Annotated in this window: 61 protein-coding genes and 1 pseudogene (1 of these 62 cut by a window edge); 29 read left to right on the top strand and 33 right to left on the bottom strand. The window is 44.8% G+C overall.

The genetic code is table 11. From position 1 onward, the window contains the following. The 5 genes in view from moaC to CUN85_RS07850 are tightly spaced (at most 56 nt apart) and all read left to right on the top strand, a layout consistent with a single transcriptional unit that may run on beyond the window. A protein-coding gene (gene moaC / locus CUN85_RS07870) for a cyclic pyranopterin monophosphate synthase MoaC (RefSeq protein ID WP_135389778.1) crosses the window boundary here: on the top strand, positions 1–344 show its 3' portion. Its footprint begins 133 nt before the window's first position; 344 of the gene's 477 nt are visible here — the last part of the coding sequence; its start codon lies off the left edge, out of view; the stop codon is at positions 342–344. Between the two features lie 56 nt (positions 345–400). After that, on the top strand, positions 401–1,249 hold the full coding sequence (locus CUN85_RS07865; RefSeq protein ID WP_135389777.1) for a ribose-phosphate diphosphokinase: 849 nt from the start codon (positions 401–403) through the stop codon (positions 1,247–1,249). Positions 1,250–1,290: 41 nt separating this feature from the next. Then, on the top strand, positions 1,291–1,827 hold the full coding sequence (locus CUN85_RS07860; protein ID WP_135389776.1) for a hypothetical protein: 537 nt from the start codon (positions 1,291–1,293) through the stop codon (positions 1,825–1,827). Positions 1,828–1,849: 22 nt separating this feature from the next. Beyond that, on the top strand, positions 1,850–2,476 hold the full coding sequence (locus tag CUN85_RS07855) for an endonuclease III domain-containing protein (RefSeq protein WP_135389775.1): 627 nt from the start codon (positions 1,850–1,852) through the stop codon (positions 2,474–2,476). Between the two features lie 13 nt (positions 2,477–2,489). Continuing rightward, positions 2,490–3,269 carry a C15orf41 family protein gene (locus tag CUN85_RS07850; protein WP_135389774.1) on the top strand — a complete coding sequence of 260 codons (780 nt, stop codon included), beginning with the start codon at positions 2,490–2,492 and terminating at the stop codon, positions 3,267–3,269. On the opposite strand, the gene CUN85_RS07845 is transcribed toward CUN85_RS07850, so the two are convergent. Both CUN85_RS07845 and CUN85_RS07840 read right to left on the bottom strand, forming a co-directional pair. Then, entirely contained in the window at positions 3,260–3,529 is a 270-nt protein-coding gene (locus CUN85_RS07845; protein WP_135389773.1) for a hypothetical protein, read from the bottom strand. The two genes, CUN85_RS07850 and CUN85_RS07845, sit on opposite strands and share 10 nt — an antisense overlap. A gap of 141 nt (positions 3,530–3,670) precedes the next feature. Further along, a complete protein-coding gene (locus tag CUN85_RS07840; protein ID WP_135389772.1) occupies positions 3,671–4,099 on the bottom strand; it encodes a metal-dependent transcriptional regulator in 429 nt (142 codons plus the stop codon). A gap of 227 nt (positions 4,100–4,326) precedes the next feature. On the opposite strand from CUN85_RS07840, the gene lysS reads away from it, so the two are divergent. Beyond that, positions 4,327–5,919: a lysine--tRNA ligase gene (lysS, locus tag CUN85_RS07835; protein WP_135389771.1), complete on the top strand. Its 1,593-nt coding sequence runs from the start codon at positions 4,327–4,329 to the stop codon at positions 5,917–5,919. A gap of 1 nt (position 5,920) precedes the next feature. Continuing rightward, entirely contained in the window at positions 5,921–6,565 is a 645-nt protein-coding gene (locus CUN85_RS07830; RefSeq protein WP_135389770.1) for a class I SAM-dependent methyltransferase, read from the top strand. Here CUN85_RS07830 and CUN85_RS07825 read toward each other — a convergent pair. From CUN85_RS07825 to CUN85_RS07735, 19 genes are all read right to left on the bottom strand, one after another. After that, positions 6,548–6,793: a pro-sigmaK processing inhibitor BofA family protein gene (locus CUN85_RS07825; RefSeq protein WP_135389769.1), complete on the bottom strand. Its 246-nt coding sequence runs from the start codon at positions 6,791–6,793 to the stop codon at positions 6,548–6,550. The two genes, CUN85_RS07830 and CUN85_RS07825, sit on opposite strands and share 18 nt — an antisense overlap. Positions 6,794–6,825: 32 nt before the next feature. Beyond that, complete coding sequence (locus tag CUN85_RS07820; RefSeq protein WP_135389768.1) at positions 6,826–7,284, bottom strand: nucleoside 2-deoxyribosyltransferase; 459 nt, start codon at positions 7,282–7,284, stop codon at positions 6,826–6,828. Further along, complete coding sequence (locus tag CUN85_RS07815) at positions 7,281–9,740, bottom strand: DUF3656 domain-containing U32 family peptidase (RefSeq protein ID WP_135389767.1); 2,460 nt, start codon at positions 9,738–9,740, stop codon at positions 7,281–7,283. Before CUN85_RS07815 ends, CUN85_RS07820 begins: the two co-directional genes overlap by 4 nt. Before the next feature lie 78 nt (positions 9,741–9,818). After that, positions 9,819–10,154 (bottom strand): hypothetical protein, encoded by a 336-nt coding sequence (locus CUN85_RS07810; RefSeq protein WP_135389766.1) that lies wholly within the window; start codon positions 10,152–10,154, stop codon positions 9,819–9,821. After that, entirely contained in the window at positions 10,147–11,133 is a 987-nt protein-coding gene (locus CUN85_RS07805; RefSeq protein ID WP_135389765.1) for a DUF7490 domain-containing protein, read from the bottom strand. Before CUN85_RS07805 ends, CUN85_RS07810 begins: the two co-directional genes overlap by 8 nt. Before the next feature lie 71 nt (positions 11,134–11,204). Continuing rightward, on the bottom strand, positions 11,205–11,663 hold the full coding sequence (locus tag CUN85_RS07800) for a redoxin domain-containing protein (RefSeq protein ID WP_135389764.1): 459 nt from the start codon (positions 11,661–11,663) through the stop codon (positions 11,205–11,207). Between the two features lie 58 nt (positions 11,664–11,721). Continuing rightward, the gene (locus CUN85_RS07795) at positions 11,722–12,009 is read right to left on the bottom strand and encodes a MazG nucleotide pyrophosphohydrolase domain-containing protein (RefSeq protein ID WP_135389763.1); all 288 of its coding nucleotides are present in this window, start codon (positions 12,007–12,009) and stop codon (positions 11,722–11,724) included. A 12-nt stretch (positions 12,010–12,021) separates the two neighbouring features. Further along, on the bottom strand, positions 12,022–12,843 hold the full coding sequence (gene hisF / locus CUN85_RS07790) for an imidazole glycerol phosphate synthase subunit HisF (protein WP_135389762.1): 822 nt from the start codon (positions 12,841–12,843) through the stop codon (positions 12,022–12,024). 163 nt (positions 12,844–13,006) lie between these two features. Continuing rightward, complete coding sequence (locus CUN85_RS07785) at positions 13,007–16,573, bottom strand: NosD domain-containing protein (RefSeq protein WP_135389761.1); 3,567 nt, start codon at positions 16,571–16,573, stop codon at positions 13,007–13,009. 345 nt (positions 16,574–16,918) lie between these two features. Then, positions 16,919–17,626 (bottom strand): DUF1614 domain-containing protein, encoded by a 708-nt coding sequence (locus CUN85_RS07780; protein WP_135389760.1) that lies wholly within the window; start codon positions 17,624–17,626, stop codon positions 16,919–16,921. Between the two features lie 54 nt (positions 17,627–17,680). After that, entirely contained in the window at positions 17,681–18,091 is a 411-nt protein-coding gene (locus CUN85_RS07775; protein WP_235856251.1) for a bifunctional nuclease family protein, read from the bottom strand. A gap of 108 nt (positions 18,092–18,199) precedes the next feature. Then, complete coding sequence (locus tag CUN85_RS07770) at positions 18,200–21,832, bottom strand: hydantoinase B/oxoprolinase family protein (protein ID WP_135389758.1); 3,633 nt, start codon at positions 21,830–21,832, stop codon at positions 18,200–18,202. Between the two features lie 103 nt (positions 21,833–21,935). Then, a complete protein-coding gene (locus CUN85_RS07765; protein WP_135389856.1) occupies positions 21,936–22,592 on the bottom strand; it encodes a protein-L-isoaspartate O-methyltransferase in 657 nt (218 codons plus the stop codon). Next, positions 22,559–23,212: an HVO_0476 family zinc finger protein gene (locus CUN85_RS07760; RefSeq protein WP_167848830.1), complete on the bottom strand. Its 654-nt coding sequence runs from the start codon at positions 23,210–23,212 to the stop codon at positions 22,559–22,561. The genes CUN85_RS07765 and CUN85_RS07760 overlap by 34 nt, the downstream gene beginning before the upstream one ends. 343 nt (positions 23,213–23,555) lie before the next feature. Beyond that, a complete protein-coding gene (speB, locus tag CUN85_RS07755; RefSeq protein WP_135389757.1) occupies positions 23,556–24,425 on the bottom strand; it encodes an agmatinase in 870 nt (289 codons plus the stop codon). A 28-nt stretch (positions 24,426–24,453) separates the two neighbouring features. Continuing rightward, positions 24,454–24,837, bottom strand: coding sequence for a translation initiation factor IF-5A (locus CUN85_RS07750; protein WP_135389756.1), 384 nt, complete (start codon positions 24,835–24,837; stop codon positions 24,454–24,456). A 197-nt stretch (positions 24,838–25,034) separates the two neighbouring features. Further along, positions 25,035–26,753, bottom strand: coding sequence for an aldehyde ferredoxin oxidoreductase family protein (locus CUN85_RS07745; protein ID WP_135389755.1), 1,719 nt, complete (start codon positions 26,751–26,753; stop codon positions 25,035–25,037). Next, positions 26,726–27,106 (bottom strand): methylated-DNA--[protein]-cysteine S-methyltransferase, encoded by a 381-nt coding sequence (locus CUN85_RS07740; RefSeq protein WP_135389754.1) that lies wholly within the window; start codon positions 27,104–27,106, stop codon positions 26,726–26,728. The genes CUN85_RS07745 and CUN85_RS07740 overlap by 28 nt, the downstream gene beginning before the upstream one ends. Then, positions 27,103–27,810 (bottom strand): matrixin family metalloprotease, encoded by a 708-nt coding sequence (locus tag CUN85_RS07735; protein ID WP_135389753.1) that lies wholly within the window; start codon positions 27,808–27,810, stop codon positions 27,103–27,105. Before CUN85_RS07735 ends, CUN85_RS07740 begins: the two co-directional genes overlap by 4 nt. Positions 27,811–27,929: 119 nt before the next feature. Here CUN85_RS07735 and CUN85_RS07730 point away from each other — a divergent pair, with 119 nt between their 5' ends. The 9 genes from CUN85_RS07730 (at position 27,930) to CUN85_RS07690 (ending at position 36,424) form a co-directional block, all read left to right on the top strand. Beyond that, positions 27,930–28,763, top strand: coding sequence for an HAD family hydrolase (locus CUN85_RS07730; protein ID WP_135389752.1), 834 nt, complete (start codon positions 27,930–27,932; stop codon positions 28,761–28,763). Between the two features lie 235 nt (positions 28,764–28,998). Continuing rightward, the gene (gene atwA / locus CUN85_RS07725) at positions 28,999–30,615 is read left to right on the top strand and encodes a methyl coenzyme M reductase system, component A2 (protein WP_135389751.1); all 1,617 of its coding nucleotides are present in this window, start codon (positions 28,999–29,001) and stop codon (positions 30,613–30,615) included. Between the two features lie 38 nt (positions 30,616–30,653). Next, positions 30,654–32,216, top strand: a complete 1,563-nt coding sequence (gene mmp3 / locus CUN85_RS07720) for a methyl-coenzyme M reductase-associated protein Mmp3 (RefSeq protein WP_135389750.1) — start codon at positions 30,654–30,656, stop codon at positions 32,214–32,216. Beyond that, entirely contained in the window at positions 32,216–32,650 is a 435-nt protein-coding gene (locus CUN85_RS07715) for a methanogenesis marker 6 protein (protein WP_135389749.1), read from the top strand. The genes mmp3 and CUN85_RS07715 overlap by 1 nt, the downstream gene beginning before the upstream one ends. Before the next feature lie 9 nt (positions 32,651–32,659). Continuing rightward, the gene (locus CUN85_RS07710) at positions 32,660–33,121 is read left to right on the top strand and encodes a methanogenesis marker 5 protein (RefSeq protein WP_135389748.1); all 462 of its coding nucleotides are present in this window, start codon (positions 32,660–32,662) and stop codon (positions 33,119–33,121) included. Continuing rightward, positions 33,118–34,359: a methanogenesis marker 15 protein gene (locus tag CUN85_RS07705; protein WP_135389747.1), complete on the top strand. Its 1,242-nt coding sequence runs from the start codon at positions 33,118–33,120 to the stop codon at positions 34,357–34,359. The genes CUN85_RS07710 and CUN85_RS07705 overlap by 4 nt, the downstream gene beginning before the upstream one ends. Positions 34,360–34,364: 5 nt before the next feature. Continuing rightward, the gene (locus CUN85_RS07700) at positions 34,365–34,964 is read left to right on the top strand and encodes a methanogenesis marker 17 protein (RefSeq protein WP_135389746.1); all 600 of its coding nucleotides are present in this window, start codon (positions 34,365–34,367) and stop codon (positions 34,962–34,964) included. Next, on the top strand, positions 34,964–35,899 hold the full coding sequence (locus CUN85_RS07695) for a methanogenesis marker 7 protein (RefSeq protein ID WP_135389745.1): 936 nt from the start codon (positions 34,964–34,966) through the stop codon (positions 35,897–35,899). The genes CUN85_RS07700 and CUN85_RS07695 overlap by 1 nt, the downstream gene beginning before the upstream one ends. A gap of 36 nt (positions 35,900–35,935) precedes the next feature. Beyond that, positions 35,936–36,424, top strand: a complete 489-nt coding sequence (locus CUN85_RS07690; protein ID WP_135389744.1) for a carboxymuconolactone decarboxylase family protein — start codon at positions 35,936–35,938, stop codon at positions 36,422–36,424. 3 nt (positions 36,425–36,427) lie between these two features. On the opposite strand, the gene CUN85_RS07685 is transcribed toward CUN85_RS07690, so the two are convergent. Continuing rightward, the gene (locus CUN85_RS07685; RefSeq protein WP_135389743.1) at positions 36,428–37,342 is read right to left on the bottom strand and encodes a presenilin family intramembrane aspartyl protease PSH; all 915 of its coding nucleotides are present in this window, start codon (positions 37,340–37,342) and stop codon (positions 36,428–36,430) included. A gap of 143 nt (positions 37,343–37,485) precedes the next feature. Between CUN85_RS07685 and CUN85_RS07680 the strand changes: the two genes are divergently transcribed. The 3 genes from CUN85_RS07680 to fen all read left to right on the top strand — a co-directional run bounded on the left by CUN85_RS07680 (position 37,486) and on the right by fen (position 39,262). Then, on the top strand, positions 37,486–37,809 hold the full coding sequence (locus CUN85_RS07680; RefSeq protein ID WP_135389742.1) for a hypothetical protein: 324 nt from the start codon (positions 37,486–37,488) through the stop codon (positions 37,807–37,809). Positions 37,810–37,918: 109 nt separating this feature from the next. Continuing rightward, positions 37,919–38,209 carry a hypothetical protein gene (locus CUN85_RS07675; RefSeq protein ID WP_135389741.1) on the top strand — a complete coding sequence of 97 codons (291 nt, stop codon included), beginning with the start codon at positions 37,919–37,921 and terminating at the stop codon, positions 38,207–38,209. Positions 38,210–38,245: 36 nt separating this feature from the next. After that, complete coding sequence (fen, locus tag CUN85_RS07670) at positions 38,246–39,262, top strand: flap endonuclease-1 (protein ID WP_135389740.1); 1,017 nt, start codon at positions 38,246–38,248, stop codon at positions 39,260–39,262. Here fen and gpmI read toward each other — a convergent pair. Further along, positions 39,250–40,803, bottom strand: a complete 1,554-nt coding sequence (gene gpmI / locus CUN85_RS07665) for a 2,3-bisphosphoglycerate-independent phosphoglycerate mutase (RefSeq protein WP_135389739.1) — start codon at positions 40,801–40,803, stop codon at positions 39,250–39,252. The genes fen and gpmI overlap by 13 nt on opposite strands. Before the next feature lie 153 nt (positions 40,804–40,956). Beyond that, positions 40,957–41,286: a hypothetical protein gene (locus tag CUN85_RS07660; protein ID WP_135389738.1), complete on the bottom strand. Its 330-nt coding sequence runs from the start codon at positions 41,284–41,286 to the stop codon at positions 40,957–40,959. A gap of 196 nt (positions 41,287–41,482) precedes the next feature. Between CUN85_RS07660 and msrB the strand changes: the two genes are divergently transcribed. Further along, entirely contained in the window at positions 41,483–41,881 is a 399-nt protein-coding gene (gene msrB, locus CUN85_RS07655; RefSeq protein WP_135389737.1) for a peptide-methionine (R)-S-oxide reductase MsrB, read from the top strand. A gap of 38 nt (positions 41,882–41,919) precedes the next feature. On the opposite strand, the gene CUN85_RS07650 is transcribed toward msrB, so the two are convergent. After that, complete coding sequence (locus CUN85_RS07650; protein WP_135389736.1) at positions 41,920–42,339, bottom strand: cell surface lipoprotein; 420 nt, start codon at positions 42,337–42,339, stop codon at positions 41,920–41,922. A gap of 117 nt (positions 42,340–42,456) precedes the next feature. On the opposite strand from CUN85_RS07650, the gene CUN85_RS07645 reads away from it, so the two are divergent. Beyond that, positions 42,457–42,744, top strand: a complete 288-nt coding sequence (locus tag CUN85_RS07645) for a DUF1294 domain-containing protein (protein WP_135389735.1) — start codon at positions 42,457–42,459, stop codon at positions 42,742–42,744. 10 nt (positions 42,745–42,754) lie between these two features. Here the strand turns inward: CUN85_RS07645 and CUN85_RS07640 are convergent, their stop codons facing one another. Beyond that, the gene (locus CUN85_RS07640; protein WP_135389734.1) at positions 42,755–43,114 is read right to left on the bottom strand and encodes a carboxymuconolactone decarboxylase family protein; all 360 of its coding nucleotides are present in this window, start codon (positions 43,112–43,114) and stop codon (positions 42,755–42,757) included. A 296-nt stretch (positions 43,115–43,410) separates the two neighbouring features. Between CUN85_RS07640 and CUN85_RS07635 the strand changes: the two genes are divergently transcribed. Both CUN85_RS07635 and CUN85_RS07630 read left to right on the top strand, forming a co-directional pair. Continuing rightward, positions 43,411–44,433: a DUF2278 family protein gene (locus CUN85_RS07635; RefSeq protein ID WP_135389733.1), complete on the top strand. Its 1,023-nt coding sequence runs from the start codon at positions 43,411–43,413 to the stop codon at positions 44,431–44,433. Positions 44,434–44,590: 157 nt separating this feature from the next. Then, complete coding sequence (locus CUN85_RS07630) at positions 44,591–45,376, top strand: helix-turn-helix transcriptional regulator (protein WP_167848829.1); 786 nt, start codon at positions 44,591–44,593, stop codon at positions 45,374–45,376. 519 nt (positions 45,377–45,895) lie between these two features. Here the strand turns inward: CUN85_RS07630 and CUN85_RS07625 are convergent. Beyond that, positions 45,896–46,549, bottom strand: a complete 654-nt coding sequence (locus CUN85_RS07625) for a DUF2284 domain-containing protein (RefSeq protein ID WP_135389731.1) — start codon at positions 46,547–46,549, stop codon at positions 45,896–45,898. A gap of 167 nt (positions 46,550–46,716) precedes the next feature. On the opposite strand from CUN85_RS07625, the gene CUN85_RS07620 reads away from it, so the two are divergent. The 5 genes from CUN85_RS07620 (at position 46,717) to CUN85_RS07600 (ending at position 50,655) form a co-directional block, all read left to right on the top strand. After that, positions 46,717–47,532 (top strand): cytochrome P460 family protein, encoded by an 816-nt coding sequence (locus CUN85_RS07620; RefSeq protein WP_135389730.1) that lies wholly within the window; start codon positions 46,717–46,719, stop codon positions 47,530–47,532. Positions 47,533–47,737: 205 nt separating this feature from the next. Further along, positions 47,738–48,460, top strand: a complete 723-nt coding sequence (locus CUN85_RS07615; RefSeq protein WP_235856249.1) for an SDR family NAD(P)-dependent oxidoreductase — start codon at positions 47,738–47,740, stop codon at positions 48,458–48,460. A 102-nt stretch (positions 48,461–48,562) separates the two neighbouring features. Then, a complete protein-coding gene (locus tag CUN85_RS07610; protein ID WP_135389729.1) occupies positions 48,563–48,997 on the top strand; it encodes a YbhB/YbcL family Raf kinase inhibitor-like protein in 435 nt (144 codons plus the stop codon). Positions 48,998–49,229: 232 nt separating this feature from the next. Further along, positions 49,230–49,652, top strand: coding sequence for a hypothetical protein (locus CUN85_RS07605; RefSeq protein WP_135389728.1), 423 nt, complete (start codon positions 49,230–49,232; stop codon positions 49,650–49,652). Positions 49,653–49,671: 19 nt separating this feature from the next. After that, positions 49,672–50,655 carry a 2-hydroxyacid dehydrogenase gene (locus tag CUN85_RS07600; RefSeq protein ID WP_135389727.1) on the top strand — a complete coding sequence of 328 codons (984 nt, stop codon included), beginning with the start codon at positions 49,672–49,674 and terminating at the stop codon, positions 50,653–50,655. 345 nt (positions 50,656–51,000) lie between these two features. Here CUN85_RS07600 and CUN85_RS07595 read toward each other — a convergent pair whose 3' ends face one another. Further along, a complete protein-coding gene (locus tag CUN85_RS07595) occupies positions 51,001–51,216 on the bottom strand; it encodes a hypothetical protein (RefSeq protein WP_135389726.1) in 216 nt (71 codons plus the stop codon). Positions 51,217–51,571: 355 nt separating this feature from the next. Between CUN85_RS07595 and CUN85_RS12995 the strand changes: the two genes are divergently transcribed. Further along, positions 51,572–51,715 (top strand): hypothetical protein, encoded by a 144-nt coding sequence (locus CUN85_RS12995; RefSeq protein WP_167848828.1) that lies wholly within the window; start codon positions 51,572–51,574, stop codon positions 51,713–51,715. Positions 51,716–52,114: 399 nt separating this feature from the next. On the opposite strand, the gene CUN85_RS07585 is transcribed toward CUN85_RS12995, so the two are convergent. The 5 genes and pseudogenes from CUN85_RS07585 to CUN85_RS07570 form a co-directional block, all read right to left on the bottom strand. Further along, on the bottom strand, positions 52,115–52,900 hold the full coding sequence (locus CUN85_RS07585; protein WP_135389724.1) for a helix-turn-helix transcriptional regulator: 786 nt from the start codon (positions 52,898–52,900) through the stop codon (positions 52,115–52,117). Between the two features lie 401 nt (positions 52,901–53,301). Further along, positions 53,302–53,649: a response regulator gene (locus CUN85_RS13370; RefSeq protein WP_235856259.1), complete on the bottom strand. Its 348-nt coding sequence runs from the start codon at positions 53,647–53,649 to the stop codon at positions 53,302–53,304. Between the two features lie 183 nt (positions 53,650–53,832). Beyond that, positions 53,833–54,223, bottom strand: a pseudogene (locus CUN85_RS13365) (ATP-binding protein); the annotation flags it as partial. Between the two features lie 41 nt (positions 54,224–54,264). Continuing rightward, positions 54,265–55,905, bottom strand: a complete 1,641-nt coding sequence (locus tag CUN85_RS07575; RefSeq protein ID WP_328591252.1) for a histidine kinase dimerization/phospho-acceptor domain-containing protein — start codon at positions 55,903–55,905, stop codon at positions 54,265–54,267. Positions 55,906–56,000: 95 nt separating this feature from the next. Continuing rightward, positions 56,001–56,365, bottom strand: a 365-nt coding sequence (locus CUN85_RS07570) for a transposase (RefSeq protein ID WP_135389722.1), incomplete at its 5' end; no start/stop codon positions are given.

Genomic DNA, 56,365 nt, shown 5'->3' with positions numbered 1-56,365 from the left:
AAAAAGGCACCATTGAAAAAGGGAATGTTTTTTCAACCGCAAGGGTCGCTGCTATCCTAGCCGTCAAGAGAACTCCTGAAATGATTCCTATGTGTCATCAGATCCCGATCACAAGTGTTGATGTGGATCTTGCAATCGACGATGATCATGTTTCTGCAGTCGTGGAGGTACGCTCGGTAGGCAGGACCGGCGTTGAGATGGAAGCTCTTACCGGTGTCTCCGTATCACTCCTTACGGTTTGGGATATGGTGAAATCTGCCGAAAAGGACAATACAGGCAACTATCCCTATACCTGCATACGTAACATAAAAGTCGTTGAAAAGATAAAAAGCGACCAAAACTAATGTATGATATGATACATTACCAATACTAAAAATGAAGTTCTAAAGAGGTAAACTATTTGAAAATCATAGGAGGACCCGCATCTCAGGCTCTTTCGTCACGTGTTGCAAGGGAACTTAATCTGGAACCCACGGTAAGTGATTTTACCCGGTTCCCTGACGGTGAGCTTTACACGCGTATACTTGATGCAGATGTCGACGAAGTAACTATTATACAGAGCACAATGACCGATCAGGACTTTGTGGCATTGCTACAGCTGATCGATGCATGTGAGGATTCACCTGTCATCAATGTTGTCATCCCTTACATGGGATATTCAAGACAGGACCGAAAATTCAAAACAGGCGAGCCTATAAGTGCAAGAGCTATTGCAAGAACAATAAATGCAGACAGGGTATTTACTGTTAATGTGCATAAAGCCAGTATCCTGGATTATTTTAATGCCGATGCTTTTGATCTGGATGCAGCACATATTATCGGCTATCATCTCAGGTCTCTAAGCCTTCAGGACCCTTTACTGGTTTCCCCTGACCTGGGAGCTCTTGATTTTGTAGAGAGAGCTGCAAAGGAAACAGGTTTTGATTATGATTATCTTGAAAAGACCCGTCTTTCGGGAGATACGGTAACCATAAAAACGAAAAATGTGGATGTCAACGGCAGGGATATAGTGCTCCTTGACGATATGATAGCAACCGGCGGGACAATGGTCGAGTCAATAAAGCTGCTCAAAAGCCAGGGTGCAAGAGATGTCTATCTGGCCTGTGTGCATCCGGTGCTGGCACGAAATGCCGTCATGAGGCTCTACAACTCCGGTGTCAAGGATATAATCTCCACCGATACAATTGAAAGGATCCAGAGTTCTGTAAGTGTTGCACCTCTGATAGCTAATGCTATCAAAGGAATGTAATAGTATTGATTTGTAATAATAATAGTTAGAGGTGCATGAACATGACGTTACCTGAAGTCTGCCCCAGGGACGGGGTATCACAATGTAAGAAGGCCGATTGTCATCTTTATATCATAGACTGGCGTTCAGGGGATGAACAATGTATCATCGGGTATAGTTCTACACATAAACAGATGTCAAGATCCTCGCCTGTTGTGGACACCTATGCAGATAGGACACGCCTGAAACGCGAAATCAAAAGGGTGCAAACGACTACCGAAAATTCTTCGGCAAGGTCATTTCAGGAAACAAGTCTTCCTGAAAAAAGGCATTCTGAAATAAGCTCTTCTGAAACAAGGCCCGAAAAGCCAGTCTTCTCTGAGAAGAGAACAGGTTCAGAGACAGGGTCTCCTGTTCAGGATGAACATGAAAAGGACAGGTTTCATGAAAAAGTAGTTTCAAGTGACAAAAACACTACTCTGATCGAATCCAGCGCAACTCCGGATGATAGTCAGCCAGTCCCGAGGAAAAGAAAGTCCATAGATGATGTGATGGATCTTGACCTTCCGGATAACTATGAGGAGGAATTCTGGAAATAAATGTTTCTTTTATCCTGTATTCATGAAAGATAATGATATTCTTGAGATCTATCAGACGCTTCTGGATGAGATGGGTCTCCAGTACTGGTGGCCTGCAGATACAGCTTTTGAGGTTGTGGTTGGTGCGATACTGACTCAGCAGACCAAATGGTCCAATGTTGAAAAAGCGATAGAGGACTTGAAAATCCGGGGTCTGCTTGAACCCGTTTCTCTTGTGGATGTTGATATTTCCCTTCTGGAAGAACTTGTCCGATGTTGCGGTTTTTACAGGCAGAAAGCCTCAAGGTTGAAGAACCTTGCTTGTTTTTTCATGCAAAATGACATGGAAACACTTTTCTCCATTCCAGTTAATGAACTCAGGGAAACCCTGTTATCGATCCGGGGTGTAGGTAACGAGACCGCTGACTGTATAATTCTTTACGCAGCTGGCAGGCCGAAATTCGTTATAGATGCATACACTACCCGCATAATGAAATGCATGGGTACGAAAGGCAGCTACATGCAATTGCAACAGCTGTTTGAGGATAATCTTCCCGCGGATGTTGATCTCTATAAGGAGTATCATGCTTTGATAGTTGAATATTCAAAAGCCTTCTGCTCAAAGAAAAGATGTGAAGACTGTTTACTGAGAGAGAAGATCCGCAGATAAGGAATTTATAAGCATGGACATTGATGCATACGAACAGATATATGGTGCCCTGGACGGGGTCGATGATGTTGCCAGGGTGGCAGAACACTTCTCCCAGCCAATAGGAGTGATATATTCGATACTGAACCAGAAAACGGTCACAGATGTCAAAAGAAACTTTTCAAAAGTACAAAGCAAGAGCAAAACTCATCTGAGAATGTGGAAAAAGGGTAAGACCATCGTCCAGATAGCCAGTAAGAACAGGATCCCTGCAACTCTTATGGTCTCCATGCTTCTGAAAGAGATGGGGATACCAAAGAAGTCCTTTGTAAAGAACATCGACGAACTTCCTGACATGCGGCTGAAGAATGAAGTTAAGGAAGCTATTGACTCCGATTTCTTTTTCTCTCCAAGGGCGCATGAACTGCATACCATCAAGGGAAAACTTGGAGAGGACATCCTTGAGGCCTGGCTCGTGGAACAGGGAATCTCTTTTAGCACAGAGGAAGATCTCCGTGAGATGGGAATGTTAAAAACGCCGGATTTCCTGCTGGATGAAGATATGGAAATAAACGGTATGAAAATATCCTGGATAGAAAGTAAAGCTTTGTTTGGTGATGAAAGGGAACACCAATATTATTTAAAAAAGCAATTCATCGATTATGAAGAAAATTATGGTACCGGTATGGTCGTATACTGGTACGGTTTCATTGACACGATCACAATGAACGGACACCTTATAAAAGATTATCAGTTCTTTGGAAAGGACTGGGGCATAATCGATGAACTGCTTAACTACGAGACTCAGTGGTAAATACCGACATCTGCTTCAACCAGTTTTTCCTGAACAACAGTTATTTTCGGAGTGTCTTCGAAGACATTCTTTGTGTACACGTGAGCGACTTCCTCTTCGTCGTACAATACTGCTTCTTCATTAATGGTTGCGTGGTTGCCATGGATGGCAAGGAACGGCAGTACTTCTTCGTTTGTGGGGTCTCGCCTGTTTTTCATATAAAAGATGTCCATGGATGTGCTCAACGGCATATCCTCTCTGGTGGTGGTTATGCGGGTCATCATTACTAGACTAGTTGGTAATTATTAATACCTTACGGTTCGCACAAATACGAACAATCTGTATTAATTGAGAATGATAAAGGCGCCAGATATCAATTTTTTAATATTAAGAAATTGCACATTCCGGGTCAGTCTCAACGGTCACTGTGATAAGTTACAACATTTCCTTCCCTTTGACTGCCTTTCACATTTGGGGCACAGTTCCGCATGACGCATGTACTGACAAATATGGTCCAATACGATATCTGATGTAGCGTGTTCAAGCAGGGATGCTTCTTCCGTAGCTTTTTCGGGTTCTATTCCCAATACCTCTGAAAGGAATCTTCGGAGGACTCTGTTACTGTGCCTCAGTTTGATCGCCTGCTGGCTTCCCAGTTCTGTCAGCTCCACTCCGTAATATGGCCTGTAATCCACAAATCCGGCTTCTGAAAGCCTCTGGATCATTTCGGTGACACTTGGGGCTGATACGTTTAAAGCCACAGCAATCTGGTTTGTTCTTGCCGGTGAATTGTTCTTCCTTACCAGCAGAAAGATGGTTTCAAGATATTCGTCTGTGCGTTCCGGATACATTCCGATCTCTCCGATTCCGTATAATTACCGTAAGCAACTAAATAATATATGTTTTTTGAATTTTCTGCTGACTCTATGTTCGGGTATCAAGTGCCGAAGGGAATAATTTTACGGAATTTTTGTCCTGTCTTTAGCAAAGGTTATAATGGTAGCAATAATTAAGGTAAGAATCTCTTAGAGATGACTAGCATAAAATAATAATTATCGGTCTCATAATGGTGAAAAGAATGGCAGATATCACACACTGGGCGGATGTAGTTGCAGATGAGGTCCTTCAGAAAGGAAAGAAGCACCTGGTTGCAACAGGAATCACGCCTTCTGGTCACATTCACATAGGTAATATGCGCGAGGTAGTAACAGCAGATGTAGCATACAGAGCTCTGCTTGATAAAGGTGCACAGGCCGAGTTCATCTATATTGCAGATACCTACGACCCTCTCAGGAAGGTCTATCCTTTCCTTGATGAGAGCTATGCTCAGCATGTGGGAAAACCTCTTTCGGAGATTCCCTGTCCATGTGGGGAACACAAGAGCTACTCTGAACACTTCCTGGAACCTTTCCTTGTGGCCCTTGAGCATCTGGGAATACGTCCCAGGGTCTATAGGGCTGATGAACTTTACAAGCAGGGTCTTTACACGGATGCTATTAAGACCGCACTGGTGAAGAAGGACGAAATCGCAGCTATCCTCCAGAAAGTATCGGGGAAGACTCCGGCAGAGGATTGGAGCCCTTACAACCCTGTATGTAATGTATGTGGTAAGATCAACACGACCCATGTCACGGGTTTTGACCTGGATGCGGAAACCGTGGATTATACCTGCTCCTGCGGTGACCAGGGTACTGTCTCTATGAAGGGCGGAGGAAAACTCACCTGGCGTGTGGACTGGCCGGCACGCTGGAAGGCCCTGGGGGTTACTGTAGAACCCTTCGGCAAGGATCATGCTTCCAGGGGGGGTTCATATGACACCGGCCGTGCTCTGGCAAAGGAGATATTTGAATATGAGGCTCCCTTCCCGATAGTGTATGAATGGATCATGCTGGGCAAGGAAGGAGCGATGTCATCTTCTACTGGCGTGGTCGTTTCGATCTCGGATATGTTGAAGGTTGTTCCTCCTGAGGTACTGCGTTATCTTATCATCCGTACTAAACCCGAAAAACACATTAAGTTCGACCCTGCTCAACCTCTGTTGAACCTTGTGGATGAGTTCGAACGTATTCACTCTATGGATGAGCCCGGCTCGTATGAAAGCAGGCTGATAGGATTGTCGCATGCAGCAGGTATATGTCATACTGACATACCCTTCAAGCACATGACAACCATTTATCAGGCTGCAGGCGGAGACTTTGATCGGATAATGAATATTGTCAGTAGGTCGGGATACAACACTGATAACGAGAAATGCATAAAGGAACTGGCTGATAATGTAGGCAACTGGCTTGAAATGTATGCACCTCCTTTTGCAAAGTTCAGTGTCAAAGGCGAACTTCCGGTTCAGGCAGCCAGCCTTTCAGATGCCCAGCGTGCTTTTCTATCCTCATTTGCTGACATACTTGCCGGCAGCGGTGAGTTGAGTGGTGAGGACTATCATAACATGATATACTCTGCAAAGGATCCGGGTTCAGAACTACATATAATGATGGCAAATACATCAGGTGTAGACCCTGTGGAAATGACAGTGGAGCCTAAAGACCTGTTCAAAGCTATTTATACTTCAGTTTTAGGTCAGCAGTCGGGTCCTAAGGCAGGCTGGTTCCTTTCGTCCCTGGAGAAGGACTTCCTTATCGAACGTTTCAGGAAAGCTGCAAATTACAGACCCTGATATGAATGATCTGAGTTTGTCTCAACGTGCCTGGGAAGAGGAGTACAGGCATGTTACCTGGGGTGGATCCAGGTCCATTTCTGCAGTGGAGGATCTACTTGCTCCTGGCTCCTTTGTACTGGATGCAGGGTGCGGGAATGGGAGATACCTGCTTCCTCTTTCAAAAAAGTACCACGTCGTAGGTAGTGATATTTCTCTGGTTGCTCTCTCCCGGGCAAGGAACTATCTTGAAAAAAGCGGGCAGCATGCCGTATATGCTGCTGCTTCTATCACACATCTCCCATTTTCGAACGACTCCTTTGATGCCGTCGTCTGCTACGGTGTGTTGCAGCATCTTTTTGCAAGTGAGCGGTCGCTTGCTGTTGAAGAGCTCATTAGGGTGCTCCGGCCGAATGGTTTGTTATTTTTCGAGGTTTTCGGTACTAATGATATGAGATTCGGTGGAGATGAGGTTGAAAATAACACTTTCCGCAGGAAAGGCGGTATAATCTATCATTATTTCACTGAGAAAGAACTCGAACTGCTGTTCAGGGGGTTCGATATCGGTGAGATCAGAAGTATCATGACTGAAAAAATATTCCGGGGTGAGCGGTACACCCGTCATCATATAAAAGGAATCGCTCGTAGTTTAAAAAGCGATATTTAGGTAACTCAGCAATATTATCAGCAAAGCACCGACAACTCCTGCTATGGCGCAAATAAGGATGACAATCCACGAATATGCGATCCCGAGCCCCAGTACGGCGTTTGCGACAATTAGCACGATCAGTCCAAGAATTGCATTGACTGCCATTTTCGTAGCTGTTTTTAATAATTTGTACAGCACAAATGCAATTATAATAGCTACAATAAGTATCAGGATTTCATTGACCATAGTGACCACCTTTATATTGTCTTGGTTAGTATTTAATGATTACTAAAAAATTCCTCCTGCACTTGTGTGACCTGTTCCAGTCCTGACAGGAAAGTTATCATGATTTTCTGCAATTCCTGTTCATTTGCGTATTCACTTGCAACAAGTCCCGGATCACTATTTCCGAGTATCATTGCAGAGACATTGGCCTGCGGGGAGTGCAGACAGAGAACGGGCAGACCAAGCTGCAGGGCACTGCAGACCTCATAGCCAACTCCGATCGAAGGTGTACTAACCTCTGCTATCAAGCACTCACTTTTCCTGAGAAGTTTCATGTCGTGTTCGTAAATCTCCTGTTCCGTCATGAGCGATTCTGCTTCATCAAGTGCCGGGTCTGCTACGTGCCAGCTAAGAACCTCATGTCCTTGCTGCTGTAGCAGGCTGCACATCTTGATGTACATATGGAGCATTTTCCGGCCACCACGTATGGATGCTGAAAGGAATACTCTCATAGGACGCCTCTGTGGAGGTGACCTCTTGTATATTCTTTTGATATATTCTTGCATTTGCCTGCTCCTGTCCGGAGGCCTTCACCAGAAAAATACGAATCAATTGCTTCTCTGTATGAGGTCGTGATCTTTTCAATAATTACACTGTCTGTCATTCTTGCATCGACCCTGAAACCTGAAACACTACTCTCTATCAACTGAGGTATGTCCTCCAGCAGGCAAAGCTTTTTAGAATTGAAGATATGTGTCCTGCCTGAACAGTCGGTTACTGCAGGAAAAACAAACCCCTTTTCATCTGTAAGCTCAAACGCTTCTGTCCGGAAGGATGGACTGGTACCCTTGAAAGATCCTGTAAGATTGGAATGAATGCAGTGCTCGGATACCATTACCTGAAGCCAACCGTGAACAATGAATTCAGTATTCATTCCCTGGCTCACCCTTCTTATCTGTTCCAGGTTCATTTCCGGGGAAAGTACCACAGACCTGGCACCTTTTTGAATCAGAAGTGCAGCACTATCCCTGTTAAAGATATTCAGATGACTATCTGCGATTACCGGTATCTCATGCTGGAGTGCCTTTCTCAAAATTCCGGTGTTTGCCGCAAGGATGCCTTCAAAACCTGATCCTTTTGCAGCATTCATTCTTTTTTCAACCACGGGCATCTCGCTATCCTTCACGATGGAAGGTGTATGCAGGTAGATCGGTACTTTTGCCTTTCCTGCCAGACTGGCTGCCCGATCCAGGTCTGCATCATCCTGCATGCAGTGCTCTCCATCGTAATATATGATGTCTGCACCCCCGGATATCGCAGAGTCTATAGATGCCATGTTGCTGACACTTACGTAAAGTGATGGTTTCCTTGTTATTTCAGACGAAATAAGCTCTTCAGTAACGGTATATGGAAAGTGTTCTGTTCTTCTTCTGCTTCTAACTCTGATTTTTTTTAGTTCTTCCACAGCCCTGTTTCTGGTATCGTTCATCTCTTTTATAGGAACGAAGATATCTTTTCCCATAGAAATATCTATATCTTTTGCCTCGAAGACAGTGTTGCCAAGCTTTCCAAACTGCTTTTTGATATCATCTTCAGTGGTCGCTTTCTTTATCGCAGGTTCGATGACATAATCGGAGCTGGCTCTGACCTCATTGTTATCCTCGTCCCTGACCATCAGTTCTATCTTTTCTCCGGGGAATATTCTCACTTTCAGAAGAACAGATACTTTCCTGAGTTTTCCGGGCGATTCGAACGACTCTTTCAGTTCTTTCATAAGAGAACTTTCGAGCGTCCTGTATACTTCGGTTCCCTTGGTATGCGGGATGTCTGAAGGGATGCTGATAACATTACCCCTGCCTGCTTCTTTTGTGAACTTCTCTTTTACGTACATCTGCTGAACGATAGTCCCCGACTCCTGCTCTCCTTCAAAACCAATGCCATCGCCTGCTTTCAACTTTCCTGACAGTTCCAGGGTGAGACTCCTGCGCCTCTTGTCATAGCCTATGACTTTTCCTATCCTCACCCCACGATTGTAAGGTCTTTCCCTGCTCATAAGGGTGCTTCCTGGGTTGCCTTTGAAGTAACCGCTGGTGAAATCCCGATTGAACAACTGTTCAAGTTGCAGCTTTTCTTCTTCGGAAACAAAGTATTCGGCGGGATTTTCCATGTATCTATCAATAAGGCGGCGGTAAATGCGTACCACGCCAGCCACGTATTCGGGCCGCTTCATACGTCCTTCTATTTTTAAGGATGCAATGCCTGCTTCCAAAAGTTCAGGCAGGATCGGGGAAGTGTTAAGGTCTCTGGGGCTAAGCAGGAACTCTCCGGTGGTGTTTACTCTCTTTCCTTTGCTGTTGAGTTTGTATTTCTTCCTGCAGGGCTGAGCGCAGTATCCTCTGTTACCACTTCTTTCCCCTATCATACTGCTCATCAGGCATTGCCCCGAATAGCATATGCAGAGTGCTCCATGCACAAAGGTCTCAATCTCCATACCTGTACTCTGTCTGATGTCCTTTATCTCTTCAAGTATCATTTCCCTTGCAAGCACTACCCTCTTCACACCTATGTGCTGAAGGAAACGTACTCCTTCAGTGTTGTGTATGGTCATCTGCGTGCTGGCGTGGACAGGCAGCCCGGGTACGAATTTTGTTGCAATTGACAGAAGTCCCATATCCTGTACAATGATGGCATCCGTTCCAAGTTCCTCCAGTGTGCGCATGAGCACTAATGCTTTTTCGATCTCTGTGTCCTTTATAAGTGTATTCATGGTGACATAGATCTTCACTCCCCGCAGGTGAGCGTAGTCCAGTGCCTCCTTGAATTCATCTACTGTGAAATTGCCTGCATATGCCCTTGCACTGAAATCCTCTATTCCGAGGTACACTGCATCGGCACCGTTCTCTACTGCCGCGATGAGCGATTCCATATTCCCGGCAGGGGCAAGTAGTTCGGGTTTTGATATCATCATGAACTTTGCATTATACTCATAATAGCTATATAAAAATGAAGATGAAAGATGAAAAGTCCAAAAAAGAAGAAAGCAGATCTAAGCCCGCTTTCTGAACACGAAGAGTTTTATTATGAAAACACAGACGACAATTACCACAAGGTTGTACATCGATTTGAACAGGGGCACATATTGCCATTCTAACCATGTTCCTATCACTTCCTGCATGGAGAAATAGAACTGGATAGCTGCAATAAAGAGCAACAGCATTGTTATCCCAAAGACCGCCCATCTGAAGTATTCTTCAGGGCTGGTCTTTTTCTGATCTGTGTTTCTGGTACTTGCAGTATATCCTTTATTCATGCTCTCTTCCCCGGTGGGAGGGGTGCTGATGGCGTTATATCCCTCATGTCCTGTCCTGTTTCCTTCACTCATGTTTTCCCCTCCTGTTTCCTTTTGTGATGATCAGCAATGCGGACAATATAGTGACTATCGCCATCGTAGCCCCGAATCCCGGAGACTCTTCTGAAGGATATGTCTCTTCGACAGGCATTTCAGTTTCAAAATCTTCCTCTATGACAAAGTCGCTTGTCTGGATATTCTTGTTCTGGACCTTCTCTTCGTTACTGATGACCTTTTCAGGGTTAAGCTGGACGTAATCCTCACCTGTCATTACTATGATGTCCCCGTCCCATACGCTAACCTCGACGACATAGTTGTAGTTGTCAGGGACCGTCAGGCTGACTGTACGGATCGCAGTTGCTTCAGGCTCTATATTGCCAGTGACGGTCCATTCCTTATCTGCCAGAAGCCTGGCATCAATCTCTCTTGCTTTGACGAGTATCCTGTAATTATCTGTGGACTTTGAACCCTCATTTTTCACGTAGATGTCATTCTCGATGAGGACCTTGCCGGATGTCACGTTCTTCACCATGAAATCCATCCCTGAGATCTGGATACCGACTTCCTGGAGGTCGGTTGGCATACCATCGAGGTTTCGGATCGTTATTGAAGAGCTGGCCTTTCTCTTTTCGTCCTCATAAAGGTTGAATAGAAGTATGAAACTCCCCTGTTTAGGAAGTCTGATGGACTGGCTCACTGCAGTAATCCCCTCATTCTCAATAGTTTCGATATCTTTTTCCTGAGACATTTCGAGCAGCCCTGTCTGTTCACTGAAGGCTTTGATTGCAAGTTTCGTGTTTGTCTCGCTGTCAGAACCCCTATTCATTATGTAGGCTGTCACGTTCAGATCGACGTAGGAACTTTTGACACTTTCAGTAGCCATCTCAATATCTGTTATTGTGTAGCTGCTCTCTTCTTCAAAGTCATTTATGCATCCTCCTGAAACAGTGAAGGATCCGATGATGAGTAAAATAAGAATGAAACGTATTTCTCTATCTCTTTTTTCATTCATGTTCTTCTGTTATACAAGAGAAGGGATATTATTTAAACATTATGAAATATTTATTTAAACTGTGCTAAATTTTAATCTCTGATAGCAACAAATATCTCGTCTATATCCGGCAATGAACGCGTCTCATAAACTTTTATATATTTTACTTTGAGGTCTTCATCAATCAGGATGCTTGCCCGCTTTGATACTCCCATGTCCTCATTGAACATGCCGTACATCCTTGCCACTGCTCCATGCGGCCAGAAGTCGGACAGGAAGACCGTCTTCTCAACTCCCAGTTCCTTAGCCCATGCTTTCTTGGAAGGCACGGAATCAATGCTGATCCCAAGGGCGACTGTATTCATGGAACTGAATTTCTCATAGTTCTCTTCCAGCAGTTTCATGTGCTTTGCACACCCCTGGGTCCAGGCCAGCGGATGAAAGGCGAGTAATATCTTTTTACCTTTGAGGTCATGAAGGTGTACTACATTACGGTTACTGTCTCTGAGTGTAAAATCCTCAATAGTCTTGCCAGTCTTTAGTTCGTTCATAACTAACCCCCTGAGTTATCAATAGATATGGGGACCAGGTCTATAAAAGATAATCCTGTCAGTCAGGACAAATACATGGCTTCCTGCCGCACGTGGGGCACTTATCGGGATACTTCTCAAGAAATGCCGCCTCAAGGTCTATTCCGTAGAGGTTTGCCAGGGCTCCCACCCAGGCAAAGCAGTCCGCAAGCTCTTCTCTGATATTCTCACAGTCGTCCCTGCGAATAGCTTCTGCGAGTTCTCCTACCTCTTCTACAAGCCAGAGCATGGTTGCGGCAGGGCCGCGTTTCTTGTCATTGTGTGCGTACAGGTCGGACATCAGTTGCTGGAACTCTGCTATCTCCATATCATCACCGGTTCAGAGCCTTACAGGTATGCTCTTCTCTTTGAGGTATTCCTTTGTGTCTTTAACAGTGTATTCGCCAAAGTGGAAGATGCTTGCTGCAAGAGCGGCATCGGCCTTTCCTTTTACAAAACCTTCATACATATGATCGGGATTCCCGACGCCACCGGATGCGATTATGGGTATTTCCAGCTCTTCGGAGAGTTTTTTTGTGATTGGAATGTCGAAACCGTCATATGTGCCGTCCCGATCCATACTGGTGAGGAGTATCTCTCCTGATCCAAGTTCCTCTACTTTTTTAGCCCATTGTACGGCATCGATACCTGTGGGCTGGCGCCCTCCGTATATAACCACCTCGTACCATGCAGGGGTGCCGTCTTCCAGTTCGAGTATGGTTATGTCGGGATTATCCACTATATTGGTATTCCTCTTGCAGTCGATGGCTGTGACGATGCACTGGGCACCGAAGATCTCCGAGGCTTCTTTGATAAGCTGAGGTTTCTTCACAGCAGATGTGTTAATGGAAACCTTGTCGGCACCCGCACGCAGTATCTGGCGCACGTCCTCGATGGAGTTTATGCCACCTCCCACGGTCAGGGGAATGAACACTTCATTTGCGGTCCTCTCGATGACATCGATCATGGTGGAGCGTCCTTCATGGGAGGCAGTAATATCCAGGAAAACAAGTTCGTCCGCACCCTGCTCGTTGTATCTTTTAGCAAGTTCCACAGGGTCACCGGCTTTGCGCAGGTCTACGAACTCTATACCCTTGACAACTGTTCCCCCGGCCTCGTCAAGCGTTACGTCAAGACATGGTATGATCCTTTTAGTAAGCATGTATGTTTGTGTCCTTTTCACCGTATGGTGTTATTCAAATCTGTCATCAAGTCTGGCAGATGTCTATCTAATAAGAAGACATTGATTTTTATTTAACACTTGTTATGCCATGGTCCGGATAACATCAGTTTCAGACATTGGGATAATAGTAAAGCGGAAGGGCTTATAACCCTTCGTTTTTCTTTTGCTTTTTAACAACTACAATTCCCAGAGCAAGGACAACAGCTATGCCGATTATCCAGAAAAGATAGCCAAAACCACTTTCATCTTTCACAGGTGTTTCTTCCTCTGTAAGGTCAGAAGTCTCAGAATCCTGCGATGATGGGTCAAGTGAAACTTCCTGTATACTCTCGGCATCTGTGCCGAACAGCGCATAGAGCGAGAAGTGATTCGTCGCTGCCGTTGCTCTCCCCTTTTCCCGGTCAACGGTTGTTGTAAGTGCTATCCATCCGTCTGAAGTGTGAGTATAGATCACAGGATTGCGTCCCTCGAACTCTGCCGGATCAAACTCGATAGTAATTATGACGTCCTGACTGAAAGTGGTTCCGGAGGGTCCGAAATCAAAGTAGAGGCCTGACTCTATGACCTCTGCAGGAGTATTTGATGGCAGGGATGCCGGGGTGGTGACTATTATCTTGCTCACAGGATTTCCGTAAGGATCAAGGGCTTTTGTTCCTTTGCCCACTGACAGTGTAGTTGATGCATCAGATGACTTTATGACAGTATCAGCTGTAATTTCGCCATCCCCGTTAACGGGCAGGTCGGTAACGGTTCCCTGTGATCTGATCCTTGCTGAAAGGGATTTGTCATGAGAACCTGATACTGTTGGTCCGGCAGCATCTTTGAAAAGACCAAAAGTACCGAATTCAGTAAGGTTTGCAGAAACGTAGTTATGGGTTGTATTGAGCGTGACACTTGGAACTTCAACCCACTGGTCATTGTCTGTCCTGAACAGTGAGATCGAAGCTTCAGTAGTATTGCTCATCCCCGAATCGTCGTAGGAATAAGTAATAAGCATATTTTCTGAAGCCAGGATAGTTGATGATGGGACAATGGACGAATGGACAATACCAACATACCCGTTGACATTCGTTTTGCCGGAAAACTGTACGGGGTTAGAATCAGAACCACTCAGCAGGATCCTGCTATCGTCGGTCACAAAAGATAGTTTTGCCAGGCCGTTCGTCAGTATGAGATCATCTACCATGGTGTTTGTTGACAGAAGTGTATAAAGACCATAATAGTTCCCAGCTGTACGGGTCGATGATATAACATTGTCAGAAGAAAAGCCAACAGCGATCCCAAATGAAGCGTCCATCTCACTGACAGTGGGGCTTATAGAGGATGAGTCTATGGAGCCAGACTGGCCCAAGAATTCAGGTGAGGATGCCGGGTCGAACAGAGCATATTCTTCTGTATCGACGATACTACCCATCTCGTCAAAATATGTGGTTAAAGGGTCCGTGCCCAAGGATTCAATATCCATAGTTGCAGCACTAACTGCCCAGTCACCGGTGCTGTCCATGGCACTATTGCCCAAAAGTGTATTGCTGTTTGAATCCTCCAGAACAAAACCGGCTCGGGAGTTAGTATTGGCAGTATTATTGATGAAAACGTTGTTATTTGAATATCTTAGCGCAATACCGTCCAGATCATTATCACTGGCAGTATTGTTTTCCAGGGTATTGTTGTCGGCATGGTAAAGACGAATACCAGCTTGTTCATTGCTGCTGGCAGTATTAGAAGTAAGTGTATTATTATCTGATCCTATATAGAACCCGTAAGAATTTCCATTGCCAGCGGTATTATTGATCAGCACATTGAATTCTGAACTGGTAAGATCTATTCCAACGAAACTGTCTTTTGCAGTGTTATCAGTCAGGTTATTGTTATCTGAATTAGAAAGTCTGATGCCTACCGGAGTATTGGAATCGAAATCATTGCTGGTTATGTCGTTGTAGCTGGAATCTATAAGATTGAGTCCCCTAACATTGGATGTAGAGGTACTATTGGATAATAGATTATTACCTGACATTGTCATTTCGAGGCCGTAAATATTGCTGTTGGCCACTACATTTTCGATAGTGTTGAAGTTAGAGTGAATCATGTAGATACCATGGTAACAGTCCGAAGCAGTAAAGTTCTCTATCCTTGAATTATTGGTATATGCAAACGCTATACCGTCATAACCATTTGATACGGAGAAGTCCTTGACTGTGACGTTGGTGGAGTTTACGACATATACCTGCCCTGCATCCAGAGGTACCTGCATATCTGTCTGGGTGATAAGGTAATAGAGCGGTTTTCCATTGACCATGTTGTTGGTGTCTATATTATGGACAAAATGCTTTAGTTCAGGGCCGTAAACACCAAAATTAAAATCGTTTGATCCCATGGTATTATTGGCCAGGGTATTGTTGGTCGAATCTTCCAGGAAAATGCCGTAATCGTTGGAACTGAGAGAACTGTTGGTTAAGATGTTGTTACTTGCATTAAGAAGGAGGATTCCTTTCTCAGTGTTATTTATTGCAGTATTGTCATCCAGAACATTGTAGTTACTCACATTATAAAGGTAGATACCGCTCTTTAAGTTATCACTTGCATTATTGCCGGTCAGGGTATTGTAACTTGAAACGTTAAGGTGAATGCCATGATAGGTGTTGTTAATTACAATATTGTCAGCCATGTTGTTGCTGTCTGAATAGTAGAGATTTATTCCTGATTCAGGGTTATCGACTATCGTGTTGTTGCTCAGGATATTATTTTCCGAATTATCGATATAGATGCCGTCACAACCACCGGAGCTGATCGTGTTGTTGTCTAAAACATTATGATTGCTTGAAGAATACAGGGAAATGCCATCCCATCCGCTTGATCCGATTATGCTGTCGGTAAAAGTGTTGTCAGTAGAGTTCTCAAGGTATATTCCATAAGTGTTGTTGATGGCATTGATATTATCAAGAGTGTTGGAATCTGAATTTACCAGTATAACTCCACCAGCGTTTTGTGAAACAGTGATATTCTCGACCCTTGAATTGTTAGTATATGCAAGCATTACACCTTCATAACCGTTAGATATTGAGATATCCTTTACAGTAATGTTCGCGGAGCTTACAATGTAAACCTGTCCTGCACCCAGGGGGATCTGTGTATCCGCCTGATCGACCAGATAATAGAGCGGTTTTCCATTGACCTGATTGCTGGTGTCTATATCGTGGACAAAATGTTCCGGATCCGGTCCATAGGTCCCGAAGTTATAACTATTCGACTCCATCGTATTATTGACCAGGGTATTATTGGCTGATCTCTGCAGATAGATGCCAATTGTGTTAGAACCGATCTGATTGTTGCTTATAGTGCTGTCATCTGAATTGTAAAAGTAGATGCCTGCATAACTTTCAGACACCAGGTTGTCTGAGATGTTACAATTTAAAGCTGAAAACGCGTAAATGCTACTGTAGTTTGTTGCGCCTGTGACGTTAAACCCACTAATTGTAACATTGCTGGCCGTGACATTGAATATGTGTGTGTCTATTGATGCTGCCTGAACGATCGTGTTTGCAGAACCATTCTCAGAGTGGATTGTGATACTTTTGTTAACAACTATGTTCTCAGTATAGATTCCATCAATGACGACTATAGTGTCTCCGTCAGTTGCATTGGTCAGTGCGGCGTTGATTGTAGTGTTCCCTGTTCCTTCACCGGCGATAATGTCTGCTGCGGATGCCATTCCTATGGTTAAGAGCAGGATCAATAATAATATTGGATATTTTAATGTTCGTAGTTTCGATGAGTTTATAAAAACCACCTTCTGATATCAAAAGTATAATTTATTATTTAAGACAAGCATAATATATAAAATACACTATATAAATAAGATAAAGTTTATATTTAAATTGTTTTTTGGTAATGGTTTCGTTGCTCAAAACTTTAACATGTATCTTCTTTCATTGGGTGAAAATAAATTCATACCCAGTGTATTCAGAAAAAAAACATTCTGTAGATATAGCTGTCGTGACAATTATGTGACCGTAATTATATGCCGGGGCCTTTTTTCAGATTATGCAGGACTTTCTCACACCAACAACACCGCAATAACCCCTGCCAGAAAAACCCCGTCGAAAGTCCCGGCTCCTCCAATGCTCGCAACCGGTGCCCCTATCTTGGTTATGGCGCTGAGGTTGAGCAGGTCGGCTCCGATTAGGGTGCCCATGGTGCCGCTCACGTAGGCTGTGATGAAGAGCAGGTCGCGGTTGGCTCCGGCCATGGATACTACGAGCATAGAGCTTAGTGCGGCTACAAGAGGGGGGATGATTGCGGGTGATACGATGCCGACTCCTCTGACGGGGCGGGCGACCATCTTGGTTACAAGGGAGACGATGGCGGTTGCGTATAGTGAGTATACGATGGCTCCGGGGAAGAGGATTAACAGGTATAGGGACACCATGGACGGGATAAGTGCGCCTCCTATATTTACCGCAAGGGTCGTCTTTGTCTTGAATGTCTCCTTGAAGGGGACTCTGTAGGAAACCCCGAATACCTTGACAAAGCGATGGTTCTCGATTGGAGTCTCAGACTCGATGGTTGTGAGGGGTATATTGATACTGCTCCCTATAAGGGATAGCAAGAGCAGGATAAAGGCATCACTCCATGAGAACCCTATCCTCGCAAATGCCGTGCTGGCAAGGCCAAAGAAGAGGATTGAGATGCTAAAGGCAAATAACATCACCAGTACAGCGGTGAAAAAGAACTTCAACGGGTTATAAAAAATCCTGTGCCTCATGGAAGTAGTTCTTTAGATTTTAAATAATTGTTTTCTTGTGAACCGAATGTCCGCTTATTCAAAATCGTCTGCAGATCTTGAGAGCTGGAAGTTCTCCTTGTTGATAGAATCGTCAGTGAATATCTTCCTGTCAATAAGAATCGGAGCATTCTGTCTGAGGGCCATGGCAATGCAATCGCTTGGCCGGGCATCAAATTCAATGCTGGTCCCGTCCCTGTCAAGCCTGAGCCTTGCATAATATATGTTATCGATCTTCTCATCGATAAGGACCCTTTCCACCTTTGTCCCGAGCCTTTCGAGCATGGTGACTATAAGGTCGTGCGTCATAGGCCTTGGCATTGTCTCATTTCTCAATACCGAGTTTATGGAAAGTGCCTCGGAATTACCGATATGTATCGGCATGAGCGAGCCCTCTTCGTCCTCAAGCATCACCGCGGGGACAGACCTTCCTACTATATTTACCATAAAGACACCCTTGACGGTGACTTCCTTTAAATTTGTATCAGAGTTCATATGATTTACAGGATCTTGGTTCGTACACTATTCACATAATAAGTTAACAATCATCATTACTTAAGATTTTCTAGGACTTTTGTTCAGATATCCGAAACCTCCACCTCCCGGGGTCTCAATGACAAAGACGTCTCCTGCACCTGCCACATATTCGGCCTTTCCTCCCAGTTCAAGAATAACTCCATCCTTTTTAACGATATAGTTACGTCCGACCTTTCCATCCTTTCCGCCGTTGAGGCCCGCGGGAGCCACCCTCCTGTGGCCGGAGATTATAGCAGCCCTCATCGGTTCCAGAAAGCGTATTTTCCTGATGACGCCGCATCCTCCGGTGTACTCGCCTTCCCCTGCGCTTTCCTGTCTTATGGAAAACTCTTCCAGTAGCACCGGAAAGCGCCATTCCAGCACTTCCGGGTCGGTTATCCTCGAATTTGTCATATGGGTATGCACCGCATCCGTTCCGTGAAAGCCATCCCCTGCTCCCGAACCACCGCATATGGTCTCATAGTACTGAAACTCTGAGTTCCCAAAGGTAAAGTTGTTCATTGTCCCCTGGGAACCTGCCATCACTCCCAGTGCCTTAAAAAGTGTATCCACGATTGCCTGAGAGGTCTCCACATTCCCTGCGACCACCGCTGCAGGATACACCGGGTTGAGCATACAACCCTCGGGTACGGATATTTCCAGTGGCTTGAGGCATCCCTCATTCAATGGGATATCCTCCTGCACAAGTGTCCTGAACACATAGAGTACAGCCGCCTTGCAGACTGCTACAGGCGCATTGAGGTTTCCGGGGTGCTGGGGCGATGTTCTTGTGAAGTCTATATGTGCTGCTCTTCTTTCCCTGTCAATGCTTACTTTTACTTTGATCTGGCTTCCGTCGTCAAAGACCTGCACCGCCTCTCCGTCCTTGAGGGATGTAGTAATTGCTCTGACTGCCTCTTCAGCGTTATCCTGCACATGGCTCATGTAAGCTTCCACAGTCTTGAGGGAAAAGCTCTCCGCAAGTAGTTTTAGCTCCATGGCGCCCTTCTCGTTCGCAGCTACCTGGGCACGGAGGTCAGCGATATTCTGTCGGGGATTGCTTACCGGGTATTTGCTGTATTGCAACCATTGATTTACTTCAATTTCGAGGAATTGCCCGTTTTCAACTATCCGCATCCCATCGGTTATAACTCCTTCCTCGTCGATGTGCCTGCTGTTAGGTGGCATGGAAGCAGGGCTGATGCCGCCTATGTCTGCATGGTGTCCCCGTGAGGCTACATAGAAGGCTGGCCTGCCTTCAATAAAAACCGGGGTAATCACAGTGATATCCGGCAGATGTGTCCCGCCCTTAAAAGGAGAGTTAACTATGTAAACATCACCGGGTTGTATTTCCCTGAACTGTTCTATGACCGATCGGACGCTTTCTCCCATAGAGCCCAGGTGTACGGGTATATGGGGCGCATTGGCAACAAGTCTTCCATCCATGTCAAAGACCGCACATGAGAAGTCAAGCCTTTCTTTGATATTTACCGAGTATGCAGTATTCTGGAGCGTATAGCCCATCTGTTCCGCAATGGACATGAAACGGTTGTTGAATATCTCAAGCATCACAGGGTCTGCTTCTGTGCCAATGTCCTGTGTGTCTGGGACCTGCCCCACCTTTGTGAGTATCAGGCAGTTAGTGGAAGTGAGTTCTGCTTTCCAGCCCGGTTCAATTACAACGGTTGTGTTCTCCTCCGTTATTATGGCAGGCCCATGGACTTCTGTTCCGGGTTTCAGGTTCTCACGTTTTATTATGGGTGTTTTGTGGAATTGGTTACAGGTGTACATGCGGGTACTGACGATTGCTTCATGGTTACCATTACCGGGAGGAAGTACATTATTTTCCAGCACATTCTCCCCGGAGCCCACGATCTCCACCGATATTGCTTCCACAATAAGCTCCTTATCTTCCATTGTAAACCCGAAACGTTTTTTGTGCTCGTGGTCAAAGGCATTGACAATGCCTTCCATTGTACCGGAATCAATTATCAGGGGGTTATCGGTTCCAATATACTTCACATGCACTCTGTGAAATGTACCAATGTTTTCTTCCCTTACTCCCTGAATGCGCATCTCTGCTTTTCCTTCCGTCTCTATTCTGGTGAACTCCGTGCTAAGGCCCAGGACCAGTTTGTCATCCAGCACCCGCTCCACAGCATACTCTTTCAGTATCTTCTGATCGGCAAGTCCCATGCCGTATGCAGAAAGCACACCTGCAAACGGGTGAATAAAAACAGTCCTCAGTCCCAGTGAATCCGCCACTCTGCAGGCATGCTGGGCCCCTGCACCTCCGAAGCAACAGAGTGTATAGTTCTTGATATCGTATCCTCGCTGGATGGATATCTTCTTGATGGCATTGGTCATGTTCTCTACAGCCACCTTCAGAAATCCTTCTGCAATCTTTTCTGCAGTATAATCCTCGCCTGTGAACGCAGTTACCTCTTCAGCAAGTTCCTTGAATTTCCTGGCAACGGTTTCCCTGTCAAGAGGCAGATCAGCTTCCGGGCCGAACACCTGCGGGAAGTGCTCTGGCTGTATTGTACAAAGCATGAGATTGCAATCCGTAACAGTAAGCGGTCCTCCTTTGCGATAACATGCCGGTCCGGGATCCGAACCTGCCGAGTCGGGACCTACACGGAACCTGCCGGAATCAAAATGGAGTATGGACCCTCCTCCGGCTGCAACTGTATTGATGTGAAGCATGGGTGAGCGCAGGTGAATTCCCGCAACCTCTGTCTCAAAGCTCCTCTCGTACTCCCCGCTGTAATGTGCGACATCTGTGGATGTCCCCCCCATGTCAAAGGTAATGATGTTCCTGAAACCTGCCATTTCAGATGTCCGGATGGCTCCGACTATCCCGCCTGCAGGTCCAGAAAGGATGCAGTCCCTGCCTCTGAAATACCGGGAATCTATAAGTCCGCCACCGGACTGCATGAACATCAGATGTGTCCTCTTGCCAGAATCCTCCAGTGTTTCTGCTATCATATCGATATACCTTCTCAATACAGGTGACAGGTATGCATCAACGACGGTGGTTTCACCACTGCTCACAAACTTCATCAGGGGGCTGACCTCATGTGAAAGCGATATGTGTGAAAAGCCGATCTCTTCTGCAATCCGTTTAAGCTGGAGTTCATGGTCAGGATAGCGATAGGCGTGCATCAGCACTATTGCAACAGACCTTATGCCTGCAACGTATACTTTTCTAAGTTCTTCCCGTGCCTTTCGGGTATCCAGGGGAACAAGTTCCTCGCCATGGGCAGTGTAACGTTCCCTGACCTCCACGACTCTTTCATATAACAGCTCGGGCCGCTTGATCTCCAATGCAAAGATATCGGGCCGGTTCTGGTAGGCTATACGGAGCGCATCCCTGAAACCCTCAGTGGTTACAAGGGCGGTGGGCTCGCCTTTACGTTCAAGCAGGGCATTGGTTCCAACAGTGGTACCCATCTTTATGGACGAGATTTTCTCCGATGTCAACGTATTTCCCAATCCTGTTCCCAGTATCCTGCGAATCCCATGCATCGCTGCATCTGCATAGTGCTCAGGATCTTCCGAGAGCAGTTTATGGGTAAACAATTTTCCTTCTGGCGATTTTGCTACAATGTCAGTAAAAGTGCCGCCACGATCGATCCAGAATTCCCATGTATCACTTTTTTCAGAAGGCATAATATCTCCCCGGAATACCTGCAAAAGGTCATCAATAGGTTCTATGTGCGGAACGGTTGAATTGAAAAATATCTATGCATTATACTTTTTCACTGCTGGCTTTTCAGGGTTTTGATTCGAACCTGAAGCCGTTAGCTCCCATAAGTGGTACGAAGGTCACGCCTCCGCAATCTTTTCTGACAAGACTGCCATCATCTTCTTTTTTTATGAGGTATAGGTGCTGATACATATCTCCCTCGGGTATTGCCATAAGGCCGCCTGTCCTGAGTTGCTCCACCAGTGCCCGGGGAGTGCAGGGTGCTGATGCCGTCACACATATCCTGTCGTAGGGCGCTTCCTGCGGGTATCCCAGACTGCCATCTGCAAGAATGATATCTACATTATCATATCCGGCTTTTTCCAGGTTGACCCTGGCGAATCCGGCAAGCGGTTCCAGACGCTCCACAGAGTATATCTTACCTTTACTGTCCACAAGTTCAGCCATGACCGCGGCATTATATCCTGATCCGGCTCCGACCTCAAGTACCTTGAGCCCTATCTCAAGCTCAAGCAGATCGCACATAATGGCAACCATATGTGGTGCAGAAATAGTCTGGGCGTAACCTATGGACAGAGGTGTATCGACGTATGATCTGTCACGGTGAACCTCGGGAACGAAAAGATGCCTTGGCACCTTTCTCAGCGCATCAAGTACTCTATCACTGATCCCGTAACTGCTGAGGGAACTTACCAATCTCTCCTTCTGCCTCGCATACTCCATGCTGTTCTGCCTTCTCCCCATCCCTGCCTTTTTGCTTCGTCTGCAAATACTCTCTTGATATCTTTGGCTTCGACAGTACTGCCTTTGCTGGACAGGAAGGCGCCATCTCGTTTCTTGATCTTGGTTATCCTGAAATCCGTCTGATCCGCTTTATCATCAGTTCCTATCGTGAATTCATATCCGCCGGGAACTCGCTTTTCAATAGCCTGTGTCTTTCTGCCCTGGTGTACGGATATCCTGACGATCACTTCATCGATGGCTCTTCCCCATATGGTATTAATATCCGGGGCTATTGCAGCATTGACTCTTTTTATATCTGTATCGATGGCAGTTACGATGATAGGATATACTTCATCGTTTTCTTCATCATCGATTATAATCTCGTCCTCAACTCTGATGACATCTTCGGACGTCATTCTATGCATACAGCTAAAGGATTCCTCTCCTCTGCTGATTATTACCTTCACATCGGCATTTTTCGGTCTCTCTATCGTGGTGGGATGAACGTTTCCGCATTCCTGGCACTGCACAATAATATTCTGACCTGACTTCAATACATCATGAGGCACCTCTATTTTAGGTGAGCATGACGGACATACAACTTCTACTTCATCGTTCATATTCTCAATAGCACCATTGTCCGGGATATGTAAATAATTAACTGAGTATGAAACCGGTCGAAGGTGATTTTTTACTGCTGTGCCGTTGTACGGTATCGACTAATCGGCAAGACCGTTTCTGTCGATAATAATGGGAGGCGGGATACTGTAAATTTAATATGTACGGCAAATCAGGTATTATGGGATAGGTATCGACCTGTTTCTTGAAGAAGATCCGGAGGGATGGAGAAACAAGACTGGAGCTTGTAGATATAGATACCGAATGAAAGATCCGGTTCTTTTATTTGACATTTATAGCCGTTTTTGATGGACAAGGTTACTAGCTATATATGCAGTCTTAAAACTACCTCTCACTTGCGGCATGGGCCGCGATGAATTCCCTGAGCAGCTTGGTACCGAGCAACGCACTCTGGCCATTATCGTATTCGGGTGATATCTCAACGATATCAAAACCCACTGATCTTGGTGCAAGAGCATGTATTATGTCCCTTACTTCAATATCACTTAGTCCGAAGGGTTCGGGTGTGCCAAGCCCCGGTGCATACGCCGGGTCAAGTGCATCCATATCCAGAGAAAGATATATCTTTGAGCATCCCAGGTAATCACTAATTTCTGAGAGAATTTCCTTGGTCCCTGTCTCGCGGACGTCATCCGGAGTATAGTATTTAATACCGTTCTCCTTTGCAAAGGCCCATTCCTCCCTGGGACCGCTGCGAACACCAATGGTCACATATTTGTCCGTAACTTCATTCAGGACGTGTCGGGAGACACATGCATGATTGTATTTGACACCGCAGTATTCTTCCCTCAGATCGAAATGTGCATCAAGTACGACAAACCCGATATCCTCGTCTGCATGTCTGGCACAGGCCTTAACGCATGGGAGGGTGAGCGAGTGCTCTCCGCCAAGCATGATGGGAAGCTTCCCGTCAGCGACAATAGGCTCCACGGCAAAGGAAAGCTCCTCAAGTGTCTCATCCACGTTCACGTAGTGTTCCAGGTTCCCGGCATCGTGTATAAGCAGGTCTTCGTAGTCAATATCAAAATAAGCATTGTAGGTTTCGAAATTCTCTGAAGCCTTTCTCATGGCATCCGGTGCCCAGCGGCTTCCGGACCGATATGATGAAGTGCCGTCAAAAGGAACGCCGAATATTACATATCTTGCAGATTCGTAGTCTGCAAGGGCATCCATCATCTCAGCTTTGTGGAACATCGTTAAAAAGAATGGGAAATGAGGCTTATCATCTCATTTCGATCTTCGATTTGCCCATTGCAGTAATATATGTGATCTCTCCGCCTTCTGTAACCCTATCCTTGTATTCCTCAGGTATGGTCAGCTCGAAGGTAGAGAAGTCACCCATGTCCATTAGCTGGGCAATGTTGCCTTTAACGTTAAGCACCTGGGCTGTTTTCCTCTCGACAATAGGTACATAGGTCTTGTCTGAGATAGGACCCACAAAGGATCTCTTCTGTCCATCGAACAGTCCTATGACATCGATCCTTGCTTTTGCAGAACCATGCTTTCCTGGCTTCGACTTTGATATACTCTTGATCATACAGGGCTCGTCGTCGACGATGACGTATTTTCCTTCTTTGAGCTCTTTAACTTCTACTTGTACTTTCATTTTATAATCCTCCAAATTCGAAAAGATATTAGTGGCAATAATTTGTGAGTATAATTCCCTATTCTATATATCAAGTTTACCTATGATTGCAGAAACCGGAACTATTTTATATCAGGCACTAAGTTAAACATTCAAGTATATAAATCAAATTGTTAGTTCTCTGTCATATCTTGCTCTGCCTGCACTTATTACGTAAATTAAGTCCCGGTTTCTCCGGCAATACTCAACTCCCCGAGTTTTTTCCGTGTAGGAACTCCGTTCTCATTCCATCCTCTGAAATGATGGTATTCTGACAGCGCTCTTTCAAACATTTCTTTGTCAATCCCGTCTTTTCCGAAGAACCTATCCGGTAAAGTATCATTATTGATCGGGATGCCTGGCCTTCTGTTAAAAACTCTCTCCAGGTTGTATATGCGCTCTCCTGCACAAAGTAATTCCTCCGCAGAGCGATCAACACCTGTTGCAGCACTCAGCAGGGCTGCAAGCTCGACCTCGCCCATGGCAAAGGCTGTGAAGGGGCATATCACCAGTGAATCGATAACTGCCGAAAGATTCTGGAAGTACTGCACAAGGGCAGCCTTGCCATCCAGGCCCTGTCTTTTGAGAAGCATGGGCTTTCCCATAATCTCGGGTGCTACCATAAATGCATTCAGGTGGCATCCTCCCCTGTTGGATGTTGCATATGCAAGTGCCATCCCTGCCATTTCCCGGGGATCATAGCCAGATATCTCCAGTCCCATTACGCTCATGCTGATATCCTTAGCACCCTTTGAGCAGAGATAAGAGTACGAACCGACAGAGAGTTCGCTCTTACCCTCGCCAATCTCTCGGAGAAGGCCTTTCAGGTCAAGGTCTGCGGCAGTGAAGGAGTTCAATTCCATATATGCAGCAATGGAAGCACCACATGACACCGGGTCCAGACCATACTCAAGGCAGATGCTGTTTAGCTCGATGATGGTTCTAAGGTCGTCGTTCCCGATATTCGGCCCGAAGGTCCAGACCGCATCATAGTCAGGAACAGGCGTACCATCGTTGAATGTTCTCTTGCATCCGATGGGACAGGCATCGCAGGGTGTTTTGTGTATTTCGTAGTTCTCCCGGATGAATTCCCCTGAGATCTTCTGCGCACCTGCAAATTCCTTTTTCCTGAAATTATCTGCAGGCAGGATGCCCATGTAGCTGAGCAGGTTCACAAAGACCGGTGTCCCGTAGCTGGCAAGTCCCTTGGATGCAGGAGGGTTTGCAACCAGAAGGCGGTTTGCCCTCTCAACCGCTTTGTCAAAAGCATCAATATCCGCGATCTCAGGCACATTGCTTCCTTTGACGACCACTGCCTTCAGGTTCTTTGAACCCATCACAGCTCCGTGTCCTCCGCGTCCTCCGGGATAAATGCGGTCATTGACCATGCTGGCCATGGGGATCATCTTCTCGCCTGCCTTGCCGATACATGCGACCTTTCCTCTGGATTCAAGTAGTCCGGTTATCTCGGTGGTATTCTTGCCCCACAGGTGGTCTGCAGGCAGTAGCTCAATTTCTTCGTCCTCGATGTGTAAGTAAACGGGCGTTTCCGACTTTCCGGTAATTACCAGTGAATCAATACCTGCAAATTTCATCTCTGCTCCGAAGCTTCCTCCTGAATTGGAATCAAAGATGGTTCTTGTAATGGGGGATCTCGTGCAAATGCTAAAATGTCCTGAAAGGGGAGCAGAAGTTCCTGTAAGGGGACCGGTACTGAAAATTATCGGGTTGTCCGGGCTAAACGGCCCAACTTCCGTCTCTGCCATCCTGTCCATGAGAGTGCAGCCCATGCCACGTCCGCCAATAAACTTCTCTGCATCCTTTCTTTTTGTTCTTGATTCGGTGATCGCATTGTTCCCGAGGTCAACGATCACTGTCCTTCCTGTCCATCCGAACATGTTCTCATCTCCATTTCCAGCATTTCCCTCTTAAACTCCACTTTCGCACCGCAGGTTTCCCCGCAAAATCCGCCAACTCCGGACGATGAGACTATCCTGTGGCAGGGTATCACGACCGGGTAAGGATTTCTGGCAAGCGCACCGCCTACGGCCCGCACTGCATCTTCTTTTCCTATGCGGCAGGCAAGCTCGGCATATGTGATCGTATGGCCATAGGGGATCTTCCTGGTCTCGGTGAGTACTTTTCTCTGAAATTCCGTGAGTTCTGAGAGGTCAAGCTCATGATCAGAGAAATCCACCTTTTCCCCGCTGAAATAACGCAGTATGTCCTGGAAAACAGTGTTCTGCCTCATTTTTCCTTCCTGCCGAATACCTCTTCCTCTATCTTCTCCCTTCTGTTCCTGGAATGTAGCCATCCTGCACCATGATACAGTATCAGCAGCGATGCTATGACGATAGCAACTATCAGGAAGGGACGGGTGGCTTCAAGGAGTATGGGATTTGCTTCATCCTTCTGTTCATAGCTTGGATACATTATATCGTCTTTGTCGTTGCTGTGACCCAGTCCAAGAGCGTGCCCTATCTCGTGTGTGGCCAGCTCTCTCATGGTCGTGTCTCCATACTGTTTCCATGCATAGCCCTGATAGTTGCCGACCTCCAGTACTATTTCCACACGCTTGTATTTGCCATCGATCTCATAGGGCCTTGCAAAACCTGCAACTCCTTCCGGGGCACCTGCATCCTCTTCCAGGTTCTCCACCCACATTATGAGGATATCCGCATCTTCTTCTTCAACTATGACAAAATCCGGATTGTAATCCAACTGGCCATTGCCACCATTGCTCCAGTACTCAAGAGCACTCTCTATCTGGGCCATGTAACTTGGACTGTAGTGCTCGGGGAGATTCCGGTCATCGATATAGACTGAGATCGTTGTATTTTCCCAGGGCATGGGATTGAGTTTTGGGTAAGCTTTGCTGCCCGGTGCAAAAAGCGTTGTGAAAAATAAAAGGACCAGGATGATCAGCAATGCGGTTTTTAGATTCTTGTTTGGCATTGTATCCCTGAACAGGGTTATTTTCGCTTCTACATATACTTATGCGACACAACCACACATTTCCTGCTTATATGCTTTACCAGCGTAAAAGTAATTATACTTCTGAGCAAATCAAGCGTATGCAAAAACAAGTGGCTGTGGTTTTCGACAGTGCAGGTACCTTGCTTCACATGTACCGTGTGGCAAAAGAAGCAAGTACCGGTATCATCCTGGAAGATATCCAGTCCACTCTTCTGGTAGCTCAGAAACCTCACCGTGCCCTGGTAGTGGTCAATGCCGATCTTGAAGATATCGCGTATTGTGATCCGCAGCTTACTCTTTATAGTCTGATAGACAAATATAATGTCAAACTTGAGATCAGTTGCGCAAGCCGTCCTTTCCGGGTTGATGAGGTATATAGGATAATCAGGAAAAGTAATGTATGTATAAGTGATGTGAACGATGTAATATCTATTGTCAAAGGGCATTGTCCGGATATATTCTATCTGGCTGCAGGCATTATAGTCGATGCACAGGAAAACCTTGTGTCCTATGTGCTGAGTACGGGGGGGAGAATGTACTCGGATACACCTGCAACTATCAGACTTCTGCAGGATATGGGTGCTGATGTCTTCATAGCGTCTGGAGATGGTTACCATAACCTTGAAAAGCTTGCTTTGTCCGTAGGCATTCCCATGAATGTTGTACATGGGATCGCTACGACCAGGGATAAGGAAAGGATTGTCCGGGAACTTAAGGAAAACTATGATTCCGTGGTCATGGTAGGTGACGGGATGAACGACATTCTTGCACTGAGGCTAGCAGATGTGGGTGTTCTGACAGTACAGCAGGGCGATGAGAGGCCTCAAATACTGCGTGAAGCTGCGGATGTGGTAGTTGATAACATTCTTGAGGTAGCAACAGTTGTAAAAAATATGTTTGACTTGCATACATTGCAAAAACAGAATCAATAGCTGGTTTTTAGAAGTTAACAGTGATAAATATGTGCGTTATGTTTATGTAGTGAGTTCAATAATCCAAATATAATTTATTTAAAAAATCATTAACATGTTATCATTTGGTATGTATGGGTTCTATCCAGTCAGTTTTGTACGCAGTGTACAAAACTGTTAAGTAATTTGCATATGTATGCATAGAAACCTATAATGGACAGTAACTCCCATGCATTCAATAAGCGGAGGAAATCGTATGGTAGTATTAATAGAGGTCAAAGACCTTTCACTGGAATTCGACGGTGTTAAAGCTCTGAAAGATATCAACCTGAATATCAATGAAGGTGAAGTGCTGGGTATTCTGGGAAGAAGCGGTTCAGGCAAAACTGTACTGATGCACGTCCTGCGTGGAGTCGAGGAGTATGAAGGCATAAGTGGTGAAGTTATCTATCATCTCGCAAGATGTGAGAAATGCGGTCATATAGAACCTCCGAGCAAGGCAGGGGAGGAATGCCCCGGTTGCAGTGACGAAACTTTAAAACCCTTTGATGTTGATTTTGTCAAACTCCCGCTGCATGATCCAAAGAGAAGGGACATCACCAAAAGGATTGCGATAATGCTCCAGCGTACTTTCGCACTTTATGGTGATGACAGGGTTATTGCAAATGTCGTGAATTCCCTGACCGAGATAGGGGTAAATAGTGAAGATGCCCTGAGCAGGGCAGTGGACCTTCTGGAAAAGGTTGAGCTTTCCCATCGCATGATGCATGTTGCCCGTGACCTGAGCGGTGGTGAGAAACAAAGGGTTGTACTGGCACGCCAGCTTGTAAGAGATCCAATGCTGCTGATAGCTGATGAGCCTACAGGTACTCTTGATCCCCGCACCGCAAAGGTCGTACATGACGTTATCGAAAAGGCCGTCAGGGAATACAACATGACCATGGTGATCACATCTCACTGGTCTGATGTCGTCGAGGACCTTGCAGACAATGCTATTATACTGGAAGAAGGTGCCATAGTCAGTCAAGGTTCGCCGGCTGATGTCGCAAAGGAGTTCATGCAGCGTGTATGTGTTATTGAGAAGGGATGCGACGTTGAGATAGGTGATCCGCTTATCAGGGTCGAGAACCTTGTCAAAAAATATATTTCTGTCAGCAGGGGTGTGGTCTATGCCGTTAATGATGTCTCCTTTGAGGTAAATGAAAGTGAGATATTCGGACTTGCAGGCACAAGTGGTGCAGGGAAGACAACGACCTCAGAGATACTTATGGGTATAGTACAGCCGACCAGCGGAGAGGTCCAGGTAAGGGTCGGTGACGAATGGATCGATATGAAAAAACCCGGGCCTGAATGCAGGGGTCGCGCCTTGCAGTATATGGGGATCCTGCATCAGGAATATGGTCTTTACAATCACAGGACGATCATTGACAATCTCACAGAATCCATAGGTATTGACCTCCCCTATGAACTTGCTGTCAGGAAAGCCATCAATACTTTGATGTCAACCGGTTTTACTGAAGATAAGGCAAAATCTATATTATCCAAGATGTCAGATGAGATCAGTGAAGGAGAAAGGCACAGGGTTGCGCTCGCTCAGATCCTGATGAAAGAACCGGTTATAATTGTAATGGATGAGCCAACAGGTACAATGGACCCGATCACAAAGAAGGATGTCACAAAATCTATCCTGACGGCACGTGAAAAGATGGGTGATACCTTTATTATCGTATCCCATGACATGGATTTCCTGCAGGAGATATGTGACCGCGTTGCTCTTATGAGAAACGGCAAGATCGTGGACATGGGTGACCCCCAAACCGTTCTCTCTCAACTCACAGAGAAAGAACGTCTGGAAGCAGCAGTGGATCTATGACAGGGAACTGAGAGTATCTAATTCTGCTTATATAAGAGGTGTTTGACACGAGTGATGAAATTAAGGTGGAGATTAATGGTTACGAGATCGAGTTGCAGGAAGGTTCAACCCTTGAAGATGCGATCAGGGTGTCAAACGCTCCTTATAGAAAAGGCACAGTAGTCGGAATCCTTGTAGAGAGAGGTGATCTTAAGGCAGAGGGCTCTCTGGAATATACTGTGAGGACATCAAAGGGTGATTTCAAAATCGAGCTGGATGAGACTCCTTCCCCTTCAAAGCAAAGATGGGTGTCTAGCTATGGGGAATACAGCGATCTGCCTGTGCGCTGGGTAAGTAAGGATGCCATTGCCTTTGGTCCTTTTGTTTCTGACACAAGCAGCGTCAGGGGAAACATGGAGTTCAAAGCCTTTGAGATCATGTTCGCTGCAGGAGGTGGCGATCCCGGTAACACACACCTCATTTTTACCCGGGATAAACATGTTGCTGAATATGGCGGACCTGAAGAAGGCGCATTCGCAAAAGTGATAAGCGGGAAACATATCCTGCTTGAGCTGGGTAAGAATGATCGTGTGCTGGATATTGAGCCCTTTATAGAATGGGAGCAGGTAGGAGAGCATATCTCCACTACGGATCTCTCGACAAGACTTGAAGACGGTGCGAAGATATTCACCTATCTGGAGATAGAGGTGGACCCGGAAGCTCCCGAAGGCGCGGAACACCTGTATGCGGTCACAAGGGATGGCGTGTTCAATATTGATTTTGTGTCAACGTCTTTCATTTCCGACCACCGTTTCCAGGGTGAGCTGGTAACTTATGAGAATTTTGAGCCGCGATCGGCTGGTTCTGTATTTGTCAGGACGGTGGGATATGGCTCAGGTAAATTGTTCATCGCTACGGATGACAGGACCTCGACCATCATGCACTCGGTAGTCGGCCACGTTGTCAGGGGTCTTCAACTTGCAAAAATGGCAAAGACCGGCCAGAAGATAACAGTAGAGAAATCACCTCCGTCCATAATGCTTCCGGGAATAAGCCATCTGGAAGCTGAAACTGAAATGGCTGGCATGGGTGTGGAGATTGCCAGGGAGGGATATGTGGAAGACGATGGTTTTATTGTCAGGCAGACTCCGGAGACAACTATAGACATACTAAGGGAAGGAAAAGTTACCCTTACAGGTGTGGACCCGCAACATCTTGTAAAGGTCGAACTCTATGATGAGCTTGCTCCAAAGACAATTGACTTTTTCAGGCATGCAACGGAAATGCAGTACAAACCTGTGGGTGTTCTGCCTGTTCTTATGACATATGATAATACTTATATTTTCAAGGCAGAAAAAGAAGCGGAGAAGTATAAGGAGATCCTGCCAGAGAACACTCCCCGGGGAAAGGTGAGTGCCGCTGAGATAGGTGTGACCAATCAGGCGGCCAAAAGAGCTGGTATGGTTGGTGTGAAAGCAGAGGATAGTGATCTTTTCGGACCTACCGGTGAGAAGTTCACCAATACGAACATTATCGGAAAGATCCTTGAGATGGATAAGCTCGCAAATCTCAAAGACGGAGATGTCATGTATGTAATAGAAAGCAGCCTGGAGGAAGAATAATGTCGGGGAAGGAAGATGATGTTATTACCAAGATCGTGGTGATAAGCTCTGACAGCGTCCTGCCTATAGATGCTGCAATGAAGATATACGAGTCCGAAACAAGTATAGTGATTAAAGAGACATGTTTCGGGACTATGGTCACAGGTCCGAGGAAAGATGTCAACAGGGTCATACAGGAAGTTGTTGACCTGGACAGAAACCATATCTTTGTGAAGGAAAGAGGTTTTCCTCCCGGAGATGAGAGGCGCTGTCGTGCAAGCAGGGGAGGAGGACCAAGGCCTGGCTTCCATTATCTGAGAGAAGAGGTCCAGATGCTTCCCATGATAGGTAGGGCCCTGGATGATTATGAGAAGAAGGTTCCTCTGAAAAAGACTCCGGAAAAGAAGAAGTTCGAGATCGAACAACTGGAAGATATTATCAGATCCGATTTATGAGGCATTATTATGGTAAAAGTCATTATTTATCCTACGAACAGCCTGATCCTTTCTGACCTGGTTGAGAGATTCGGTCACACACCCATTGCTATGATGGCAAAGATAAAGGAAAAGGTATCTACTGTGGGTGTGGATTCCCCTCCTCTGAATATAACACCGGAAGAACCAAAAATGGGATTGAAATATGCAGCAGTTGAAGTGCCTGCGGGTGTCAGGGGAAGAATGGCGATAGTGGGTCCTATGATAGATGAAGCAGAAGCCGCGATAATTGTGAACGAATCTCCGATGGCATTTGGTTGCATGGGTTGCGCACGTACCAATGAACTCACTAAATTCCTCATCAGACAACGTGACATGCCCATCCTTGAAGTGGACTATCCGAAAGGGGATGACGAAGCAAGGGAATTCGTTTACAAGATAGGTGAGTTCTTAAAGTCCCTACCGAAAGATGAAAAGGAAGGTGAAGAATGAAAGAAGAAGCCGTTGTAAAAGTTGCCCTGGTATCCTGTGGTTCTGAGTATGCCGGAGTGCACGGTGAACTAGAGTCAGTGGCGGAATCTGTCAACGCGCGGCTTGTGTATCCTGAGATTGATGTTTCCTCCCTGGATACGATCGGAAAGGAATTCGGTTTGGAGGCGGCAAGTCCTGATCTTCGACTTATGATGGCAAGGGCAAAGGCTGTCGTAGAAGGTATTGCAGATGTGGATGGTGTTTTCATTACTTCATGTTTCAGGTGCGCAGAAGCTGCTATCGTCAGGAACGAGGTAAGGCGTTATATTCACAGACATTCGGATATCCCTGTTATCAGCTATTCTTTCACGGAACGCACTACAGCTGCGACCCTTTTGACACGTATGGAGGCCCTTACAACCATTGCAAGGCGCAGGCATCTGCTCGCAAGGGAACATCAGAGCGGCCTGACCGCAGGTATCGATTCGGGTTCCACCACGACCAAGGCAGTAATCATGAAGGATGACAAAATAATTGGTTCCGGATGGGTGCCGACAATCAAGGTAATTGAGAGTGCGACAGAAGCCTTCGATCATGCGCTTGAGGAAGCAGGTGTAAAACGGGAGGATATACAGGCTATGGGGACCACAGGCTACGGTCGTTTCCTGGTAGGTGAGCACTTCAATGCTCAACTGATACAGGAAGAGATCACGGTCAACTCCAAGGGAGCTGTGTACCTCGCCGGCAAGCAAAAAGGTTCTGCTACTGTAATTGACATCGGTGGTATGGACAACAAGGCCATATCGGTCGAGGACGGCATACCGGGAATGTTCACAATGGGGGGTATCTGTGCAGGTGCTTCTGGACGTTTCCTGGATATGACTGCCAAGAGGCTGGGTATAGATATTACTGAACTCGGTGCCCTTGCGGTAAAAGGTATGCAGGAAAAAGTGAGTATGAACAGTTATTGTATAGTTTTCGGTATCCAGTCACTGGTAAATTCCCTTGCCAAGGGCTCGACTCCTGAGGATGTTGCCGCAGCTGCCTGTTACAGTGTTGTTGAACAGATATATGAACAGCAATTGCAGGAAGTCGATGTCAAAGAGCCACTTATACTTGTGGGCGGTTCATCCCTCATCGAGGGTGTTCCCAAGGCGCTCAGCGAACTACTCAAGATAAAAGTGCTTGTTCCTCCGAATTCCCATCTGATCGGTGCGGTTGGTAGTGCTTTGCTCTCTTCGGGATATGTAGAGGAGTAACTTATATGGAAGCTCTCGAGACCTTTATCGTCGAATCCACGGTTCCGGAAGAAGGTGCAGCATACAGGAGCATCATTTCGGATATTATCTCCGAGCTTGTACTGGGAGGGGCCATCGGAAGGATTAAAGTTGTCATCAGGCCGGAGGATTCCCTTTTTCAGATGGCTATCGTCCTGAGGGGAAGTCAGTCACCTGTGAAGTTGTCGGACTTTGCGGAGGTAGGATACGGAAATCTGGAAAAAAAAGAGATTAAGCTCACAATGAATGAAGAAAAGTATCTGCCTGCACTGCTGGAAAAGCTATGGGCAAGGTATAGCCGTGGCAATGTCATACAACCTGAAAGAAAGACCTTGCTTATAAGGCAGAAAGAAGACCCTGAAAAGGAGATTAGTTTCCTGGAAGAGATGCTAGTTGCCGATCCCAAACAAACCCTGTTGTCAAGACTGGTGGAAATGGCCATAAGGTCAACTCCTGAGGGTTTCAGGGTGCGTTATCACTCCATGAAGGACAATTATTTTATTTTCGTGGCGAGCGAGGACAACCTGAAATCCGAATGGATCGAGGAAGGACACATGATCCTTGAGCAACTACAGGAGGAGAAATAATGGCTGCAGTGCTTGAACCGTACATATATGAGGGTGGTGTCCATAAGCACACTCTTATAACCGAACTTCTGGAGGACCTGGGGGGATACCTCATTCAGAAGGTTCCTGCTGCAACAGAGGTCACTTTGATCATGCTGATACCCAGGGATGATGTTCATCTTATAGAGGAGCTTGGTACGAAACTGCTTGGCACTCTCACAAAGGCTCCGCTGACAGGTACGGAAATAGCCGTAGTATCCCCCACCCTGGCCTCTCATCACCTGCCTCACTCTGCCTGCGATGTTGCGGAACATCTTCGCAGGGATGGTGCGAACACTAATATGCTGGGTCTTGCAAGGGGGATGGGGAGGAGAGTTGCTCTGTCCGCGGATTATGAGCGAAAGCTCATCAATGAGCATGATATTGCAGTCTTTTCTTTTGGTACCTTCAGTGATTGTATCAGAAACAAGAAACCAAAGCTGCTTGAAGGTGTGCGGATCCCCAAAGTTGTGACAGGAGGCCCCGATCTTAAAACAGAGGACGTTGCCAATGCCGACGTATATGTGGGCAACATAGGAAGAGTAGCTCACCGCCTTCGTAAGTCGGAAGAGATAAGTTCACTTGATATCATGAACCAGAAAGTTGCCGACATTGTAAAGCAAATGCGTGAGGAGATTGCAAAGGACCCTCTGGCAGTACTGCCTCCCCGTGTCATGAAGGAAGTACATGAGCAAGTACCTCAGATAGGACAGGTGCTTGCGCCTGCTCCGATAACCCTGCAGCTTGATGGCCTGCGGATAAAACTTCCGTACGGGGAATTCCATGAAAAGATAGAGAATCTTGAATTCGATGAAGGTATAAGACTCTTCGAACTTGCAAGGATAACTCCGTCAAAAATGAAAAATTATATATTGGTCAAAATCAAACGTGAGTCTGAGGTTGGTTTTGCCATTTAGATAATATTCCGCTCTATAGTAGATGAGGCTGCTCTCATGGAAATCGAAAAGATACGGAAAATCCTTGACCAGGAAACCAATGAAGCTGTGGATGATATTCTTACAGATGTGGAAAAAAGATATGGTGAGATACCATATATTATCAATTTCATGAAGGACATCCCGGAGCTGTTCATCCCCCGAATGATATATGAGAACAGTGTCATGCGTGAGTTCAAACGTATGGATCCAAAGACCATTGAACTGATATGCGTAGCGGTTTCTTCTGCACTCAGGTGTGAGTACTGCCTTAAGACCCATGTGAGAGTTGCTAAAAGGCTTGGTGTGTCAAAGGAAGAGATATTCGATGCCATCCTGATAGCCTCCACGATCTCAAATGCTGCTGTATTAGCAGAAGGAACGCGCTCCCTGGACTCGGAGTTCAGTTGCCGGGAATCCCGGAGTTGTCAGGATTCCGAAAAAGAGAGTGGGAGCCAGACCTGCTCCGTATGTAATATAGTTTCGGAACTCCCAGAAGAAGAATGATTTTTAATAGAGGGGTGTTCCTCCTATCAGGACGCCTGCAATGTAGCCTAGGATAACGCCTCCATTCAGGAATGGCAGTCCTGCCTGCGGTTTACCTTTCATCACAAGTATTGTCAATACGGCGAATCCGGCAATAGTGCCTATCATGGCTCCCAATGCCGGGATATTTATGAATCCACCTATCCGGTATGTATCTGTAAGGAATATGTTTGCAGATACTACAAGTATGGTTGGCATGATGGCATCGCCAAGTCCCATGAAAAAAGCCTCTCTTTCCTCTCCTTCTTCTTTTTTGAAAGAATCCCTGATAAAGGAGTACTTGAGATGCTTTGGCATCACAAACAGTATAGGCAGGCGTAAATCCATAACTCCTTCAGCAAGGTCTATCATGTGTTTTGTCTTGTACACTGCAATTGCATCATATATCGCCAGGAGTGCAAGAAGGACCACTACCGGTATTATGGAAAGCGATATTCCGAATATGGCACTTGCTCCTGCACCGATGATGAGTCCGATTGTGTTTATCACATACCACTCCGGGAATTTATAAAGCAGGCCCGTGAGGATCAAGGCAATGGTTACAGACACTGCATTGTTGGTCATGATCGACATTTCTGTAAGCGACAGCAAGGCATAGAATACATAATACATTGTGGCACTCACTGCTAGCAATATGGTGAGTTGTATTATCCACTGCATTCCTCGTTTCATAGCCATCAATAACAGGAATGTGAAGATGAGTATGGCAATTATGTAAAGAATGCTGTTTGAGGCAGAATCAGGGTCTTCGAAAGCCATCATGTCTTCGGCCACCATGGGTGTGGCTAAAAGCAAGGCTACCAACTGTACAATTATAATGATACCTGCCATTGCAATCATTGGCTTGTATTCTTTAATGCTTTTTTTCTCTGAACTCAATGCATGAACTCCCGTTATTACAAATATTTATATCTGTTTCAAATATGTTATGTGTATATATATTTAATATTATGCCAATTCTCACTCGAATAGAAAATAATATAAATACATAGGAAGCCCATATAAGCAAAGAGGGAACAACAATGGAAAGCCGGGATATAATATTCTCAATTGTAATGGTAGTATCTGCATTTGTTTTGACCTATGAGTGGCTCGGAAGATTCACGTACAGTCCGGCAAATGCTCTGATAGTGCTATCAGCTATCGTGATGGTTGGATCTCTAGCTGCTATGATCCTTTCACTCGATATGCGCCTTAGAAAAATAGACAATATGCTTGAGGCAAAGGAGCGCTCGTTGAGGATGAATGTCCAGAGTGTTGAAGGCAATCTTGACCAGAAGATGAACGAGGTACTTGTAAGGGTTGATGACGTAATGAACTCCCTGGAGAGGACCCGTTACAGGTGAAGTATGCCTTCTTTTTCCAGATCAATGTATTGACATTAGTCCGAAAACCATATTAACAAGGTGTTCATACAGGGATTCAATGTTTTCCATTCTAATTAGGGGTGCGTAGATGCGCATTAACTTAGAACCGGTAGGAATAATTAAAAAAGCTGGTAAGTGTTCTGAGATCCTGATATATTCCGAGTTTGAACAGCTGATAAAGAACATCGCTGCAAAACTGGGAAAAAATGAATCTACAGAGCAAAGTCTCCTTATTGTTCACAAGAACAGGGACAACAACGACATTCATCAGGTACAGGTCACGAAAATAAATCTTATAGATCGGGTGGGAAATATCTTAAAAGTGGGGAAGATAGATGCAAACGATGATTCAGTCCTCGATGTAAGGCTGAACGAATAAATCTGCTATAATTCTGAAATAAAGGACGGTAATTAAATGGGCACTGATATAGGGGACCTCTTGAAAAAGAGGCCTGTGGAGTTATCAGGATTGTCTTCCAAAGTAATTGCCATCGATGCCTACAATACTCTTTATCAATTCCTGAGCATTATTCGCCAGAGGGATGGTACACCCCTTAAAGATTCCAATGGAAATATCACCTCTCATCTTTCGGGCATCCTGTACAGGATGGCAAGTCTTATGGAAGCAGGAATAAAACCTGTCTTTGTTTTCGATGGCAAACCTCCCGCAATAAAATCCCGAACAATTGAAAAACGTGCTGAGGTACGTGAGAATGCCATGATAAGGTCGGCCGAGGCCCGGGAAAAAGGACTTGCAGAGGAAGCATACAAATATGCACAGGCTTCCTCTAAGGTAGATGCCACAATTGTCGGGGATTCGAAAAAGTTGCTTTCTGGACTGGGAATCCCTTTTATGGATGCACCTTCGGAGGGTGAGGCACAGGCCGCCTATATGGTCAAAAAAGGGGATGCCGATCTCATCGGTTCCCAGGATTACGATTCCCTGCTGTTCGGCGCTTTGTCTGTGGTGAGGAACCTGACGGTTTCCGGGAAAAGGAAACTTCCCGGGAAGAATATATATGTAGATGTCAAACCCGAGGTGATCGATCTTGAGGAATCACTCTCCGAACTTGGAATCACTCATGAACAACTTATCGATATAGCCCTATGTGTGGGCACTGACTACAATAAGGGACTTGCGAATATCGGTCCCAAAAAAGCCCTCAAGCTTGTAAGGGAATATGGCAGCATTGAGAAAGTGCTGCTAGCAAAGGAAATAGAAATCACTGATCTGGAGTCTGTAAAAGCTTTCTTTACCGACCCACCTGTTTCCGATGATTATGAACTGAAATGGAGTAAACCGAAAAATGAGGCTGTCATTGAGTTCCTTTGCGAGGAACATGATTTTTCCAATGACAGGGTGATCAAGGCTCTGGAACGCCTGGAAGCATCTGCCGGAGGAGGTCAGCAGACCCTTGATCAGTGGTTCTGATCCCTTAAAAGGAGTGAATCGCCTGTCATCTCATCCGGCTTTTCTATGCCAAGCATATCAAGCATGGAAGGAGCCAGGTCAGCAAGTTTTCCCGGTCTCAGGGTGATATCCTCATCTGCGTTCACGAGAATGCACCTTACAGGGTTACATGTATGTGCTGTATGCGCTTTTCCTGTAGTGTAGTCCAGTATCTTTTCCGCATTGCCATGGTCAGCTGTGATAAATGCTGCTCCGCCTTCACCGGTCAGGGCATTGATCACTTTCCCGACACAATCATCAACAGCTTCAACAGCCATGACAGTGGCATCAAAGATGCCTGAGTGTCCCACCATATCCATATTGGCAAAGTTCAGGATGATAACATCGTATTTACCTGACCTGGTGCGTTTGATAAGTTCCTCTGTCACTTCATACGCACTCATTTCCGGTTTGAGGTCATAGGTTGAAATCTTCGGAGAGGGTATAAGGCATCTTTCCTCTCCGGGATTCTGTTTTTCCTTCCCGCCGTTGAAAAAGAATGTGACATGGGCGTATTTCTCGGTTTCAGCGATACGAAGCTGTTTCAGGCCAGCCTTGCTCAGTACCTCTCCAAGTGTGTCATGTATGCTCTGCGCAGGGAACGCGACCGGTACATCCAGCTTTTCATCATAATCTGTCATGGATACAAAGAATATATCCGGCTCTGCTTTCCTTTCAAAGCCTTCAAAGTCCTTATCCACGAAAGCATATGTCAGCTGGCGTGTCCTGTCCGGTCTGAAATTGAAGAATACCAGAGAATCGCCGTCTTTCACGGTTGCGACCGGATCGCCTTCTTCATCAACGATAACCGTGGGTTTGACAAACTCATCATTCTCTTCTCTGTCATAAGCCCTCTTTATAGCTGTAACCGGATCCCCTGCAACACTGCCCTCTCCCAGGGTGAGTGCGTTATATGCAAGCTCGGTCCGCTGCCATCTTTTGTCACGATCCATCGCGTAGTATCTTCCGGATACTGTTGCAACCTTGCCGAATCCTATCTCTCTGCTGTACTCTTCATGTTCCTTCATATCTTCCAGTGCGGCTCTGGGTGGCACATCCCTGCCGTCAAGGAATGCGTGTATATAGACATTCGCAAGTCCTTCCCTTTTACTCATCTCCACAAGCGCTCTCATGTGGCTCATGTGGCTGTGTACGCCTCCATAAGAGAACAGGCCCATTATGTGAAGTGATGAATTATTCCTCTTCACATTCTCAATGGCTTCAAGCAAGGCTGGATTTCTGAAAAAGGAACCATCATCTATTGATTTGTTTATCCGTGTATACTCCTGGTAAACGATCCTTCCTGCACCAATGTTAAGGTGTCCTACCTCCGAGTTCCCCATCTGGCCTTCAGGAAGTCCTACTGCATTGCCCGCAGCCTCCAGCAGACAGGAAGGATATCTTTCAATAAGACTGTCAAGAACCGGTGTTCTTGCAGCGAGAATTGCGTTGCCTGTTTTTTCATCTGTGTAGCCCCACCCATCCAGTATCATTAACAAAAGGGGCTTTTTGATCTGTGACATATGGTTTAAATATGTCTTTAGGTTCATAAATGCGTTGTCATTATTACGGACCCGTGAGTTATTCGTAGCCAGGGCTTTTTATTTAGGGTTTTCTTCGGCGGCGGCATGAACTAAAAATTAAACGCCTGTTTTTCCGGCTGGAGCAATTTCGGATCAGGATGCCCTGATCCGTGATAGGAGCAGGTTAAATGACAGTAAAAGATTGCTTTCAAACAGTATTATTTCACTGCTGCTTCTGTCTTTTTTTGTGGCACTGAGTACCGTGAATTCAAGGTCCTTTTCAGCCTCCGTGCGTATCAGGTCAAATGGATCTGCAAAATCCTTTCTTTTTTCTGTAATTGTCCTATGGATGTAGAAAGGATTCAGATAGTTATTAACCCACAGAGACAGCTCTTTCCGATATTGCACGGAAAGTGCCATGTTCCTGATCCTTATCAGTGCATGCTTTCGGTTGTCCTCGTAATCTTCAGTCCATTCAGGCATTTAATACCCCCGCATTTGGTCCGGACCGGGATTCAGACCATACCCATGTAAATATTGTTTTTACATAATAATAAATTATCCGGTCTCATTATTTATATTTACTAATTTATTTAAATGGTTTTTTCTGTTCGATATTTATTTATTCGAAGATAGGCCACTTTTATAGGGGAATGATTCAGTTTTTGGAGTTTAGAATATGCCGGAAAAGATCGAAAAGTCAGAAGAAGAGTGGAAACAGATCCTTTCAAAGGACGAATTCCTGGTCCTGAGAAAAAAAGGCACTGAGCCTGCCTTTGCCGGAAAGTACTACAACTTTAAGGAAAAGGGTACCTATCTGTGTGCAGCGTGCAAGCAGGAACTTTTCAACTCGGAGGATAAATATGATTCGGGTACGGGCTGGCCAAGTTTCACGAAGCCTATTTCAGAGGACCGTATCATTCGAAGGGATGATAACAGTTATTTCATGAAGCGCACCGAAATATTGTGTAGCAGGTGCGGCAGTCACTTGGGGCATGTGTTCGACGACGGTCCGCCATCCACCGGAGAGAGGTTCTGTATGAACTCTATATCACTTGATTTTAAAAAAAAGGATTGAAAGTAAATTAAATGCTGATCGAGGACAAAACCTCAATTCTACCTGACCGTGACCATGAGCGTCATATCAGGTACATCTTTTACGCTGAAGGAATATGTGCCGCTTTCGGTGAATGTGTAATAATGCATGTCGTTGTGGTCCATTTCCTGATCTTCGAAGAGACCATCATCGCTGACAAGCACATATGTGCCCTGGGGTTTGGCATTTCTCCATGCTATCCTGTCCCCTTTGTTGAGCTCAAGTTCAGAAGGTTTCATTACTCCATAGTATTCCAAAATGACACCGTAGTCTTTTCCGTCTCCAGCGACAGATCCGGGATCTTCTGCTGTATCCTCAAGGGATGTTGTCTCTTCGGTCTCCTCTCCGTTATCTACATTTTCGGTACTGTCAGTACATCCACTGACCAGCACACCTGCAAGCATTAATATTGTTATCAATGTCAGCCATTTCTTTATCATATTAACCACCCTGTATTTTTTTAGCATGATGCCTATTAGTTTTCTTCCCGGCGGCCATCACATTTGCAGTTGCTGTTTTCGGGAAAAATTTATACGGCATATGGTGAAATAAAAGCTATGGACATATCCTTTATATTTTTTATGTATTTGTTGCTGGTAAATATACTGACATTTTCCCTTATGGGAATGGATAAAAGGAAAGCAAAAAGAAATGAGCGCAGAATTCCGGAAAAGACTCTTTTTATGTGGGCGGTCGTAGGTGGCACTATCGGTTCGATAATAGGGATGTATTTTTTTCGCCACAAGACAAGGCACCCCTCTTTCAAAATAGGGCTGCCTTTTATACTCCTGGTCCAGATATTTGTCTTTATACGGTTCTTGCTTCCTCTGTATGTTTTTACATGAGCCGGGGTTTTTAGAATCCCAGCCTTTCCATTTCCTTGAGGATATTGGGTGTAAAGTCTGTAAAATTCTGGATTCCGCCTGTCCATGCAGCTATCATCATGGCATCCTTCACTTCTTCCGGAGTGGCTCCGAACTTCTTAAGCCTCTGGAGTATCTTTACCGCACTCTCGGTTTTCAGATTGGAGCATGCAATGGCAAAAACAAGCAGATGCTTATTCTTTTTCGAAAGCCCGTTATCCCTGTCGGCCCAGACCGCACTGTAAAGCCCTGAAAGTCCCTCTGCAAAATCCTCATTCAACTGTTTTGCATAGCGTACGGACCTTGGCTGGAATCCCTTAATGTCTTGTATTTCCTGTGTATCATCTGTCATAGTTATCGGTGAATATCTGGCAGGAAATGATTTAATGTTTTCTTAACAGGAAATACGGGTGAGCATATTCCCTTATTCAAATTTAATGATTGTAATTGCTCATCACACATTTTCTATAGTACCGGAAGGCCCTGGAAATCAAGCATAAAGACTTTTAGCAGTATGGTATGCACGCTCTTTCATTTCTTTTCCGGGGTTGTTAATGCTACATTCAAAGTTTCCCATGAAAAATATGTTTTTTTCCTGTGTCGAAAATAATAGAAAACTTTTAATGCTGGTTATCACTAAGTTCCTGTATGTCTCTTGAAAGCTATGGGGTATTAAAAGGCAAACCCAAAGACTGGATATATGGAACGGGCAGAAGTCCTCATTTTCAGATACTGGTTTACGATGGTCAGATGGAGCATCGTATTGCTGTTAATGTCAGATCACGTGTACCACCTTCTGAACTATTATATTATGTAGACGAGGACTTCGATCATCCGGTAATATCCAGGCTGGAAAGTCTGGATATGGGTTTTCATTCCCTCGAGGACAAGAAGGACATGTCACTGGATTATGTCCGCGGAGGACTATTTGACGTGTCTTCCATGGAAATGCTGCACCATGACATTTCCGGACCCGACAATGACCTGAATGAAAAGATCCGGGACTATGTCAAAGCAGCTATCAAAACGGAAGGAACTGTATATGCCTTCGGAAAAAGGTGGGGGCCTGATAGCTATTTGCAGGACAGTTGCTTTGGTTTCAGGCCAGGAAGCGGCATACATGATGTTCACATGAACCAGGGCAGTACAAAGAAATGGAAGGATGCCGATAAACCCTACCATGACGGAGGCCTGCTCATACATCTGCCGGAGGAGAAAAGGTGGGTAGCGCTTTACCTTGCTTTCCAGTCCCAGTGTTTCGTGACCGATGAGGTGACAGGTCATTGTAAGGAGGATACATCCGGGGAAGCTGTAGTTCCGGGGTGCTTAAAACACCGGAAGTGTACGTCTGCAGGTACTATAAGGATCGTTGCAGCCCTTGTTGACCCTTCTGGTGATGACCCTGGCCTGGAGACAATTACACTGATCAATGCATCCCCGGAAGATGTCAATATCGATGACTGGATGATCGTGGACAGAAATAACAGGACCTCGCTCCTGAAAGGGACTATTATGGCGGGTGCGGGGGCAAAGATCCACCTTTCCGGAAAAGGTGCCCAGTTGTACAACAAAGGTGGAAGTATCAGCCTTTTTGATGAAATGGGTGTTATGATGCATGAAGTAAATTACGTGAAGGAGGATATCAGGACTGGTTGGATGATCGTATTCTAATTTTGGTCCGTTTATTCTTTTTTTTCTGTTCATTAAACAAGTTTTAATAGTAAAATGAAGTAATAAAGTGGTATAAAATATCTCAATAATCGTTTCAAATATGAGTTTTGAGAGATGGGGATTCTTACAGATGTCTGTCCGGGTAGGGGAGGGTTACATGAAGAAATCATTGATAGAAATAGCTTTCATGTCTGAAAAAAGAAAGAAAGTACTTTTGCTTCTGCAGGATGGTCCTTTGAAAATGGGTTCTATCCTGAAGGCACTTGACACTAACAGGCAGGGACTGCTACCCCAGATTAAAATTCTTGAAGATTATCATCTTATCATTAAAAAAGATGATCAGTGCAGTCTGACAACGATCGGAGAAATGGTGGTTAAACAGATGTCCCCTCTTCTGGGAATTGTGGCCGTTCTGGATAATGATATCGATTACTGGGGAAGCCGTGAACTAAGCTTTATTCCGCCGGGCCTTTTGGACCGGTTTTGTGAACTTGGTCCATGTACGGTCATCGAACCTGATATCGCTGATTTGTATGAGATGAACCGGGATTTCAGTGAAAATATCAGGGCCTCAAAGTCCATGAATATGGTAACAACATTCCTTTACCCGGATTTTTTCACGCTGTTCGCTGATTACCTGGAACATGGGGTAGAGATCTCCATGGTCTTAAGCAAGGAACTGGCACATAAAATAAGCACTGATTACAGGGATGAATTCAAAGGCCTAATGAAGAGGGGTCGAGTAAATATGTTCGTATCCCGCTTAGAAATGCCTTTTCTATCCGTTGCATATAGTGACCACTGCATATTCCTCCGGCTTCTGAAAAAAAAACTCGTGTTCGACAGCAAACAACTTATGTGCTGCAGTCCGTGTGCACTTGCATGGGGAAAGGACTTCTTTAACAATTACCTGGAGCATTCTGCACCGATGGGTGATATATGATATACTTTTTTAAATGGGTGGTTCAAAGTTTAACGTGATTAAAAAAGATGTCCACGATAGAAGACAGGGTCCCTGCTGTTATTAATAATAGATGTGGTTATACAAGACAAGAGCGTATTTAGGGATGCGGGTCGTGGGTTTTGAACCGCAGTATTTGGGAGTGGAGTTTAAGAGAGATATTGGGGAATATCTCGGATATATAAGGAAAGAGACGCCTTAAAGCGTGGTGGTTTGTCAGGCGTCTCATCCTGCCTTCTCAGCCATGCGGGTTGAGTGAGTGGGGGTTGAAGGGATGTGCGGACATCCCGGATTCGTAAGGAAAGAGGCACCATAAGCGTGGTGGTTTATTGGGTGCCTCATCCTACCTTCTTAATCTAAGTTCAAAATGGTTTTTCTAGTATAAAAGTTGATTGCAACACCGGCAAGGGGTTGCCGGGGGGTAATTAAGCCGGAATTATCCTTTTTTTTCTTCCTGTTTGTCATATAAAAGATCCTTATCCGATTTTCTAAATGTAATATTTATTCCAGTAAAATAAGTGTGTACTGGGATGGGATTGTATCATTCATCGGGAATTTCTGAAGGGGTATGCCAAGTTTCTCCAATGTCTTATCCAGACGCACACCAAGACCCATAAGACAAGGTCTTCGAATGGTGGGATTATGGCATGTTCCATCAGCTCCGGCACAGCTGACGCCTGAATAATCACTGTTGGCACACCATGTGCACATGCCGGGGAAAGTGGCAAGGGCTGTATTGTATCCAAGACTCCAGGCAAGCTTCTCAATTTCGATACTTCCCGGTTGTATTCTTTCCTTGCGTTCTTTCATGACGGTCTTCAATGTGTCTTGGTGCTGTTGTTGTGTAATCACATCTTCCGGTGGAGATACACTGTATTTTATGAAGTTCTCACTGATCTCTCTGGAAAAGATGTTCTCTGACTTCCAGTCAGCCAGCAATACCCACTCATATTCACCAAGCATCTTTCTGAATTCTTCCACTTTCGGTATGAATGGCGGGCATACCTGGCTTCCATATCCATTACACCCGAATATGCACTTCAGGATTGTCCTGTTCTCGACTACAATATCTTTCGCAGGTATGAGTCTGATACTGTTTGCGCCCTGCTTCTTTGCTTTCTCTTCCAGGAGTCTGTAATTGTTGTCAGTTAACATAATCTGCGTTTATATGTCCAGCATTAGTTCTAGTTTTTGCCTCACAAAAATGAAAACTTATCCTGTGTCTCATGATAAATGCCATTTATGTTATTGAACTCGAAAGTTCACCCGCAAAGTAAAGGTATTTCTATTGAGCCGCAAAATATGATTAATGGGGCTAATTCATGAAAATAGGAATAATGGTATTTTTGCTTCTCCTAGGCATATTCTTAACGACAGGCTGTACTGATACTCAGGATGCTGACCCGGATATTGGGGATGCGGATGATCAGGAAGTGCTTCCAGTCGAGCCTGAGGATGTGGATTCAGAACTCCCGGGACCTGATGGTGCTGAAGTGTTCACTTACATAACCGAGGAAAATAACTACAGGACATGGGAACTGTGGCCATTGAGAGAAGAAATGTATGCAAGCACAAGTATCCATGGACCGCTGCTCACAACATATGTTTCGGAAGATGCCGAATCTGCTATCCGGAACAGAGCAGGCTCATTACCTTCCGGGAGTATGGCCGTGAGGGAAAGTTATGATACTGACGGGGAACTGAGGGAAATAGGCGTGCGTTACAAGGTGGAAGGCTATGATACTGAGCACAGAGATTGGTTCTGGGCAGCATACACCCCTGAAGGAGATATCATAGTCGATGGGAGGGTTGAGTCGTGCCAGGAATGTCACTCTGTAGTGGCGGATAACGACTACGTCTACACCAGCTACATCACAGACACACCTTACAGGGAAATCGATGTGGATATCCGGAACTACAGTTTTGAACCGGATTCTGTCAACATTTACGTGGGTGACACAGTTACATGGACCAACAGGGACTCTGCAGTACATACCATTGATGGCGGATTGTTCAGGTCTCCTCCGCTTGGTCAGGGTGAATCCTTCAGTTATACGTTCGCCAGAGAAGGCAGATACAGCTATATGTGCACCGTACATCCTTATCAGACGACAGGCCAGATCGTTGTAACAGGCTGATCTGCAATCAGTCTGCATTAACAGGGTACGTAACTATGAATATGGCATTTTATTGCCTTTCATTTGGCTGGTCTGTTCCCTGATACTATTAATTCGTTAGTACTATTAAGCATGCTAACTGTGTTGGAAATAAGGAGTGATCGTGAAGGCGGGGCACTGTCACCTGAAATGTGTGATCTGTGATCAATGCCTGGAATTGTAGGGGGTGAATTCTATTCAGGGAAAGGAATTGGAGCTTGAGGGTCAAACAGCCATTGTAACTGGTGGAGGCAGGGGAATCGGACGGGCCACCTGTCTGGCTCTGGCAAGAAAAGGTGCAAATATAATTGTAACCGCAAGGAGCCAGGACGAGATCGAAGAGGTCCGGAAAATGGTTGAAGATATGGGCAGCAAGTCACTTGCTGTCGCAGCCGACCTTCGTGAAGAGTCAGATATCAGGAGTATGGTAACAAAGTCCATTGAACATTTCGGAACTATAGATATCCTTGTCAACAACGCAGGTGTGGCTGTAAGGAAGCCCCTGACAGAGACCAGTGCAGAGGAATACGATACTGTAATGGATGTTAATGTAAGGGGCATGTTCCTCTGTATGAAGTATGTTCTGCCCCATATGCTCAGAGAAGGTCGTGGTAAGGTCATCAACGTTTCCTCCGGTGCGGGTAAAAGTGGGATCAGGCAGCTAGCAGTATACTCAGCTTCAAAGTTTGCGGTCATTGGCCTGACCGAGTCAGTGGCACAGGAGGTGTCAGGGAAGATCGGTGTACATGCGGTCTGTCCCGGCAGTGTTGATACTGATATGTACAGGTCGCTGTATCCTGATGAAGCATCTCTCAGACCTGAAGATGTCGCAGCAAGGATAGTTGAACTCTGTCTGCCGGGGTCTGGTACAGCTTCTGGATCCTGCGTTACAGTCTATGGCAATGGCTGAGGGGTACGGCTCATAAGAGGTTTGCGATAAAGGAATTGTTATTTAGACGATTCGGAATTCTGATCAAGTTGGATATATGATATAAATAAAAGGTGATAAAGGATGGAAGTTGTAAGCAGTGCTTTTGAACACGGGGAAATGATACCTGCCAAATATACCTGTGATGGGGATAACGTCAGTCCTCCCTTGCAGTTCAATGATCTACCTTCAACAACAATGAGTCTTGTAGTAATGGTTGATGGTATTGATTCTTCTTCAGGCACGATGACCCACTGGATAGTATGGAATATTCCTTTCGTGAAGTCAATAGCTGAGAATTCAGTTCCCGGAGTGGAAGGCAAGAATGGTTTTAACACTATATCCTATTGTGGCCCATGTCCCTCTTCAGGAACACATAGCTATTATTTCATAGTATATGCTCTTGATGCACGGCTGGACCTTCAGACCGGGACAAGCAGGAACGAAGTAGAAAATGCGATGAGGTCGCACATACTTGATAAGGGAGAACTGATGGGCAAGTACGGAAAGCAAACCTGAGCACATTATAATAAAAAGCCTGCAAACATGATGCCGGTGATTCACGTGCAGGTAGTTTCTGACATATAAGTTAAGTTTAAGTAATATTTTCAATAATCATCTATGGGGAGATATGGGTTCCGGATTTCAGGACATTCAGGTCTGATATCAGTTTGTTCTTTATGTCTATCATGATCAGATTAGTTTGAAATGAGATCGGCAAAGTATGTCTTTTATAAGGTGGGAATAATCAATGAAGAATAACAGGTTAGCTAACTATTTCTCGGCAAGTAAGGATGGTAGTGAAATCGTAAGTAAAAGAAAAGACTCCGGAAAAGTTCCCGATCTAACAGCCGGCAGTCAGAATAAAAGTTCACGGGTGTACGAGCGGGCGAGGGACTTGTACAACTGGGCTCAGCATTATCATCGTATAAATGTCAGGCCAAAGAACCATTTCTCATCATTCAGGATTGAACATTTGACCGATAATGATTCTATGCTTATAACAGGCAAGCTTGCAGACGGTTCATGGGATATTCAGCAATGGCTTATAAACAAAGGGGATATCCGCTTCGAGGATGGAAAAATCGTGGCAGATGATCCGAGAATACAGCACGTAGTAAGCCAGATGCATAATGGCCTGCGGTCTGTTCCCCGCACACGCGGGCAAGAATAGTTTTCCCGGGGGTAAATTCATGAAGATAGTTGTTGCTGACCCGATAGTTCTGCAACCTGAATATCATAAAAGGCTTCAGGAGATGGGTGAGCTCAAGGTATACAATACATGGCCCTCATCCAACGAAGAACTGATCGACAGGGTAAAGGATGCACATATTGTGATAGTTGGCAGGTACGGTTTCCCTGCTGAGGTTTTTGACGTTGCTGAGAACCTTAAGATGCTTTCCGTATGGCAGACCGGTTATGACCATGTAGACATTGATGTGGCTGCCAGACACGGGGTTGTTGTTTCAAATGTACCCGGCTATGCTTTTGATGCTGTTGCAGAATTCGTTTTTGCCCAGGTTCTCAACCTGCTTAGGCGTTTACATGAAGCGGACAGGTCTCTCAGAGAGGGTGAATTCGAGTGGCGGGATTACATCTGTGGGGCATACAGGGGTAATCAGCTTATGGGTAAGACCATAGGTGTGATAGGTACAGGCAATATCGGAAGCCGTGTAATAGAGATAGCACATGGTTTCAAGATGCAGGTACTTGCTCACACAGCCCATCCGGACCCCGTAAAAGAAAAAAAGCTGGGTGTCAGGTTTGTGGATATGGACACACTCTTAACACAATCGGATGTTGTGACCTTGCATGTGCCTCTTACCCAGTCAACAGAGAAAATGATAGGTGCTGAAGAATTGATCAAGATGAAGTCCACTTCCATTCTTATCAATACTGCAAGAGGTGAAGTGGTCGATGAAGCAGCCCTTCTGAGCTCCCTGCGAAGTGGCTATATTGCAGCTGCCGGGCTTGATGTGTTCGAGGAAGAGCCCCTGCCATCCAACAGCCCCTTCCTCAGGCTGAGCAACGTGTTGCTCACACCACACATAGCTTTCCTATCGGAAGAATCCCTGGATGAGTGTACTTCGGTAACACTGGACAATATAGGGCACTTCCTGCAGGGAAATCCGAAGAATGTGGTAAATGAGGATGCCCTTGGCAAGGAAAAAGGATAATGTTGCAATTAGTTTATACTTTATGATGCTGGAATGGCATCATACTTTGGAAGTGTGCTGCCAATAGGCTATAATGCCTGTAAAAGGTGCTGCTAAATGAAGGTGTGTGATTTAAGGAGTGGGGGGTGGTTGGTTGGGTGGTATAAAAAAATGATATCACACACCTTCTGTTTCGTTAACGGGGTGAATATGTAAATAGGTAAGCGTTTTAAAAATCTGGTGAACGATCATATACATCCGGTATTACTCTGGCAGGTTTTTTCCATGCTTGAGCAGGCGGATTGGGGATACGATCCATCTTCTGGCAATTGTAGCTATTGTATCAGGGAGGTCATTGGTCCTGGCTTACAGCCACCCGGACTTTTCAGCCTTCTCAAGCATTCCGTGTGATTTGACCTTCGGACGTGGGTCAATTCCCTTACGCTTTGCCATTACAATGTACATCATGGCCATATTTTGTCCTGCAGATGGGTTGGAGGCACCTGTTTGATGTGATATGGACTTCATTTCCGTCATGATCTGTTCGTTTGACATTTCCTTTATTTCCTGGATTGTTACCAATTTATTAACCTCTGCTTACTACTATGTATGTATAATGTATATAGTTATCATTGAATGGCTGAAAAAACAAAAAATATGACACTATATATATAGTTCGCATTAATAATAAAAAGACGGTCTCAAATGCATCGGGATGGTTATGATGGTACGGCAGGCAAATTCTCTGTGCCGCATCCGGGACTGCTCAAAAAACGCCAATCTATGCCGGCACCATGAGATAGTTTTAAAGGCAATGAAGTCTATTTGAAAGGCTGGAGTGGTTAAGAATGTTTATCCATACACATGATAGTAGATACCATCTACTTATTTTCACATCTGCAGAAAAAGCGCATAAGCAACTATCCGGGGTCAAAAAATGATTGCTGTGCAATCCCGGTATCCATGGGAAGAGGATCCTTACGATCTGATATCCCACAAAGACACTGACATACTTGTTAAAGATGAGCATGGAGTTGTAACTGTGGACTTCAAGAAACGCAACTGGCGTGAAAAAATTTAATTTTTTCTGCTTCCTGTATATTTAGTGTTTAAGAAACGGCTCTGTAGAAATCATCGATATTTGGATAAAAGTGAGTTATCAATATTTGTTTTCTCGATAGTGGTTTGGACAGGTCTTCTACAGAGTCAAAAAAAGCTTATTAATTTGATAGTAACCGTTGATTACACGGAAGATCAAACAAAAAGGTACATCTACGCAAACTTTGATGCCATGAATACGCTGATTTTAAGGCAAAAAATGGGTAAAATCGTAGTAATTAATGTGAAATTGTTTGAACTGTCAAATAGCTTTTCCTGAGAAAAAAAACGAAAATTTGGGTTCAAAGAGAAGACATTTTCTTAATCAAAGAGTAAAAACTGTCAAACTTAAGTTAAAAAATTGAACATTCAGAAGATTAGATTAAACCTTATTTATTGGAATAGAGTCCTTTAGATAATACTCGAATAATTCATTCCCCCATTTAATCGCAGAGGTGTTGCAAGCCATTAAGTATTTTAAATCGTAATCTCCTTTTTTGGTTAGTGTCCTCATCATAAAGCAAAAATCATTAGTACCAAAGGATGCAAAATTCATTTCTTTGGGGTACAGGAAAACTTCATTAAGTCCATTGTTAAGAAGATTTTTGACCTCTTCCATTTCATTCTTTATTTTGGAAAGGAGCTCTTCGGAAACTATCAGACACATCTTAACACCATTTTTATTGAAGTCCGCAAGTATCGATGCAAAGTTCGGGAAAAGAAAAGTGGTAACGGAATTCTGAAGTTTTGAATGCTTTGCTTTTTCAACAACGTTTTTATTGGGATTGTATACTTCTGTAGGAGATGTGTTTGAGACTACCTCACAAGGAATGATCTCATGAAGCCAATTTAACAGGGGTGGAGGAATAAAACCAAAGTCATGACTTCCCCAATAATCGACATCGGTATCAAACAGATCTATGGTACCAACTAAGGGATTCATCCTGTCAATCATAAGTTTACCAGTTATTGTCAGCTCATAAGAATCCTGAGAATGGTCAACAAGATGATGCTCTTCCAGAATCCTTACTTGAGGAAGTAAAGAATGTCTGGTTGTATCCAATGACTTGAGAAGAGACTCCATTTCCTGAGGGCCTTCTTGCAACAGAAAGAGTACATTTTTTCTCTTTTCAGAAGCAAATATTACATCAAGTAATGGTCTTTTCACTCAAGTCACCTCTCACAAAAAATATTAACTCTATCTTTGTAGAACTTATGTACAAATCTTATTTAAAACAGACCATTGATAGTTACTATTTTTGTTTACATTAAAATTTTTATTGTCTGCTTAGTTCAAGTTTCATATTTGTTCCCACATCTCCAACCTTTTCCTAACATGAGTGTTCAAAGTAACGGCTTATCAGCTTCAGCGTTCTTTTTCATATAGTATGATTTACACTTAGAGAAGCCATCTTTTCTCTTTGAACACGGCTGAAAGAGGCGGAGTCTATAATCATATAATGCAAGATCACTTTGATAAAATCGATGCTATTTATGATAAGCACTATATGTTGAGTTCGCCTGAACGAGGTATATACAGTTACATCAGAATCCGATTAAATTTGAACCTCAATATTGTGTAGATTCTCTACTTGTAAGAATAATATTATTCCATTTGTCCAGCAATTCACGAAGTGATTTCAATGATATAGGTTTGGAAATATAATCAACCATTCCTGCTTCAAAAAACTTCTCTCTGTCATTTTTCATCGCATATGCTGTCAATGCAATTATTGGAATATCCCTGTTTAGCACTTTGGACTCTGGACTTTGAATAATCTTTGTGGCTTCCAGCCCGTTCATCTCAGGCATTTGAATGTCCATAAGCACCAGATCATATGGTTCTGTCTCAAGAGCCTTTATAGCTTCCATGCCATTGTCAACAGCATCAACCTCGAATCCCAGGCTAATTAGCATGGTTTGAGCTACTTCCTGATTGAGCATGTCATCCTTGACCAGTAAGATCTTTAGTATATTGTCGCCGGTTTGAGTTAAATCTTCTTTTTCAGGTTTTTCTATCTGCTTTACTTCGGACTGTTTTTCCAGCCTTACGGTGAACCAAAATTTTGACCCTTCTCCAACTTTACTGATCACACCCATGTTTCCATCCATCATCTCGACCAGTTGCCTGGATATTGCAAGTCCCAGACCTGTGCCACCGAATCTACGGCTGTTAGAGGCGTCTGCCTGGGTGAACTTTTTCAAAAATAAGGTCGATCTTTTCTTCAGGAATGTCAATGCCTGTATCGATTACAGAAAAACGCAGCAGGACATTATCATCGTTCTGGGATTCAACTGAGATATGGATCAATACTTTTCCTTCTGAAGTAAACTTGATAGCATTACCTGTTAGATTGGTAAGAATCTGGGTCAAGCGGCCAGGATCTCCTTGAAGTAACAAAGGAACATCGGCTCTGTAGAAATCCTCTGAATTACGGTGCAAATAACAATACACAATAAATTTAAATGTACTAGCTGATATTGACGCCATTTTTCAAATAGAGTCAATAAATGCTGATTTCAAGAGGTTTTCTACAGAGCCGGAACATCATCTTTGAGGTCGTAGGATAGTTCCAGCCCCTTACTAAGCGCACGTAGGCTCATGGTGTCGACAAAGTCCTTGAGAAGGTTCAGCAGATCAAATTCCATCTTTTCAAGTTCGAGTTTACCAGCATCTATCTTAGAGATGTCAAGTACATCTTCTATAAGATCAAGAAGTTGTCCCCCACTTTTTTGTACAATTTGAGTATAGTGTTGTTGTACATCGCTCATCTCGGTTTCCATTAGTAGATCAGTAAAACCAATTATCGCATTCATGGGCGTTCGGATCTCATGGCTCATGTTGGCAAGAAACTCTGATTTTGCTACGTTGGCAGCTTCTGCAGCCTCTTTAGATTTTATTAGTTCTTCCTCTGCCCACTTACGTTCAGTGACATCAATTGAAGCACATGATACACCAGCAATTGCACCTGTTGAATCAAACAAGGGTTCAACTGTAAGGTCATAGAAAAATGGCTGACCATGTATAGTAGTCCGTACTTCTTCACGACGCATAACCCCTGTCTCTATAACACCACGTTTGATATTTGTCAGACACATGGCATCATTAGATGGCAACAGTTCATTATCGGTTTTACCTACAACGCTATTTGGATCAAATAATGGATTTGGATAATGAATCCAAGTATAACGAAGCTCTAGGTCTTGATTAAATAATATAACAGGTGAATTTTTAAGTGCCACTTTTAATCGTGTTTGACTTTCGTTCAAACTATCTGCAGTCTGTTTGCGTTCAGTGATATCTTGATTTACACCATAAGTCTTGATGGTTTTGCCATCATCGTCCTTGACTATAAAGAATCTGACTACCAGGTAACCTGTGCTCCCGTCAGCATAGAGAATGCGATGTTCAATGTAACGACTGAAATCTGGATCTTTAGCATCCAATGTCTTGCGCGTCTCCTCTGAGACCATATGACGATCATCCGGATGTACAAAACGCCTGGCATAATCCTCGATTGGCATTCTATAACCGCCCATTTCCTTAGCATTCGTGCGGAATATGGAGTAAAACTCATCCGAAAAAGTAAATATACCCTTGATAACATCGAGTTCCCAGTGGCCAAGCATTGCGATATTTAATGCATTGGATAATTGCTGCTGACTTTTATGTAGTTCCTCTTCTACATTTTTACGTTCTTCCTCTCTGCCAATGGCCGAGGCGGTGAGTCCAAGGATATGTTTGTCATTCTCACTGATATCTACATTATCCTGATACACGACACAAAGAGAACCTACAGCCTCACCGCAACATTTGACAGGATGACCGATATAGGTTTGCAGACCATATAATGCCACATTTGGATCTGTCCTAGCATAGGCCGTTTCGCTCAGATTGCGCACAATAAATGGTTCAGATATTCCGCGTTTGATTACGTCATAGCAGATGTGCCCTTGCGGTCGATCCTCTGATACATAGTCTGGAGGAGTATGCCATTGTCCAACAGAAGATAGCATGTCACCATTGAGTCGGTTGTATAGAGCACATCTACCACCAAGGAGTTCACCGCAAAGTGCTGTCAGGATGTTAATATTGGCTTCATAGTCGGCGCCCAAATCAAGCAGACTGCTATTTATTTTAGACAGCTGCTCCACACTTAGTTCGTTTTTCATTATTGTACCTTCTGTTTTGCCTATGGCGCACTTTTTTAGTCTGGTCAGACCATGATGCAAACTAGCTATATATTGAGCTGGTTTCAAAACTCCATTCATAGCTTTTTCCAACACACCATGAAACATGCAATATCTAACAGTCCTTTAAACACTACGTTAAGTCTTTCATATCGGATTACTAATCTTCTGAATCTCATCTTCAGCCATCCAAAAAATCGTTCAATAGCCCCTCTTCTATGGTAGGATTTAGAATCAAATCTTGTCGGTCTTCCTCTTTTTCTGTTCTTAGTGTTCCTGATATTGATGGGTATGTTACTTTTGATTGTTCTGGATCTTAGATATTGCCTTATCTTCACATCATCATAAGCCGGATCTGCCAGTACCTCTAATGGTCTTGTTCTTGGTCTTCCATAAGTCTGAACCTTTATATCTTCCATTATTTCGAGGAAATGGTGATTAT

It is taken from the genome of Methanolobus halotolerans (assembly GCF_004745425.1).
Lineage (GTDB): Archaea > Halobacteriota > Methanosarcinia > Methanosarcinales > Methanosarcinaceae > Methanolobus > Methanolobus halotolerans.
The sequence above is the reverse complement of the archived record's forward strand: the minus strand, read 5'-3'. Positions and strand labels throughout refer to the sequence as shown.

What these genes read in the sequence shown, in the direction of transcription:
- CUN85_RS07860 (WP_135389776.1), top strand. Translation starts at nt 1,291, where the DNA reads ATGACGTTACCTGAAGTCTGCCCCAGGGACGGGGTATCACAATGTAAG.
- CUN85_RS07855 (WP_135389775.1), top strand. Translation starts at nt 1,850, where the DNA reads ATGAAAGATAATGATATTCTTGAGATCTATCAGACGCTTCTGGATGAG.
- CUN85_RS07850 (WP_135389774.1), top strand. Translation starts at nt 2,490, where the DNA reads ATGGACATTGATGCATACGAACAGATATATGGTGCCCTGGACGGGGTC.
- CUN85_RS07845 (WP_135389773.1), bottom strand. Translation starts at nt 3,529, where the DNA reads ATGACCCGCATAACCACCACCAGAGAGGATATGCCGTTGAGCACATCC.
- CUN85_RS07840 (WP_135389772.1), bottom strand. Translation starts at nt 4,099, where the DNA reads ATGTATCCGGAACGCACAGACGAATATCTTGAAACCATCTTTCTGCTG.
- lysS (WP_135389771.1), top strand. Translation starts at nt 4,327, where the DNA reads ATGGCAGATATCACACACTGGGCGGATGTAGTTGCAGATGAGGTCCTT.
- CUN85_RS07830 (WP_135389770.1), top strand. Translation starts at nt 5,921, where the DNA reads ATGAATGATCTGAGTTTGTCTCAACGTGCCTGGGAAGAGGAGTACAGG.
- CUN85_RS07825 (WP_135389769.1), bottom strand. Translation starts at nt 6,793, where the DNA reads ATGGTCAATGAAATCCTGATACTTATTGTAGCTATTATAATTGCATTT.
- CUN85_RS07820 (WP_135389768.1), bottom strand. Translation starts at nt 7,284, where the DNA reads ATGAGAGTATTCCTTTCAGCATCCATACGTGGTGGCCGGAAAATGCTC.
- CUN85_RS07815 (WP_135389767.1), bottom strand. Translation starts at nt 9,740, where the DNA reads ATGATGATATCAAAACCCGAACTACTTGCCCCTGCCGGGAATATGGAA.
- CUN85_RS07810 (WP_135389766.1), bottom strand. Translation starts at nt 10,154, where the DNA reads ATGAGTGAAGGAAACAGGACAGGACATGAGGGATATAACGCCATCAGC.
- CUN85_RS07805 (WP_135389765.1), bottom strand. Translation starts at nt 11,133, where the DNA reads ATGAATGAAAAAAGAGATAGAGAAATACGTTTCATTCTTATTTTACTC.
- CUN85_RS07800 (WP_135389764.1), bottom strand. Translation starts at nt 11,663, where the DNA reads ATGAACGAACTAAAGACTGGCAAGACTATTGAGGATTTTACACTCAGA.
- CUN85_RS07795 (WP_135389763.1), bottom strand. Translation starts at nt 12,009, where the DNA reads ATGGAGATAGCAGAGTTCCAGCAACTGATGTCCGACCTGTACGCACAC.
- hisF (WP_135389762.1), bottom strand. Translation starts at nt 12,843, where the DNA reads ATGCTTACTAAAAGGATCATACCATGTCTTGACGTAACGCTTGACGAG.
- CUN85_RS07785 (WP_135389761.1), bottom strand. Translation starts at nt 16,573, where the DNA reads ATGGCATCCGCAGCAGACATTATCGCCGGTGAAGGAACAGGGAACACT.
- CUN85_RS07780 (WP_135389760.1), bottom strand. Translation starts at nt 17,626, where the DNA reads ATGAGGCACAGGATTTTTTATAACCCGTTGAAGTTCTTTTTCACCGCT.
- CUN85_RS07775 (WP_235856251.1), bottom strand. Translation starts at nt 18,091, where the DNA reads ATGGTAAATATAGTAGGAAGGTCTGTCCCCGCGGTGATGCTTGAGGAC.
- CUN85_RS07770 (WP_135389758.1), bottom strand. Translation starts at nt 21,832, where the DNA reads ATGCCTTCTGAAAAAAGTGATACATGGGAATTCTGGATCGATCGTGGC.
- CUN85_RS07765 (WP_135389856.1), bottom strand. Translation starts at nt 22,592, where the DNA reads ATGGAGTATGCGAGGCAGAAGGAGAGATTGGTAAGTTCCCTCAGCAGT.
- CUN85_RS07760 (WP_167848830.1), bottom strand. Translation starts at nt 23,212, where the DNA reads ATGAACGATGAAGTAGAAGTTGTATGTCCGTCATGCTCACCTAAAATA.
- speB (WP_135389757.1), bottom strand. Translation starts at nt 24,425, where the DNA reads ATGTTCCACAAAGCTGAGATGATGGATGCCCTTGCAGACTACGAATCT.
- CUN85_RS07750 (WP_135389756.1), bottom strand. Translation starts at nt 24,837, where the DNA reads ATGAAAGTACAAGTAGAAGTTAAAGAGCTCAAAGAAGGAAAATACGTC.
- CUN85_RS07745 (WP_135389755.1), bottom strand. Translation starts at nt 26,753, where the DNA reads ATGTTCGGATGGACAGGAAGGACAGTGATCGTTGACCTCGGGAACAAT.
- CUN85_RS07740 (WP_135389754.1), bottom strand. Translation starts at nt 27,106, where the DNA reads ATGAGGCAGAACACTGTTTTCCAGGACATACTGCGTTATTTCAGCGGG.
- CUN85_RS07735 (WP_135389753.1), bottom strand. Translation starts at nt 27,810, where the DNA reads ATGCCAAACAAGAATCTAAAAACCGCATTGCTGATCATCCTGGTCCTT.
- CUN85_RS07730 (WP_135389752.1), top strand. Translation starts at nt 27,930, where the DNA reads ATGCAAAAACAAGTGGCTGTGGTTTTCGACAGTGCAGGTACCTTGCTT.
- atwA (WP_135389751.1), top strand. Translation starts at nt 28,999, where the DNA reads ATGGTAGTATTAATAGAGGTCAAAGACCTTTCACTGGAATTCGACGGT.
- CUN85_RS07715 (WP_135389749.1), top strand. Translation starts at nt 32,216, where the DNA reads ATGTCGGGGAAGGAAGATGATGTTATTACCAAGATCGTGGTGATAAGC.
- CUN85_RS07710 (WP_135389748.1), top strand. Translation starts at nt 32,660, where the DNA reads ATGGTAAAAGTCATTATTTATCCTACGAACAGCCTGATCCTTTCTGAC.
- CUN85_RS07705 (WP_135389747.1), top strand. Translation starts at nt 33,118, where the DNA reads ATGAAAGAAGAAGCCGTTGTAAAAGTTGCCCTGGTATCCTGTGGTTCT.
- CUN85_RS07700 (WP_135389746.1), top strand. Translation starts at nt 34,365, where the DNA reads ATGGAAGCTCTCGAGACCTTTATCGTCGAATCCACGGTTCCGGAAGAA.
- CUN85_RS07695 (WP_135389745.1), top strand. Translation starts at nt 34,964, where the DNA reads ATGGCTGCAGTGCTTGAACCGTACATATATGAGGGTGGTGTCCATAAG.
- CUN85_RS07690 (WP_135389744.1), top strand. Translation starts at nt 35,936, where the DNA reads ATGGAAATCGAAAAGATACGGAAAATCCTTGACCAGGAAACCAATGAA.
- CUN85_RS07680 (WP_135389742.1), top strand. Translation starts at nt 37,486, where the DNA reads ATGGAAAGCCGGGATATAATATTCTCAATTGTAATGGTAGTATCTGCA.
- CUN85_RS07675 (WP_135389741.1), top strand. Translation starts at nt 37,919, where the DNA reads ATGCGCATTAACTTAGAACCGGTAGGAATAATTAAAAAAGCTGGTAAG.
- fen (WP_135389740.1), top strand. Translation starts at nt 38,246, where the DNA reads ATGGGCACTGATATAGGGGACCTCTTGAAAAAGAGGCCTGTGGAGTTA.
- gpmI (WP_135389739.1), bottom strand. Translation starts at nt 40,803, where the DNA reads ATGTCACAGATCAAAAAGCCCCTTTTGTTAATGATACTGGATGGGTGG.
- CUN85_RS07660 (WP_135389738.1), bottom strand. Translation starts at nt 41,286, where the DNA reads ATGCCTGAATGGACTGAAGATTACGAGGACAACCGAAAGCATGCACTG.
- msrB (WP_135389737.1), top strand. Translation starts at nt 41,483, where the DNA reads ATGCCGGAAAAGATCGAAAAGTCAGAAGAAGAGTGGAAACAGATCCTT.
- CUN85_RS07650 (WP_135389736.1), bottom strand. Translation starts at nt 42,339, where the DNA reads ATGATAAAGAAATGGCTGACATTGATAACAATATTAATGCTTGCAGGT.
- CUN85_RS07645 (WP_135389735.1), top strand. Translation starts at nt 42,457, where the DNA reads ATGGACATATCCTTTATATTTTTTATGTATTTGTTGCTGGTAAATATA.
- CUN85_RS07640 (WP_135389734.1), bottom strand. Translation starts at nt 43,114, where the DNA reads ATGACAGATGATACACAGGAAATACAAGACATTAAGGGATTCCAGCCA.
- CUN85_RS07635 (WP_135389733.1), top strand. Translation starts at nt 43,411, where the DNA reads ATGTCTCTTGAAAGCTATGGGGTATTAAAAGGCAAACCCAAAGACTGG.
- CUN85_RS07630 (WP_167848829.1), top strand. Translation starts at nt 44,591, where the DNA reads ATGAAGAAATCATTGATAGAAATAGCTTTCATGTCTGAAAAAAGAAAG.
- CUN85_RS07625 (WP_135389731.1), bottom strand. Translation starts at nt 46,549, where the DNA reads ATGTTAACTGACAACAATTACAGACTCCTGGAAGAGAAAGCAAAGAAG.
- CUN85_RS07620 (WP_135389730.1), top strand. Translation starts at nt 46,717, where the DNA reads ATGAAAATAGGAATAATGGTATTTTTGCTTCTCCTAGGCATATTCTTA.
- CUN85_RS07610 (WP_135389729.1), top strand. Translation starts at nt 48,563, where the DNA reads ATGGAAGTTGTAAGCAGTGCTTTTGAACACGGGGAAATGATACCTGCC.
- CUN85_RS07605 (WP_135389728.1), top strand. Translation starts at nt 49,230, where the DNA reads ATGAAGAATAACAGGTTAGCTAACTATTTCTCGGCAAGTAAGGATGGT.
- CUN85_RS07600 (WP_135389727.1), top strand. Translation starts at nt 49,672, where the DNA reads ATGAAGATAGTTGTTGCTGACCCGATAGTTCTGCAACCTGAATATCAT.
- CUN85_RS12995 (WP_167848828.1), top strand. Translation starts at nt 51,572, where the DNA reads ATGATTGCTGTGCAATCCCGGTATCCATGGGAAGAGGATCCTTACGAT.
- CUN85_RS13370 (WP_235856259.1), bottom strand. Translation starts at nt 53,649, where the DNA reads ATGCTAATTAGCCTGGGATTCGAGGTTGATGCTGTTGACAATGGCATG.
- CUN85_RS07575 (WP_328591252.1), bottom strand. Translation starts at nt 55,905, where the DNA reads ATGAAAAACGAACTAAGTGTGGAGCAGCTGTCTAAAATAAATAGCAGT.